Raw genomic sequence first — 45,541 nt, 5'->3', positions numbered from 1 at the left:
ATACCAGTCGGCGTTAAAGCAACGGAAGTCAAAAGCAGCGCTGATTCATCATTCTGACAGAGGCGTACAGTACTGCTCAGGTTACTACCAGTCATTGCATGAAAAGCATGGCGTCAGGTGTTCAATGACCGATGGGTATGACTGTTACCAGAACGCTAAAGCAGAAAGGGTAAATGGCATACTTAAAAATGAACTGTTACTCATCAAACCTGAGAATATAGACCAGGCTACAATTATGGTTGCTGAGTCTGTCGCGATTTATAATGAGAAAAGGCCGCATCTGGCCCTAAAATACAAAACGCCCGATGAAGTTCACCGGGCGCTTTAAACTGAAATAAGTGTCAACTTATATCAGGACTAGTCACCACATCAAATAAACCGCCCGCTTACACTGCACAACCTTGAAGCTTTTCTGTCGACACTGATATAGTGCCCAGTAATAATGTTGATACCTGCGTGCGCAGGTAAATGAATTTCCTATGTCACTGCAACACTGTTTTTCTCTCTATCAGCAACATGCCTGGACCGACGCATTACACGCATTGTCTGCGTTGCCTGAAAACGTTAAGTATTCGGAAGATGCCATTCGGATGGCGTTTCATTGTCAGGTTAACAGCGGAAAGTTAACCGACGCGTTCGCGCGCCTGTCGGACTGCTTTGAAAAGCGCCATGGAACCACTGGCATGTTAAATGATCTTGTCGCAGTAACGTCTAAGTCAGGGCAGGTCATGGCAGGGCTTAATAAGGCCGCTCAACTCTCAGCAAAATTAACCTCGCTCACAGGAGCAGATCATGGCGTGGTATCGGTGTTGTTACAACACGGTAAGCACAGTGCACATGCAACGTTGCTGCAACGAATCTGCACGGATAACACGTTATCCGATACTGTAATGAAACAGTGCGCTGACTGGCTAAGGGAGCGCCAGTTCTACCGTGAAGCATTGACGGTCACTGACGAAGCATTAAATAAAGCAACAAGCAACACGCTGTTAATGGACAAAGCCATCACGCTTCGTCTGATGGGGCGTCCGAAAGACGCGATTGCAATATTAGCCAGGCTGGACAACGCGATAACACATTTTGCGATTAAGCATAACCTGGGCAATGCATATTCCGATATGGGGGATTTGAGCACTGCGCGCGAATACTTCAAAGCGGCGATGTCACTTAATCCACAGTATTTTGACAGCCACATTAATTACCACAATATCAACTGGGAGCTTGGTGAAACTGACGGTTATGGCGACTCTGTTGTAGAAATGGTTGAACAGCGCCAGGCGTATCCTCGGTCGCTGTTTGTACTGCTGAATCTGCTAATGCAGGCAACATACTACGACAGCGCGCTTGAACTACTCGAAAAACATCAGGCGCACATTGATAAGGCTGCATACGCTTACTTCAGGTCAAAACTGCTTACCTTAAACGGAGACTATAACGCCGCGCTGGATGCGTATGCGATGCTGGAAACAGTAACGCAACCAGGCCCTGATGTGGTTATCGAGAAAGCCAATGCGCTCATCGGTGTCGGACGCTACGCTGATGCCGAGTTGCTGCTGACAGAGTTACTACACCAGCCGATGGCGCTGCGCGAACAAAATATCGCCAAAGCGACGTTAAACACCTGTCGTCGTCTTCAGCATGCGCCGACGCTGGAACGCCATCTTATCCGTGAATTCCAGCTTGAAACCGACAGATTAGCATACAGTCTGGATGACGTTGTCAGCGAAGCCAAAGTCCTTCACACCGCAAAGCACGCGCCGCTGAATCAGAGTGTTAATGGCGGAAGCCAGACCCGTGGGCATTTGTTTCCGGCGCAAACGCCTGCCCTTGAGTGGGTTGAAGCGTTTATTCGCGACAAGGTGCGAGAATACCTGAATGATGACTCAACCGGACTGAGAGAGCGAACGGGCCTGCCGGAAGAACATCCGGGCGACATTTATTTTACCGGCTCCTGGTCCGTCCTGTTAAACGGGCAGGGCTATCACAATAGTCACTACCACTCAAAAGCGCATTTGAGTGGTGTCATTTATCTGGTCGTACCTGACTGCGTTGAGGAACAAACACAAAAACCCGGCTGGCTGCATTTTGGCATGCCGTGGTTAAACCATGCTGCTGATATTTCGCCAGAAATGGAGGTAAAACCTGTGCCAGGGAAACTGGTTCTGTTTCCTTCCTACACATGGCATGGCACGAATCCCATAGAGAGCGGGGCGTCCAGAATGACGATCGCATTTGATGTACTTATCCGATAAAACCGGGTAATTATCCCACCGGCTGGCGCGATCGATAGCTTTCCTTGCTAAAATGGTCTAAAACCAGTCTGAATACGTATGCACCCGATGAATTGGTCGTATGGTGTACACTTGTCTATGTGAATCTTGACTCAGATAAGGTAAACGTGTGACTATTGTGGCTGAATAGCGGTTGCCGAAGGTGCTCCGTAAGTCCGCTATATCTGTCTAAAGAATACATTACGCCCCTTGCCCGTTGTTTCATGTCGGCGAGGATTCAAATAAGAAAATTGGTTGGGAACTATGTCCAATATGAGCAAGAGAACTCTTATTGCTTCTACTGTTATGGGTGCGTTCGCACTAACAGGTAGCGCAGTCTCTGCAGATACGCTTGACAAACTTCATCAAGAAGAAGCGAAGATTCATGCTGCTGCAGCGAAAACTCAGGAAAAGATCGACGCACTGTTCGAGCAGTCTCAGGAACTTCTGGTTGAGTACCGTCAGGTAGTCGATGAAACAGAAAACCTGAAGGTCTACAACGACTATATTGCTAGCCTGGTAGCAGACCAGCAGCGTAGCATTGATTCTCTTCAGCGCCAGATCGACAGCATTGAACAAACCAAGCAGGGCATTGTGCCACTGATGTTCCGCATGATTGATGCGCTGGAACAGTTCATCAAGCTGGATCGTCCAATTCACCTGGAAGAGCGTCTGGAGCGTGTAGAGCGTCTGCGCGACCTGATGTCTAACTCGAACGTTACTGTTTCTGAACAGTTCCGTCAGGTTATTGAAGCGTATCTGGTTGAAGTTGAGTATGGCACGAAGATCAACTCTTATCAGGGTACGATCAACGCTGGCGGTACTGAAGTTACTGTAGACTTCTTTAACCTCGGCCGTACTGCACTGCTGGCATTGTCTCTGGATCAGAGCGCAGCCTGGGTGTGGAACAATGATACCCGTGCATGGGAAGAGCTGGGTGATGAGTACCTGGCATCAGTTGTTGACGCAGTGAAAATGGCGAATAACGTTATTCCTGCCGACCTGATTAAACTACCAATTAATGCAGCGGAGTAAGTGTAGATGAAACCAGTATTCAAATCTCTTTTAGCCGCTGCAACACTGGCGGTAGTAGCAACCGGAGCGCAGGCTCAGGAAGCAAAGAGCCTGCAGGATCTGTTAGAGCAGGTTCAGAAGAATCGCGTATCTGAAGCTCGCATCAACGAACAGCGTGAAGCTGAATTCCGTTCTGCCCGTGCTGACAAACAGGCACTGCTGCGTAAAGCGCAGGCAGACCTGAAAGCAGAGCAGGACCGCGGTGACCGTCTTCAGAACCAGTTCTCTCAAAACGAAACAACGCTGAATGAGAAAGCAGCGGAGCTGGACCAGGCAACCGGTACACTGGGTGAAATGTTCGGTGTGGTTCGTCAGGCAGCATCTGAAGCATACGGTCGTGTTTCTACGTCTATTGTAAGTGCTCAGTATCCTGGCCGTGGTGACTTCCTGGCTGAAATGTCTGAAGAGTCTAAAGGGCTGCCAAACATTAAAGAACTGGAAGACCTGTGGTTCGCACTGCAGAAAGAAATGACTGAAGGTGGTGAAGTAGTACGCTTCTCTACTCAGGTAGTTAACCTTGATGGTGGTACGTCTGAACAGGAAGTTGTGCGTGTTGGTACGTTCAACCTGATCGGTAAAGACGGTTACCTGACCTATGACTCAGAAAACAAGGTTGTACAGCCTCTGGGTCGTCAGCCTGACGGTCACCTGGTTGCGACTGCTGAAGAGCTGTTCGAAGCGCAATCTGGCATGGTTGCTTTCTACACTGACCCTTCACAGGGCGCTATCCTGGGTCTGCTGAAGCAAAAAGCGACGTGGTCTGAGCGTTATCACGCGGGTGGTTATGTTGGTTACACCATCACGCTGATGCTTGGCGTAGGTCTGCTGATTGGTCTTTACAAGCTGATTACACTGACACTGGCTGGCAGCAAAATTCGTGCGCAGCTTAAGAATCCGGGCAACCCGTCTGAAGGCAATGCTCTGGGTCGTATCCTGAAAGTGTACCAGGAAAACAAAAGCGCTGATGCTGAAAACCTCGAGCTGAAACTGGACGAAGCAATTCTGCGCGAACTGCCGTCTATCGAGAGTGGTATCAACGTAATCAAAATCTTTGCCGCTATTGCCCCACTGCTTGGTCTGTTGGGTACAGTACTCGGTATGATCGCGACCTTCCAAACCATCACACTGTTCGGTACTGGTGACCCTCGTATGATGGCAGGAAGTATCTCTATGGCACTTGTGACAACAGCTCAGGGTATTATTGCAGCTCTGCCGCTAATCCTGACACACAGCATCGTGGCGTCACGTAGCAAGTCCATCATCCACATTCTCGATGAGCAAACTGCGGGTATCGTCGCAGCGCACTCAGAGTCGGAGAAAGCGTAATATGAATTACCTGATTGGATTATTCGAATCGGTCAGGGACTTTATCGCTACCGGCGGTGACGTACTTTACTTCGTTGCTGCCGCGCTCTTTCTCATGTGGATGTTAATGATTGAGCGTTATTGGTATTTAACGTCCGTCTTCCCAAAGGTGAAGCAAAACATTATTCAGAATTGGGACGCGCGGGCAGATACCACTTCATGGTATGCGCATAGAATCCGTGATGCGTGGATTTCTCAGGCGTCAGATGACCTTAACGCAAGAATGCTGATCATTCGCACGCTGATCGCAATGTGTCCGTTAATCGGACTGTTGGGAACAGTAACCGGTATGATTAGTGTTTTCGAGACAATGGCAACACAGGGAACCAGTAATGCCCGTCTGATGGCAGCTGGTATCTCTATGGCAACAATCCCGACAATGGCGGGAATGGTTGCGGCCCTGTCCGGACTGTTTATCAGTTCACGTCTCGAAGCGAAGGTGAAGCTGGCAAGAGAAGGGCTAGTTGATAGCCTGCCACATCATTAGAGAGAGAGATTATGGCTCGAAAAGTCAGAACCGAGGAAGAAGACGCGCAGATTGATATGACCCCGATGCTCGACATCGTGTTCATCATGCTTATCTTCTTTATCGTTACCACCGTTTTCGTTAAGGAAGCGGGGATTGAAGTTAATAAGCCAGATGCGAGCCAGGCGGTCCTTCACAAGAATGCCAACATTTTCATTGCCATCACCGAAGATGGCAATGTATGGCTGGATAAACGTGAAGTATCTCCGGACAGCGTTAGAGCTAATATAGAGCGACTGCTGACCGAGCAGCCTACCGATTACGTGATTATCCAGGCCGACGTGAAAGCGAAGCATGGTCTGGTTGTTGAAATCATGGATCAGGTTAAAGCAGCTGGCGTTAATCGCGTTTCGGTAGCAGCAAGGGGTTAAGATGGCACGTTTTATCGTATCTATATTGTTAGGTGCCGGCGTCGCGTTTGCCTTGTTCGTCTTGATGGCGAAGCTGATTGAGAACTCCTCAAGACCGGCAGACGAGGTGCCTGAAGCGCCTGTTATCGATATCGTAATGCAGGAGCCGGATACGGACACGCAAACACGTACCCGTACGCCGCCTCCACCTCCGCCTCCGCCTCAGCAGCCGCCGAAAATGCAGCCTGTTGAGCCGGAAGCCGCCGAACCTGATGCCAGTGGCTTCAGCATGGCCATTCCACAGGTTGATACCGGTGGTGTGGGCGTGAACATTGGTGCGGTTGGCGCGATGGAACGCGACGGTGAGGCAACGCCTATCGTACGTATCGATCCAAAATATCCGCCAGAAGCGGCCCGAGACGGTCTGGAAGGTTGGGTAAGACTGCAGTTTACTATCAACGAAGTAGGCGGTGTTGAGGATATTGAAATCATCGATGCTGAACCTAAGCGAGTATTTGACCGTGAAGCGCGTCGTGCGCTTCGTAAGTGGAAATACAAGCCTAAAATTGTTGACGGTAAAGCAGTCAGACAACCCAACATGTTTGTACAGCTAGACTTTAAACTGGAGCAGTGATGATGAAAACGTTCAAACTTTCAGCGATTGCTTTGGTGATGGGACTTGGTGCGGCGCTGTCAGCGCCAGCCATGGCCCAGGTCGCGGCGGTCCAGTGCCCTGGCTATGAGAAGGGCAAAACACAGCTTGTTGGCGAGCGTACAGGTAAGAAAGTTCAGCGCGCATTCGAAGCGTATAATGAAGACAAGGTCGATGAAGCGTTAGAGATCCTCTACGATATCGATCCTTCGGATGACTTCGATAAAGCCTATGTAGGCCGGTTTATTGGTAACCTGCTTGCTGCCCGTGAGGGTGATGGCATGAAAGCACTGGGTTATCTTAAAGAAGCCGTACAGCCTAAGGTACTTAACGATACTGAGCATGCCGGGACACTGAAGCTGATTGCTGATTTGAGTATGCAGGAAGAGAAGTACCTGGATGCTATTGAGTGGTATAAAAAATGGATGGAGTTTACCTGTAAGGAAGACGCCACTATTTATACCCGTCTGGCTCAGGCTTATTACGAGTCCAAGCAGTTGCCAAAAATTATTGAGCCGGCTGATAAAGCTATCGCGCTCAACATGGCAGCGAACAAGCCTGATAAAAACCCGTATGTACTTAAGCTGACGTCTTACTATGAGCGTAAGATGTATCCTGAGACGGTAAAGGTTGCTGAGGAACTGGTCACCCATTTCCCCGAAACGGGCCGTTGGTGGACCCAGCTTGGTCTGTTCTACATGCTGGTTGAAGATTACAAAAAAGCCTTATCAACGTTTGAACTGGCGTATAGCCAGGGCTTCCTTGAAAAGGCAAATGAAATTAAAAACTTCAGTCAGCTGTATGCAACCAATGGCATGCCATGGCGTGCAGCCAAGGTACTTGAGAAGCACGTAGAATCAGGTCTGCTTGAAGACAATGCAGAAATGATGGCGAGTATTGCGAATGCGTACCATCAGGCGAAGAACTACAAAACTGCAGCAAACTTTTACGGTAAAGCTGCGGCGAAGTCTTCAGATCCTGATCATTATCGCAAGCAAGGTACTCTGCTTCTGGTAGCCGAAGATTATAAAGGTGCTATTAAAGCGCTTCAGGCTGCGCTTGACCGCGGTGCCGAAGATGTTGGTACAATTCACTTCTCTCTGATGGAAGCGAATTTCTATGCCGGCAACTTCAAAGAAGCGTACCGTCATGTACAGGAAGCGAAGAAAGATCGCGCTGTGCGCCGTAATGCGGTGGCATGGGAACCGTACATCAAGGAAAAAGCGAAAAATCGCGGCATCCAAATCTAATCAAAAGCCTCCTTCGGGAGGCTTTTTTATTGCCCTCTTTCGTCTTATTGAGCGCTAATCAGAGACTTCTGAACCCAGTCTTTTAATTGCTGCAGTGTCTGTGCTTTGCCTGACAGTTTTAATTCATTGGTGAGTGCTGATAAGGTGCGATAAGTCGTCAACGGCAACGCTCGCATTTCTTCTGTAGTGGGGTAGGTGGAAAGAAAGTAACGCCAGGCAAACCTTAACTGGTCGTAACTTCGTGTTCCGGCGGCGAACTGTTCAAGCCTGCGCTGTGCAATGTCCTTCAGTCCGGCAGTGAGGTAACGGGTAAAGGCAGGTTCATCCCATGTTGCCCAGTACTCATCAAGTTCGCCCAGCATTGTCAGTTCCGTCCACATGTCCTGCGCACGATGACTCAGCGGGTAACCGACTAACGCACTGCGCTCACCACTTGCTTTGTCTGGTTTAAGCCCGGTATTGAGTCGTGAATAGCCGTTATTCAGCCAAAAATGCAGCAGTCGGTCGGTTGCGCCAAATGAACTGAGAATCGCATCAATACGGCTTTCCAATCCGAACTCGCAGAGCTTTTTCAGTGCCTGTGTACCAATGCCCTGCTGCTGACAGGCGGGAGAGACAGCAATACGGTTAACACGCCAGTAAGTCAGTGTTGCAGTATCAGCATGGGTACTGAACAAAGTGATGCGCTGTGCACCCAGGTGTCCTTTAACACGGCGTCGTCCGCAGGCAATATCTGATGCGACCTTGCCGAGTCGTTCGCCACCCTCTGTGTTAATGACGCAGGCAACGACAACCTGGTAGTCATGCATTCCAATTAACAATTGTGCGTCTGGTGCATCCGTTATTCTCAGAATATCGTCTGGTGTGGTTTGATAGTGCGCCAGCGATAACAGCTGTATGACCTGCCGGTAGACGGGCTCTGGTAGCGCTGAGAACGACAGCATATGCCAGGTAAGCTTTGCATTCTGAACGGTGTTTTCGGCAGTAAAGTCCGTTCCTGTGATCAACAGTGCCGTCTCCAGAAGCCGGTCGATTGGATCGTGTTGTGCATAGCGGATCGGCGACGTTAATGACAGCGACGTGACTGGCAGCCGTGCCGCGAGCCATGGCCTGAATCGATGCAGGAAACCCTGGCCGCTGCCCTCATAGCCCATTGTTGTGGTGCTGAGTATCACCCGCGTCCTACCGGCAATAAGGCGTTTTAGTAAGGGAAGAGGAAGGCTGGCAGCCTCATCAATCATCAGAATGGTGTCGGATGCGTTCTGCAGGGCAGGATTATCTGGCGCATACCAGGTAAGTTTGCCCTTATGAGACCCGATGTCACTGACGTCACATGCGAGAGTATAGTGAGAAGCGACGCGTTCACAGTTTTTCCTTAATGGGCTTGTCAGGCTAACGTTGTGGCCCTGTTTCGTCAGCAGCGCCGCTACCATTCCGAGTAACGCTGATTTTCCTCGTCCCCGTGGTGCGGTTAGCAGCACCGCAAAATGAGCGTCACCCAGTATCGGAACCAGGGTCTGGTAAGCCAGATACTGATCATCGGTTGCAAACGGCGGCACTGCCTCATGTGTCGCGGCAGTGGCAGTACAATAGGGAAGTGTCAGTGTGTCATGCGTCCATAGCGCGATGTCGTTACCGACTCGTGATCTCAGTATCGTTGTCAGACGGCGCAGAAAGGTGCTTTGTTTTAGTGAAAAACCGTAGGAAACGAAGTGTGTATCGAGTGTTGCCGGTTCGCCCGGCCAGGCAGCCAGCGGAGGGCACAGTACAACCATCCGGCCGCCGCGTCGAAGCGTGCCGGCCAGCGCCAGTAACGCACTCGGGCGTAATGGCAAAAAGCCGTTGTATACCACCACGTCAAATTCCCGTCCGAGCAACGCTTTATATTGGGAGATCGGCACTACCGTCCCCGGCAGGGCGTCGTCGAAACCCAGCCAGCCTGTATCACAGTCGTCAGGCAGTGCATTGACAACCTTTTCAATACGTGACACGCACGCTGTCATGTCGCCACTGATAAGCAACATTTGCCGGTGCAGTGCTTCTCGTGGCGGTGCCAGACCAGCCAGAACCCAGTCCACAACCTCGCTATACGCCATTTGTATCCAAATCCGTTATAATTGGCCAACAATAGTAACGACTAACCATAAGGAATACGAATGCGTTTTCTTTCCCGCCGTCTGGTCATGCCCAATGACCTGAATTATGCCAATTCTTTGTTTGGTGGAAGAGCACTGGAATGGATTGATGAAGAGTCTGCCATTTATGCAATTTGCCAGCTGGAAACCAATTGTCTGGTGACCAAGCATATTGGCGAAATCACCTTTGAATCTCCTGCAATGCAGGGAGACATTGTTGAATTCGGACTTGAGACGAAAGCGGTTGGCCGCACGTCGATCACTGTCACCTGTCTGGTTCGCAACAAAGCGACCAAGAAGACTATCTGTCTGGCCGATGATATTGTTTTTGTGAAAGTCGATCCGGTTACCCGTCAGCCGGTCGCACACGGAAAAACACTGGAGAGTCTGGTTCAGCAAACCGAAGACGAAATTCGCAAACTGAATCTTATTCTGGAAGATAAATAGCCGCTGCGCCGGTCATTGCGATTGCCACTTAGCCAGTAGTGCCATGATTTGCTGGCTAAGTGCGTCGTTTTCCACGTGCTGACACCATTGTTGTCGACCGGGCTCGTCAGCTTTCGGAAAGAGCAGCGTCATGGCAATATCATGACTCAGTTTGATCTGATAGAGCGCATGCTGTGTTTGCTGATCGTCATGTTCACAAAGCTGCCACAACTGTTTATTCACGTCGCCGGCAAACCCCCACTTTAACAGCATCAGCGATGTTGCGCCGTACAGGCAGATGCCGGTTTCTGCATGCAGTCGTCGTTGGAAACCCGCAAAGTCATGCTCGGTCTGCCAGTGATACAATGCACTGTCGGCATAGACGCTGTCTGTGTGAAAAATCAGTAACAGCGACAACAGGCCAAATAATACCAGCTGTTGTTCGCATTCAGGCCGGGTATCCGCAGGCACCTCTTTTACCAGCAACTGATAAACTTTTTCTGATAACAGCATGGCGTCCGTCAGTTCACTCACATCACCGAACCGGCTTTGTCGGGACAACTGCTGTTGCGCGGTGTACATCACCGCCAGATGTTTAATATTGGCCAGTCCAATATTGCGGCTGATGGCCTCGGACAGACTGGCGGGTTTCTTACCGAATGTGGCACGGCTGGCTTTGCCCATGAGATGCGCATAGAAAATAGGATCTTTTTGTACCAGCGCTACCACACCAGGTACCTGCATCTGTTTGTCATCCAGCGCCAGTATTGCCCTGACGGTTTCAGGAAGCGGCGGAAGTGAGCTGACAATGTTATCCAATGAGGTATTTGCGCGCTGGAAGCGCATGCGGTTGCCCATTTGCCGGAACTGTCCGGGGCTCACCCCTGTGAATTCCTTAAAACTGCGGTCAAAGGAACGACGATCGGCAAACCCGAGCTGTTCAGCGATATCATCTGTTTTCATTTGCGCGAGCAGTTGCTGCGATGCCAGTTCATGCACGTAGCGCTTGAGGCTGAGGCTGAAAGACAAACCGTCCTGTTTTAGCTGCTTTCTCAGCGCTGACTCTGTCAGACCGAGAGCTTCGGCGACATGCTGAATGCGCAGACGGGCGGGGTGGCGGGTTGACTCGAACAGCGTCATCATGCGGCGCAGTAAGGGTTGTTTACCGGTTGGCATCAGGGTTTGCCTGACTGCAGCCAGCAACGTTGGATTATGCTGAAACGAACGGGCATGATTCCATTTTGACAAAAAGGTCAGTGACGGCTGGGTCCCCGGGATTATCTGCGCATTCGATATCGGCGCGAGGATAGTGTACCCGGGGGATGGCAGGGTGACGCGGATATAATCAAACTGACGCCCGGCGAGGTGGCGGAAAATCGCCAGTAACACATACACGTAAAGTGACGCAGCAAGCGCTGGCAAGTGACTTTGCCAGGACAGGTTAAGCTCGCCATTCTGCTCTTCGGTAATAATATTGCACTGGTAATCAAAAAAATAATCGGCATGTTCCTGCAGCAGCGCGATGGCATCATCAATGGTTGCACTACTCAGCATGGCAACCACCAGTCCGCCCATCCGGCTCAGGTTGAGATAGCCAATAAGTGATGTCCCGATGACGTCGGTTGGCGCATGGGTGACAAGCGCATCAATATGACGAAGACATTCTCCGGGGTTTAAGTCAGCATCAGCGCGATGACCTAAAAAGGTTATTGCGTCCTGGTCGCAAGGCTGCACCAGGCCCACATCTCTGCGCAGGCTTAACAGCGCCCGCAAAACCGCAGGCCAGATATGATCATGTCGTTTTTCGATGTGTTGCAGCACTGATTCACACCTTCCCGTGCAACTGACTTACACTGCGTAGCTAACGTTAAGCATAACAGCAGTCTTGTTAATTTGATAAGCCAAGTCAAAAACTCACCCAAAACAATCAGAAACTGTCCTGTTTTGTGGCGGTAATGCAGCGTACACTTTACCCCACATTGACGCGAATTGGTCATTCGCATCTGAAAACGCCCGCCCTGTCAAACTGCGGGCGTTTTTCTTTTCAGTCTGGCAATGTTGCTTGACCTCACTCAGCTTACTGGTAGACTTCTGCTCACACAGTCAGACGTTACGTCACGTCGCTGTGTTACCAAGGGGTGCCTTTTCCGGCTGAGATCCACATTGTGGGAACCCTTTTACCTGATCCGGATAATACCGGCGTAGGGATGGTTTCTGACAAGACAGTATTATCACCTGCCGTAATCCCGGATCTTTTTTCTTTACAGAACAAGAGATCCTCATGAACAAAACACCTTTTACTCTGTCGCTGTGTGCCATTGCACTGGGAGCCGTTGCACAGGCCCGGGCAACACAGGCACAAACCGATACTTCCGACATCGAGAAAATTACCGTCACCGGTGATTTCCGTCAAAGTGCACTTGACCAGCTTAGCGCCAGTGCAACGGTCATTAACACAACGCGCCTGCTGACCAGACAAGGAACGCATATTGACAGTGCCCTTGGTATTGCGCCCAATGTGAACGTGTCAACAGGGGCATCACGCGGTCGCTTTATTCAGATCCGGGGCATTGGCGAGCGAAGTCAGTTTGCTGAGCCTGTGAATCCGTCCGTGAGCTTTCTAGTCGATGACTTTGACTTTTCCGGACTGGCCGCCGCTGCGCTCATGTTTGACACCCGTCAGCTTGAAGTCTTTCGCGGACCTCAGGCTACCCTGTTCGGTACTGGGGCGCTGGCTGGCGCAATCAAGTTAAGCAGTTACGCGCCCGGTGAAGGGGGGCCCAGCTACCTTGAGGGACGGGTAGCGACACAGAACAGCGTGAGGCTCGAGGGAGCACATGGCGACGCAGTCACTGAAAACTGGGATTACCGCGTCGCGTTTATGCACAATCAAAGTGACGGCTTCATGCACAATAGCTATCTGAATCGTGACGACACCAACGGGCAGGATGAATCTGCTGTCAGACTGGCAGTGAAGGGACAGGCTGACACTAACACAACGCTTTATCTTAACTATCGCTTTTACGACATCGATAATGGCTACGACGCCTTCTCACTCGACAACACCCGTGAGACCCTGTCCGATCAACCGGGCTTTGACCGTCACCGGATCCATGCCGTCAGCCTGAAAACGATTACCCATACGGACGGCGGTGATCTGACCGTCATTGCTTCCCATGCAGCGCACTCGATTGGGTATGGATACGATGAAGACTGGACCTATACCGGTTTCCATCCGCTTGGTTACACGTCATTTGATGCGTACTATCGTGATATATCAACCCAGATTGGTGAGATCCGCTTCAGCAGTAACGATGCGTCGGCCCTGTTTGGAGGGAAGATGGACTGGCTCATCGGTGCACTTTACAAAACCAGCGAAGAAGATCTGCTGCGCCAGTACACGTATTCACCGGCTGACTTTGCCAGTACCTATCGCCCTGATACCCGCGCTGCCTATGCAATTACCACAACCCGACTCACCGAGCGCCTGAGCATTGATGCCGGATTGCGCCTGGAGAGTTATGACTTTCGTTATGATGACAACAACGGTCTGGACCGCTCCCGCGACACCACGATGGTTGGGGGTAAGTTTGCTGTGAACTATCAGACTGCAGCCCGCCTGTGGTATGCCAGCGTATCGCGAGGTTATAAAGGTGCAGGTTTTAACCCCGATCAGCGGGTCTCCGAAGCGAGCCGATTCTTCGATGAAGAATACAACTGGAACTATGAACTGGGTGTCAAAGGCGCGCTGTTCAGCCCTGATCTCATGATGCGGGCAGCGCTGTTTTACATGGACAGGACGGATACGCAGGTCAGCGACTTTGATGTGCTTAGCCGCGACAATGGCAGTGTGGAGTTCATCGACATTATCGACAACGCGGACCGCGGCATTAACCAGGGGGCTGAGCTTGAGCTGAGCTGGCAGGCGACCGACAGCTTGCGACTGAATGCGGCCATTGGCTATCTGGATGCCACGTTTGAAGGGTATACCGCAGCGGATGGTACCGAGGTGCAGAAACGCGATGCCGCTCAGGCGCCCAATGTGACTGCCAATCTGTTCGGCGAGCTTGCGCTGAGTGACCACTGGTACTGGCGACTGGATGTCGATTATAAAGACCGCTACCTGTTCTCTGACGGCCATAATGTGATGGCGCCATCGGCGACCCTGGTGAATACACAGCTTGAGTGGGTTAACGAAAACTGGGTTGCGACGCTCTGGATCCGTAATGCCTTTGATCGGACCTACTATACCCGGGGGTTTGGCGGGTTCAGTAATGATCCACGTGATGCCTATGCGTTCGACGAACCGTACTATCAGACAGGCGACGGACGTCAGACCGGCATCACCGTGCGCTATGAATTTTAGGAGAGCATCATGAATGTGATGGCAGAATTATCGCTCTATCCGCTAACCGAACAGTACATCGGACCGATAAAAACCTTTATTGAGCGTCTGCATTGCTATGAAGGTATTACGGTGTCGACGTCATCAACCAGCACTCAGGTCAGTGGTGACTATGCCACCGTCGTGCGTATCCTGGGCGAGGAGATGCAGCGAACACATGAAGAAGTCGGTCAGGCGGTTTTTGTCGCGAAGTTTCTGAACTTTGACAAAATGCAACAGGGATAACCGACGATGGCAGAGCTGACGTCAGTATTCTGGTCTCAGATAATGGCAACCTCCTTGCCTGAGTGGGCTGCAGTCGTGCTGGCGTTAGCTTATGTCTGGCTGGCGGCCATTGAAAATCCGTGGTGCTGGCTGTGTGCCTTTGTCAGTACAGCATTGTATACCTGGTTGTTCTGGCAGGTGACCCTGCCTTTTCAGTCCGCGCTTAACCTGTTTTATATGGTCATGGCGGTATATGGCTACTTCCAGTGGCACGGGAACACAAACACGCCATCGCGACGCATTGTCAGCTGGTCGTGGCGACGGCACGGTGTGATTGTGCCGTTAGCGCTGTTGCTGGCGTGGGGCGTATCGGGTATTGCTGCCTCTCAGTTTAGCAGCGACCATTTACAGCTGGATGCGAGTATCCACTTGCTAAGTATGGTGACCACCTTTATGGTGGCGCATAAAGTATTGGAAAACTGGCTATACTGGTTTTTCATTAATCTCGCATCGGTCTATCTGTACTGGCAGACCGGACTGGTGCTGACAGCGTGCCTTTTTGCCTGCTATGTGGTGTTTTCGGTGTATGGCTTCGTAAGGTGGCGTCAACAATGGAAACAGGACCATGGATCCGAGATCAATCATCACGCTGCTCAAAGACAGGCTTAATCTGCAGGAGCCGGTCACGCTGGAGTCCCAGGCCTCAGGTACCGTCAACAGTGTGTTCAAACTTTATGATGCGCAGCAGGCATTCGCGGTAAAGTGGGTTGGAGAAGATACGTTCAGCGGAATCGATCGCTTCCACCAGTTCGTGTTGCAGGAACAGCTTGCCCGACGCGGCATGGCACCACGTCCGGTATGGCTGAGTGATGATGGCAGGCTGTGGGTTGAGGTGTGGGTGAACACCGCGTGCGTCCCTGTTGAAACCGATGTGGTTTATACACTGGCGAGTGTGTTGGCTCATATCCATAACCAGCCGGTCACGGCCCGCCCGTTAAACCTTGAGGCAAGGTGGGAGCATTATATCGAGGTTGCCGGACTTGACGCAGCGTCTGCTTTGGTAAAACAGGCTGACCAGCTCAGGCCGAGGTTACGCGCATCGCAGTCATCCACCAACGACCTGGTGTTGTGCCACAATGATTTGTCCTACGGACATATTATTGACCAGCAGCATCATATTGTCGTTGATTGGGAATATTCGGCTATGGGTAACCGCTTTTTCGATTTGGCAAGCTGTGTGATGATCAACGACTTGTCGGAGAGGCAATCGGAACGCCTGTGTTTTTACTACGCTGAACAGGCCGGACTGCCCCTGCACCAGGTCACCAGAGCGCTCGCGGTGCAGTCTGATATCGTCGCTCTGACCAACGAACTGTGGCAGTCCGCCCTTGACGCTTCTGCTTCACAGGCGTTGTCTCCGCCCGTGGTACTGTAGTGTAAAAAAGCAGCGTCACTGGCGAGAAACTCATCAGACGGTGCTGAAATGGATAAAAAACCTTTACCTTTGTAACGGCATACGTATAATGCCGAGCGCATTAGGGGTGTAGTTCGAATTGGTAGAACAGCGGTCTCCAAAACCGATGGTTGGGGGTTCGAGTCCCTCCACCCCTGCCATTCTCTCTGGTATTCATATACACTTCAGTCAAACACGCTTTTCAGGTCTCAGGTTTGCTGTCGAAATTCCAACATGCTGTACTTCAGGAAATGGGTATCCCGGTCTGGGTCAGACAGGATACACAGGGCCAAAGTACCTCACCACAACCCAATGAGCCAGCCACAACGGTCACTAAACCCGTCCAGGACAAGACCGCGCATCTTGCTGCGCTGCGCAAACAGCTTGGTGATAAAACCGCCACCGCAGACAAACCCGCTAAAGCAGACAACCCGCCAACACCTATCGTCATGCCACTTTCTGCTGACGCCAGGCAGGCTGAAATTTTCAAAGATATAGAGCGCGCTGTTGGCTACAGCACCGTCGGCAGCATCAACGATTATGCTGTAGGTAGTGGCTTACATATAGACGGTCAGCGACTGGTGTTGCCGTGCGAGCCGGCAAAAATGACGCCGTCGCAAAAACGTGCGCTATGGGTATTACTGACGACATCCGGCACATGATCCGCTGTACTGATCTGACCGGGGACGACGTTAAAGCCGCCTATGCCATTCATCAGCAGGTACATGTAAAGCCGTGGGCGTGGACAACCTTCACGGACTGTCTGCACGTGCCGTACTACGGGCTGGCTGCCTGTCAGGATAACACCCTGGCTGGCTATGCGCTGGTGCTGGAAGTCGCCGACGAAGCGACGCTGATGGATATCGCGGTATCACCGGATTACCGCCGTCAGGGCATCGGCAACCAGCTGTTAAACGCTGTTATTGCCCGAAGCCGTGAAAACCAGATGAGCAGCCTGTGGCTGGAAGTCAGGGCAGGCAATACAGCGGCTATTACCCTGTATGAGAACGCAGGGTTCGACACCATAGAAATCCGTAAAAATTATTACCCTCTTGCTGATGGCGGTAAAGAGGATGCCCGTATTATGCGACGGTGCTTTATTTAATTTCCCACCGAACAGAGGCCTTGCAGAGGGCTGTCAGCGTTTTTTATCAGGGCTTATTTTCCTTCTTTTACCAACGGCGCGCGAAGTGGCGCTGACGATCGTCTCAACAGGTTGTTACGAAGCCTGCACTTAATTCAGGTGTAAAGCGGTCGCAGGCATTCAAATTCGCGGCCTAAGCGGGTACAATTCGCGCCCTTGAAGTCACCAGGATAATTTCGCGGCATGTCATATTCAGAGGAAATCGCCAAACGGCGTACCTTCGCCATTATCAGCCACCCGGATGCGGGTAAAACGACCATCACTGAGAAAGTGCTGTTGTTCGGTCGTGCGTTGCAGACCGCCGGTACCGTAAAAGGTAAAAAATCGGGGCAGCATGCGAAGTCAGACTGGATGGAAATGGAAAAGGAACGTGGTATCTCGGTGACCACCTCGGTGATGCAGTTTCCCTACCGTGATAACCTGGTGAACCTGTTGGATACACCGGGACACGAAGACTTTTCAGAAGACACGTATCGTACGCTGACCGCGGTTGACTCGTGCCTGATGGTGATTGATGCCGCGAAAGGGGTAGAAGACCGTACCCGTAAGCTGATGGAAGTGACGCGTTTGCGTGACACGCCCATTATTACCTTCATGAACAAGCTCGACCGGGATATCCGCGATCCTATGGAACTGCTTGATGAAGTGGAAACCGAGCTGGATATTCTGTGTGCACCGATCACCTGGCCAATCGGCTGTGGTAAAAGCTTCAAAGGGGTGTATCACCTCCATCGTGATGAAACGATTCTGTATAAAACCGGCCTGGGTCATACGATTCAGGAAGTCCGCATCGTCAAAGGGCTGGATAATCCTGAGCTGGATGCTGCGGTCGGTGAGGACCTGGCCAGCCAGTTACGTGATGAACTGGAACTGGTGATGGGCGCATCGAACGAGTTTGACCATGAACTGTTCATCACCGGGCAACTGACGCCGGTGTATTTTGGTACAGCGTTAGGCAACTTTGGTGTCGACCATATGCTGGATGGTCTGGTGGAGTGGGCGCCTGCGCCGCAGGGCCGCGAAACCGAAGATGGCCGCATTGAGGCTGATCACAATGGCTTCAGCGGGTTTGTGTTTAAGATTCAGGCCAACATGGATCCCAAACACCGGGACCGTATTGCGTTTTGCCGCATTGTCTCCGGCAAATATGAGAAAGGCATGAAAATGCATCACTCGCGCATTGGCAAGGATATTCGGATATCTGACGCGCTGACCTTCCTGGCGGGTGATCGTTCTTTGCTTGAGGAAGCCTACGCCGGCGATATCATCGGGTTACATAACCACGGTACCATTCGGATTGGAGACACGTTTACCTCGGGTGAAGGCTACCGGTTCACCGGTATTCCTAACTTTGCGCCAGAGTTGTTTAAACGTATCCGCTTAAAAGATCCGCTGAAACAGAAGCAGTTGCTGAAAGGGCTTATTCAGTTATCGGAAGAAGGCGCGGTTCAGGTTTTCCGCCCGCTTGCAAACAACGACCTTATCGTCGGCGCGGTCGGTGTACTGCAGTTTGACGTTGTGGTGGCCCGGCTTAAAGCCGAATACAATGTCGATGCGTTGTATGAGCATGTCAATGTGAGTACCGCCCGCTGGGTATATGCTAAAGACGATAAAAAGCTGGATGAGTTTCGCCGCAAGGCTGAGCAGAATCTGGCGCTGGATGGTGGCGACAACCTGACCTACATCGCGCCAACGATGGTTAATCTGCAGCTCGCACAGGAACGTTATCCTGATATTGAGTTTTTGCAAACACGCGAACACTAAGACACGACGCTATGAACATACATGCATTACTAGTTAATCGCTTCAGTGAAGCGCTCGAGAAAATGGGCGTAGAAAATGCCCCTGTACCGGTCGCTCGCAGCGCCCGTCCTGAATTTGGTGAGTACCAGTTTAACGGTGCGATGGCACTGGCCAAGCAACTGAAACAAAAGCCGCGTGACATTGCTCAGACCATCCTGGATAACGTGAATTTGTCCGATGTCGCTGACAAGCTGGAGATTGCGGGTCCCGGTTTTATCAACATTCATCTGTCGGATGCCTGGCTGGCAAACCAGTGTGAACTGGCACTCCATGATCCTCGTCTTGGGGTGGCGAAGGCGCCGCAACAAACGGTGGTGGTCGATTATTCATCCCCCAATCTGGCGAAAGAAATGCACGTTGGCCACCTGCGCACCACGATCATTGGTGATGCCGTGGTTAAAGTGCTCGAATTCCTCGGTCACAAGGTGATAAGACAGAACCACATGGGTGACTGGGGAACCCAGTTCGGTATGCTGCTGGCGCACCTGTCTGACAAACTGGAGCAGGAAGTCGCCGAAACCGCGTTGTCCGATCTTGAAGTGTTTTACCGTGAAGCCAAGGTGCGCTTCGACGAAGAAGACGGGTTTGCCGATCGCGCGCGCGATTACGTAGTAAAACTGCAGGGTGGCGATCCCCAGTGTCTGGCGCTGTGGGAAAAGTTTATCGACATTTCTATTCAGCACTCAGAAGAAGTGTATGAAAAACTGAATGTCAGCCTGACCCGTGACGATATCATGGGTGAGTCAGCGTATAACGATGACCTGGCAAATGTGGTGTCTGAGCTGAAAGAGAAGGGCATTGCGGTTGAGGATCAGGGCGCACAGGTGGTGTTTATTCCTGAGCTGGCTGACAAAGAGGGCAACCCGGCGGTGTACATCGTACAAAAATCAGGTGGTGGCTATCTTTATTCGACCACCGACTTAGCCGCCATGCGCTATCGCTCCGGCACCCTGAACGCGGATCGTACCCTGATTCTGACTGACGCGCGCCAGGCCTACCATTTTAAACAAACTGAAATTGTGGGTCGTAAAGCGGGCTTCATGAAGCCGGAACAAACCTATGAGCACTGTCCGTTCGGCATGATGCTGGGCAGTGACGGAAAGCCGTTTAAAACCCGTACCGGTGGCACAGTGAAGCTGGTGGAGCTGCTTGACGAAGCGGTAGAGCGTGCGGCCGGTCTGATGGCCAAACGTGACACTGATCTCAGTCAGGAGGAACTGTCAGAGGTTGCCCGAAAAGTCGGTATTGGCGCGGTGAAATACGCCGATCTCAGTAAAAACCGGACAACCGACTACATGTTTAACTGGGACAGCATGCTGAGTTTCGAAGGCAATACGGCGCCGTATCTCCAGTATGCGTTTACCCGCGTGCAGAGTCTGTTCCGCAAAGCCGGTATCGGCCTGGATACATTGCCTCACGATATTACCCTGACAGAAAAGCAGGAACATCATCTGGCCGTGCTGCTGATGCAATTTGAAGAGGTGGTTGGCACCGTATCCCGCGACGCTACACCGCATGTTCTGTGTACCTACCTGTATGATGTGGCCAGCGCATTTATGAGCTTCTATGAAGCCTGTCCCATCCTCAAGCCCGGTACGGAAGATAAGGTTAAACACAGCCGGCTTGCGCTGTCTGCCCTGGTGTCCCGTACCCTTGAGCAGGGCCTGACTCTGCTGGGCATTGAAACGCTCGAAAAAATGTAATCATCTCTGTGATAATGAGAAAGGCAGTGAGCAATTCACTGCCTTTTTCGTATAAGCACCGTAACGACGAAAACAAAAGAAGGAAGTGACGATGACGAAACTGCTCGCGTTTGCCGGAAGTACCCGCAAAGGCTCATTTAACCAGGCTATTCTTGAGGTTGCTGCAGAAGGAGCCCGGGAAGCTGGCGCCGAAGTAACCGTAATCAACCTGGCGGATTATGAGATGCCCATCTTCAACGAAGATGAGGAGGCAGCGAAGGGTATCCACAAGAACGCGCAGGCGTTCAAAGAGCTGCTGATAGCCCATGACGGTTTTCTGATTGCGTCGCCCGAATACAACTCCAGCTATCCGGCGTTGTTAAAAAATGCCATTGACTGGGCGTCACGCAAAGCGGACGGTGAGACACCACTGCAGGCATACAAAGGAAAAGTGGCCGGCATTATGGCTGCTTCGGCTGGCGGGTTAGGCGGCCTGCGTGTGCTGGTGGTATTACGTATGTTGCTGGAAAATCTGGGTACCATGGTACTGCCGGCTCAGCGCGCCGTCGCGAAAGTCGACAGCCTGATGGACGATAATGGGGTTATTACCGATGAAAAAACCATTAAACAGCTCAAGGCGCTTGGTCGCGACACGGCGGTGATGGCGAGCAAAATTTCCGCAACCTGATAACGGTTAAGTAATAAAAGATAACCCGGCATTTGCCGGGTTATTCAATGATGTAAGAGTCTGATCGACTTTACTAATGTAATGCTCTCTTTGTTATTTTAAAAACTTTCTTCTCTGATAACCAAATGAAAAAAGTGCCAAAGCAAGCATGGCCCATGACGCAGGCTCCGGAACATCACGAGATTCGCCAATATATCGAAGTACTACCTTATCCCATTCAGTTGAACCGTTGAGGCTGGTGTAGCTACCTGCTCTCCATCCCCCCCACATTGCGTCTGGTGCAATACCACCATTACGTCCACTTGCTGACGTAGTGTGCCAGCTCAAACGGTCTCTTTCAGAGAGCCCATTTATATCGGCAGAGCTTTGTCTGATGAGATCTCCCGCACCCGCGAATCCCATTGATAAGCTGTTGTAATACCAATTAACCCCGTTTACCAGGTTTGTTGCATTCGTTGCAGTAACACTCGTAACAAGACCGAACAGTCCGGCACCAAGGACCTCAAATTTTGTGGAACCATCGCGAAGAGCGGCAAACATCACGTAATCATCTGAGTCTAATCCTGAGAATACCGCTGATAGTGATGTTCCAGCCCCAAATCCATCCGCACCGTAATCATTCCTGTAAACAATTTCCCAGCCCCACGTATTGAGCACCGTATCGACATCGACGTCGTTCTGTACGCCAAATGGGATAAATGCTGCGTTAGAGACGAAACTTGTCAAAACACCAATAACTAACAATAAATATTTTTTCATGTTACTACCCAACCTACTTAAGATAATTTTAGTTAGGCAATAGCTATGCCAAAATAAAGAGATTATTGATTTGTATGGTTAAAATTATTCTTCAAATAAGTGGGTGTAAATAAATCTGACAGTGCATTGCGCTTGATTCTCTACTTGCTGTAAACAATCGATGCGGTAAATGAAAAGTTCAAATTCAGGCTTTTTGTCTTTCTGTCAGGCTTGAGACAGTTAATAGCGAATAAGACCGGATGCCAATAAACCCAGTACTTTTCTCATCGAATACCTATCAAAAATGGGCTAAATTCGTTACCATCCGCGGTCTTATCCATTAATCATCAAAGCGGACTATGTTTGAAGTAAATCCTGTTAAACATGCAATACAAGACATCCGCGAGCGCACTGATGCGCTCAGGGGGTATCTTTGACTTCGATCAGAAGTCAGAACGTCTCGAAGAAGTAAACCGCGAACTTGAGTCTCCCGATGTCTGGAATGAACCGGAGCGGGCGCAGGCGCTGGGTAAAGAAAAGGTAGCGCTGGAACAGATCGTCGACACCATCCAGACCCTTGAACAGGGTGCTGAAGACGTTGAAGGGCTGCTGGAACTGGCGGTAGAAGCGGAAGACGAAGAAACCTTTGAGGAAGCAAAGTCTGAACTGGAAAGCCTGACTGCGCAGCTGGAAAAGCTGGAGTTCCGCCGCATGTTCTCGGGCCCTAATGATGCCAGTAACTGTTATATCGATATTCAGGCCGGGTCTGGCGGTACAGAAGCGCAGGACTGGGCTAATATGCTGCTGCGTATGTATCTGCGCTGGGGCGAGGCGCATGGCTTCAAAACCGAGCTGATTGAAGTGTCTGACGGTGATGTTGCCGGCATTAAAAGTGCCACGGTAAGGATTGAAGGCGAGTATGCATTCGGCTGGCTTCGCACAGAAACCGGCGTGCACCGCCTGGTCAGAAAGTCGCCGTTTGACTCGGGCAACCGCCGTCATACGTCGTTTTCGTCAGCGTTTGTTTATCCTGAAGTTGACGATGATATTGATATTGAAATTAATCCGGCAGATTTGCGTATTGATACCTACCGTGCTTCAGGGGCTGGCGGTCAGCACGTAAACCGGACGGACTCTGCGGTGCGTATTACCCACGAACCCACGGGTGTAGTTGTGCAGTGCCAGAACGATCGTTCCCAGCACAAGAACAAAGACCAGGCCATGAAGCAGCTTAAAGCGAAGCTGTACGAGCTGGAACTGCAAAAGCAGCATGCCGAAAAACAGGCCATGGAAGACAATAAATCAGATATCGGCTGGGGTAGCCAGATCCGATCTTACGTGCTGGATGATTCGCGTATCAAAGATCTGCGCACCGGCGTCGAAACCCGCAATACGCAGGCGGTACTGGATGGTGATCTGGACCGGTTTATCGAAGCCAGCCTGAAATCCGGACTTTAACTTTTTTATTTAAGTGAACAGGTTATGACTGACCAAGTAAACGAAGAGAATAAACTGATTGCCGAGCGTCGCGCTAAACTGAGTGCGATCCGTGAAAATTGTCGTGCCAATGGCTTCCCGAATTCATTTCGCCGCGAAAATTATGCGCAGGAACTGCAGGACGCGTATGGTGAGCACGATAAGGAAGCGCTCGAAGAGGCCGGACATCATGTCAGTATCGCCGGTCGCATTATGGCTAAGCGTGGTCCGTTTCTGCTGCTTCAGGATATGACCGGGCGCATTCAGGCCTACGCTGACAAAGACACGCAGAAAGCAATCAAAGCCAGCTATGGTGCACTGGACATTGGCGACATCATTGGCGTTTCAGGTACGCTGCATAAGTCAGGAAAAGGTGACCTGTATGTCAATATGGCCAGGTACGAACTGCTGACCAAAGCACTTCGTCCGCTGCCAGAAAAATTCCATGGCTTAAGTGATCAGGAAACCAAATATCGCCAGCGTTATGTCGACCTGATCACCAGCGAGCAGACCCGTAAGACGTTTCTGGTGCGCAGTCGCATCATCAACGGTATCCGTCAGTATCTGACTACCCGTGACTACCTGGAAGTGGAAACGCCGATGCTGCAGGTGATCCCGGGCGGGGCGACGGCCAAACCGTTTGTGACTCATCACAATGCAATGGACATCGATATGTTCCTGCGTATTGCGCCAGAGCTGTACCTGAAGCGCCTGGTTGTAGGCGGTTTCGAGCGGGTGTTTGAAATCAACCGTAACTTCAGAAATGAAGGCCTGTCGACGCGTCATAACCCGGAATTCACAATGCTTGAGTTCTATCAGGCGTATGCAGATTACAACGATCTGATGAACCTGACCGAAGATATGCTGCGCACACTGGCTGAGGACATTCTCGGGACTACTGTACTGGTGAATACCGTGCGTAATGCCGACGGCGAGGTTATCGAAGAAAAGCAGTATGACTTCGGAAAGCCATTCGATCGTCTGTCGATGGGTGATGCGATTCTGAAATACTGGCCACAGGCAAATGAAGCGGCGATCCGAGATCCGGAAGCGCATCTTGATGAGCTCAAGGCGATGGCAAAGCAACTGCACATCAAAGAGCCTGAAGTTGACGGGATCTGGGGAGCCGGTAAGTACCTCTGTGAAATCTTTGAGGCCTGTGCCGAAGAAAAGCTGGAGCAGCCAACGTTTATTACAGAATATCCGTGGGAAGTCTCACCACTGGCGCGTCGTAACGACGATAACCCGTTTATCACCGACCGCTTTGAGTTCTTTGTGGGTGGACGTGAAATTGCCAACGGCTTCAGCGAGCTGAATGATCCGGAAGATCAGGCTGAGCGCTTTGCCAAGCAGGTAGCGGAAAAAGATGCCGGTGACGACGAAGCCATGCACTTCGATGATGACTATATCCGCGCACTGGAATACGGCCTGCCGCCAACCGCGGGTGAAGGCATTGGTATCGATCGTCTCGCGATGCTGTTTACCGACAGCCCGACGATTAAGGACGTGATCCTGTTCCCTCATATGAAACCACTGGCAAAGGAGCAGCAGGACGCCGACTAGGTTGTCGCCAGTTGTCTGATTTGTTCGGTCAAAGAGGCATGATGCAGTGCATCAATGCCTCTTTTTTTTGCCAGCGTTGCGAGATAGCCGTTAATGCCGTCAATTTCTGTCCGGCGACGATGTAGCACATCCTGATGCATGCTCGAGTAGTTGTCGGCAGTGCGTGTGGCCACCTCGTTAACCAGAGCGACCAGCGCTGACACCGTTAACATGACGCCTTCAGCCTGCGCAATGTTCACCGTTTCCACACACAGCGCGCGCACCAGTGGCTGCCACTGTTCGTCCAGCACTTCACCATTTTTCATGTCATGCAGGGCAGTCAGCGGGTTGATGACCGCATTCACCGCCAGCTTTTTCCACATCGCGGTTTTCATGTCACTGTCAAACTCGGCGCTGCCCAATAGGCGCGCCAGCAATGCTGTGATACGTTGACCTGTGGCGTCTTCTGCTGGTGGGCTATCAAGTGTCCCGACCGTAGTCTGACCATGCCCGGTATGTCGCACGTGTGTGGCATCTGCGCGATAGGCACCATGTGTGGTGGTGGCGCTAAATAGCGGCTGACCGGCAGGTAACCAGAAGCGTGCGCTTTCTGTCCCCCCCATACCATTGTGCATCAGCAGCACAGGGGTTTGCGGATGCAGGTGAGGCGCCCAGTGCCGGACAACTTCACTGACCTGATACACTTTGACAGGTACGACAAGCAGATCATCCGGCCGCGTCCGGACGGGCAGTGCATCGAAATGATCAAGCGTTACCATGACGCTATCATCCGTCACCGAGATTGGCGCATGCGGCAGATGACGGGGGAACAGGGTATAGCTGAACTGCTCACGGACGGCGCCCGCGGCCAGCAGGCAGCCTATTGCACCGCTGCCAGCGATGAGCAGACGCTTAAATCCAGTTTCGTGTGGTGTCATGAATCTTTGTCATCGCCAAAGGACGGCTTTCTGACTGCAGGCCAGGGATAGCTGTCGGGTGAGCCGAGCGAGGTAAACCATGCCCGGGTATCCTGATGGATAAACTGCGCTCCGCTGTCAGGCAGACACCCTGCGTTAATCTGTTCGCCCGCATAGTTAAAGGATAATTGCCATGCATGCAGGTGAAGTCTGTCAGCCATCTCACCACCGTAGCGGTCATCGCCAAGAATGGGACTGCCAAGGCTTTTTAATGCCACCCGAATCTGGTGTGTTTTTCCTGTCAGCGGCCTGACTATAAAACCCCGCAAACCCGGACGCACGCTGTGGCTGAAAAATTGTGTGACGGCGGGATTGGATAAAGTCGGTGTCAGAATAAACTTTCCGTCCCGGCGGTTTTTCATGTCTCCGCGAACCGTTCCCTGTTTTTTCCTGGGTTTGGCAGTGGTTAGCGCAAGATAGTACTTACTTACCTTTCCCTCTTCGAATTGTCTGCCAATTTCTGCGGCTGCGCGGGCATTGCGAGCAAGGCAAAGACAACCTGACGTGCCGGTATCCAGACGGTGACAGAGGTGCCAGTTACCGTCACCGAAAGCCTGCCTGACCCGTGTGATGATGCCCTCATCACGGTCGTGCATGGGAACGCCGGCTGGCTTGTTAACAATAATAAAATCCTGATGCTCTGCCAGTAATGCTAACGACATACTCATCACTGCGCGTTCAGAATTCGCAGCGCCTCCTGGTAGTCCAGTTCAACAATGGCCTTCTCCAGCTCAAGGCGGGCAGCGGCAGGTATACTGATATCATCAAGCAGCGCTCGCAGGGTCTCGGGCGCAATGAACTCCATGGCTTCAAGCGTGCGTGTCAGCGTTGCTTCGGCCATATTGCTGTCAGCGCTCGACGATGCGCTGTCATTTGTTGTGTCTTCATGTCGTATGGTTTCAATCGCCTGTAATGTGGTTTGCAGTGCAGCAATAAATTCGGGGTAATTGCCGGGTAACTGCCTGGTTTCACGGACTGCTGCTTCGACATGTTTGCTTTGCGCGTTGAGGGCAGGAAGACCAAGGTTCGCGGTCACCCCTTTTAACGTATGAAGGAGGGTGAAAGCAGCCTGGATATCGTCATCGCGCATCATCTGCTGCACTTTATCGTCGATGTCGCGATATTCATCTGAAAACCGTTCCAGTAGCGTTAAATACAGGGCGCGGTTTCCGCTAAGCTGTGACAGGCCGAATGTAAGATCAACAAATTCTGATTGTGAAGTCATCGTGCTTCCTTGACTAAGCCTTTTGGTCTTATTCGTAATTTATGCCAGAGCGTAGCATAATTCGCACCAGTGAGCGGCGACAAAAAGGCATCAGGTTTGATACCGTTAACGTCTAATGCCTTCGATTGTGCAGTAATAAGGAAAATAATGACAGACTCGATTCATCGGATTAGCACGGTTTTTTGTGTAGTTTTTGCTATCTTACTCAGTGGCTGTCAGCAGGGAGTGCAAACGCAGTATGCAGAAGCGCCTGAGTCTGCCACTGAAACAACAGCCCCTGCCATTTCCTACGAAAAATATACCCTCGAAAATGGTCTTACTGTGATTCTCCATCAGGATAACTCCGACCCGTTGGTGCATGTCGATGTAACCTACCACGTAGGGTCTGCACGTGAAGAAACGGGGAAATCCGGCTTTGCCCATTTTTTTGAACATATGATGTTTCAGGGTTCGAAGCATGTTGCTGATGAACAGCACTTTAAAATTATTACTGAAGCCGGCGGCAGCCTCAACGGCACAACTAACACTGACCGAACCAACTACTATGAAACTGTGCCGGCCAATCAGCTTGAGAAGGTGTTGTGGCTGGAAGCCGACCGTATGGGCTTCCTGCTGGATGCGGTGACGCAGGAAAAGTTTGAGAACCAGCGGGAAACAGTGAAAAATGAGCGCGCCCAGCGAGTGGATAACCAGCCTTACGGCCTGGTTACCGAGCGCGTGGCGGAGGCACTGTATCCGCCTGGCCATCCCTATTCCTGGTCAACCATTGGCTATGTTGAAGACCTCGACCGGGTAAACGTAGACGATTTAAAAGCGTTCTTTTCACGCTGGTACGGTCCGAACAATGCGGTACTCACCATTGGCGGTGATATTGATATTGCCCTGACCAAACAGTGGGTCGAGAAGTACTTTGCCGGGATTCCGGCAGGACCTGGGGTCACGGATCCCACGCCAGCGACCGTGACGCTGAAAGAGAACCGCTACATTACACTGGAAGATAAGGTGCATCTGCCGTTACTGCAGTTCACTTTTCCCACGGTGTACGCACGTCATCCTGATGAAGCGCCGCTGGATGTGCTTGCCGATATTCTCGGCGGTGGTAAGAGTTCACTGCTGCACAAAAATCTGGTGCGCCAGGGGCTGGCCGTGCAGGCCGTGGCTTCTCACCCCTGCCGTGAACTGGCCTGTGAATTTCAGTTGGTGGCACTGGCCAATCCTGCCCGCGTGACGCGTCTGGATGCCCTCGAAAAGGCGGTACGTGCGACACTCGATGAATTTGAAACCCGCGGCGTGCTGGCTGATGATCTGGCGCGTACGAAAGCCAGTATTGAGGCCGGTACGGTTTTCGGTCTGCAGAGCGTGGCCGGAAAAGTCGCGACACTGGCGGCGAACGAGACGTTTAGTGGTACTCCGGACCTTATCGCAGAAGACCTTCGTCGCTATAACGCTGTAACGGCGGACGATGTCATGCGGGTATACCGAAAATACATCAGACAGGCTCACGCGGTAATTTTAAGTGTGGTGCCTGCCGGGCACCCGGAATACGCCGCGGCGCAACAAAATTTCATGCTGCCGGACCGCCTGAAGGACCGGATGGTGCCTGATACTGAACCGGCCTCATTCAGCGCGCGAGAGGTGACCAGCGAATTCGATCGTACGCAGGTTCCGCCCGCCGGACCGGCACCGATTGTCAGCGTACCGGATTACTGGCGGCGACAACTGGCAAATAACATCACCGTACTGGGGGTGACGAGCTCTGAGACACCGACCGTGACCTTGTCGCTGAGTATGGAAGGGGGCATGCTGCTTGACCCCAAAGGAAAGGAAGGACTGGCTTATCTGACCGCCGCCATGATGAATGAATCGACGGAAAACTATTCCGGGGAAGCGATGTCGGTTGCGCTGGCCAAACTCGGCAGCTCTGTTCAGGTAAGTGCGTCAGGCCGCTATACCCAGGTGTTTGTCTCAAGCCTGAGCAAGCATCTTGATGCTACCCTGGCTTTGCTCGAAGAGAAGCTTTTCAGGCCGGCTTTTTTAGCTGACGACTTTGCGACACTAAAAGGCCGTCTGATGCAAAGTATGCAGCAGCAACAGAAAAATCCGTCATCACTGGCGGTGCGTGCGCGGGATCTGGTGCTGTTCGGTGAGGACAACCGGGTCAGTTATCCACAGCAGGGCACGCTGGCATCGTTACAGGGGATTACCCTGGACGACGTAAAGGCGTTTTATCAGCGCTATTACAGCCCGGCCAAAGCGAATCTGGTGGCAGTCAGTGATCAGTCTCCGGAGCGGCTGGTGGCGGCGCTGGACTTCCTGTCTGAATGGCAGGGCCCCGACTATGCCTTTGCGGACTATGCGCCGTTTCCGTCGTATGACGGCCGGCGGATCATCCTGATTGACAGTCCCGGGGCCGTTCAGTCTGCGATTTATGTGGTCAGGCGGGCGTTGCCGTTTGACGCTACCGGCGACTATTTCAAAGCCAGACTGGCTAACTTCCCGTTTGGCGGCGCCTTTAACAGTCGGATAAACCTGGAACTGCGTGAAAAGCAGGGGATCACCTATGCCGCCAACAGTGCCTTTATAGGCGGTAAAACGCTGGGCTGGTTTGAGGTGGCGACGGACGTGGGTCGTGACCATACCGCTACCGCAATTCGCACGATTTTTTCTGAGCTTGAAAAGTATCAGCAGTCCGGGATGACCAGTGAAGAACTTGCGTTTATGAAAAATGCCTTCACATTAAGTGATGCGCTGGAATATGAAACACCCGGCAGTAAAGCAGGGTTCCTGCGCCAGTTACTGGCGTATGATTTGCCGGATGACTACCGGGCCAGGCAGTTGGCTCTGATCAATGAGGCCTCACTGGACAGCGTCAATGCGGTAATCAGGCAGCAGTTTGCCAGCGATAATATGCAGGTGATTGTTGTCGGGGATAAAGCGACGATCACCGGTCAGTTGAATTCGCTGGGAATTCCGGTAGAAGAACGAACGCTTCCCGATGAGCGTGTAAACACAGTAAACTGATCGACGGGTCTGATCAGTATAAACGTGTCACCCCGATGTTTGGGTGACATCATCATCTTTACAGCAACGGTGCTGATAGCCATGCCAGCTATCAGCGCGCATCATGGATTTCAACATTGACAGCACAGACAATCAGTTTTGAAGACAACATTCAGGCGCTCAGTTCTCCCGCTTTTCTTGCGACCCTGACCGGGATCCGCCGCGGGGTTGAGCGAGAGGCGCTGCGCATTAATCACAACGGAACCCTGGCGAAAACGCCACATCCGGTCGCCCTGGGATCGGCGCTTACACACGACTCTATCACTACCGACTTTTCAGAGTCTCTGCTGGAATTCATTACGCCGCCAGAACCCAACATCAACACCACGATTGAGCAACTGTTCGATATTCATAAGTTCGTCCATGACAACATTGGCGAAGAATGGCTCTGGCCAATGAGCATGCCCTGCTTCATTGAAAATGAAGACGAGATTCCGATTGCCTACTTTGGTGAGTCGAATGTCGGAAAAATGAAGCGGGTATACCGGATTGGTCTGAAAAACCGCTATGGCAGCATGATGCAGGCGATTGCCGGCGTTCATTTTAACTTCTCATTGCCGGACGCTTTCTGGTCATTGTGGGCGGCCCATCAGGGCAGCGTTCATTCGCAGGAGCAGGTATCCGCCGATTATCTGTCGCTTATCCGGAACTACCGGCGTTTTTGCTGGCTAATTCCGTATCTGTATGGTGCATCGCCTTCGTTGTGTGGTTCGTTTCTCAGGGGCAAGCCGCACTCGCTCAATTTTGAAAAAGTGGGTAAGGGCACGCTGTATCTGCCTTATGCTACTTCGCTGAGAATGAGTGATTTGGGCTATACCAGTGCCGAACAGGCGTCGCTGAAAATCTGTTATAACTCGCTGGATAATTACGTAACGCTGCTGCGCAAGGCGATGGAGACACCGTCAACCCGTTTTTCTGAATTCGCCGCCGGTGAGGAGGGAAACTATCAGCAGCTCAGTAAGAATATTCTGCAGATTGAAAACGAACTGTATTCACCTATTCGTCCAAAACAGCCGACATTATCCATGGAGAAACCCACCGACGCACTGGTCAGGCGCGGTATCAGCTACATCGAAGTCAGGGCGCTGGATGTTGATCCCTTCTCTGCCGTCGGCGTGAGTGCAGGGCAAAGCCGTTTTCTGGACGTGTTCCTGCTTGCCTGCCTGCTGATGCCCAGCGACCTGCTGGATGAAGCACAGATACGCGAAGCGGGTGAGAACCTCAGGCGTGTGGTGCTCGAAGGCCGCAAGCCAGGTCTCATCCTGGTTGATAACGGAAAAGACCGCCTGTTTTCTGACTGGGCTGAGCACCTGTTCAGCTATTTCCGTAAGGTAGCGACGTTGCTCGATAATGCACATGGCGGGCAGGCCTATTCTGATGCCGTTGAGGCAGAGTGGGCTAAAGTGGCCGACCCTGCCGTGACACCGTCAGGTAAAGTGCTTGGCCACCTGCTCGGCAATAACATGGACAACGGGGCACTTGGGTTGTCACTGGCACAACAGTATAAAAATGCGTTTGATGACTGGCATTACCAGCATCAGTCTGCAGACGACTTTGCCCTGGCGGCAGAAACATCGCTGGCGGCGCAGCGTGATGTGGAATCGCATGATGAGAAAGACTTTGATACCTTTATCAGAGCGTATTTCGCTGAGCCGCCAGCCAAAAAAAATGCCTGACCAGGCAGGTCAGGCATCAAGGGTTCCAGGGAAACACACATTACTAGAACAATTAGTTGGACACGTCATGTGGGAAAAGTTCAAAAAAAAGCGCAGATTTTTATTCGGTCTGGTTACCGCCCTGACTGTCACACTGTGTGGATGTGCCACCACGCCACCGTCTGACAGCAGTAATCTGTGCAAGATTTTTTACGAAAAGGAAGACTGGTACGATGCGGCGGCTGATGCCCGGGATAAATGGGGCGTGCCCATCCATGTGCCAATGGCCATGATGTACCAGGAAAGCTCGTTTCGTCATGATGCGCTGCCGCCTAAGGACTATGTGTTTTTTGGCCTGATCCCCTGGGGCCGGGTGAGTTCCGCTTACGGTTACTCGCAGGCAAAAACGCCGACCTGGTCTGACTATATTCGGGAAACCGGCAACAGTGGGGCTGACCGCGACGATTTTGATGATGCCATCGACTTTATGGGCTGGTTTATCTACAAAACCCATAAAATTAACGGGGTGTCGAAATGGGACGCTTACGCCCAGTATCTGAATTATCACGAAGGTTGGGGTGGCTATCGTCGCAAGACATACAACAAAAAGGCGTGGCTGAAGAAAGTCGCCGGTAAGGTCAAAGCTCGCTCGTTACGCTATGCGACACAACTAAAATCCTGCGAAGAAGACCTGTCAAAAAGCTGGTTCTGGAAGCTGTTCACCTGATAATCATCAGAAAAAAAGCACGGGGTGAATACACCCCGTGCACAGACGCAAAGCCAAGACCGTTATAAGCCTGCGTCCAACAGGCAGGTATTACAATAATCTAAATGAGAATTATTATCAAATAACTTTTTGCTAATCCCCCCGCTTTTTTGATCTGGATCAGTATTAACGACGGGCCCCGTTATAAACGTTGATTCAGATCAGTATTCCTCAGCACACAGCGCGCATACTTAGCCTGTAGACACAAAACACAGGAGACACGCTATGTTGATGAGCATGCTTTCAGATCCCGTCGTGTGGGGCTCACTGCTTGGAATTGCGATTATTGTTGGAATGATGGGGTATTACACCTATCTGTTTATGCACAACAGCGCAGACCACGACAAGTAACCGTTCCCAGCCTGGCGGCAGGAGCTTAGCGGTGCAGATCAGGCTCAGCAGTTTCAATCAGTACCAGTAACGCTCCTTGTCCGCCATACTCCAGAGGCGCCTGGTGGAAGGCCATTACGTGGGGATGCTGAACCAGATAGTGCGGTAGCGCCTGCTTGAGGATCCCTTTGCCCAGGCCATGCATCACCGACACGCAATCGATATTTTCTTTTCTTGCGGTAAACAGCAACGCGGCCAGTTCTGCTTTCGCTGCCTCCCTGGTCAGGCCGTGTAAATCAAGTACCAGCTCCGGATAATAATCACCGCGTCTGAGACGCTTCAGCGCATGGGTCGGCACGTCCTGCCGGCAGTACCTCACCGGCCCCTCTGCCGGTAACGTTGCTTCATACATGTCTGAAAAGCTGAATGTTGCGTTCAGTTGCCGATCCGACGCACGGTTAACGCTGGTACTGCGTGCCTGATGGCGCTTTTGTCTGAGCCGTTGTGATGGCGTCTGGCTGACAGTGTCCTGAGTCAGTGGTGTCACCCCAGATACAGCCTCCCGGAACAGGTCTTCAGGCCCTGTGTCGGGTAAATCCTGTGGCGGTGTCTGTGACAGCACTTTTTTCAGCTTTTTCAGATCAGACTTCATGGCAGCAAGCAGTAAATTAACCTTGGGTGCGAACGCGAACTTTGGGTATGATACCAGTTTTACCAATGCCAATGTACTGACGAGGCTATGACAGATAAATTCTACCTGCAGGAAGCGATTGATGACCTGCACACCATGCTGGATATGACACGCTGGGCAACCAGCCGGTTTAACGATGCCGCCCTGTATTTTGGCCACGGTACCGACAATGCCTGGGATGAAGCGGTCAGTCTGGTATTACAGGCGCTGCATCTGCCGCAGGACATGCCTGTACAAACCGGCGATCAGTTGTTTGCGTCGCGACTGACCCATTCTGAACGGGAGAAAATTGCGGAACTGGTGTTAAAACGGGTTCAGACCCGCATGCCGCTGCCGTACATTACCCACCAGGCGTGGTTCTGTGATTTACCCTTTTACGTTGATGAGCGGGTGTTAATACCACGCTCTCCGTTTGCCGAACTGATTAAAAAGCGCTTCACACCGCACCTGAGTAACGCACCTCAGCATGTTCTGGATATGTGTACCGGCGGAGGCTGTATTGCTATCGCGCTGGCCTATGCGTTTGATGAAGCGCAGGTAGATGCTGTGGACATCAGCCAGGACGCACTGGATGTTGCTGAAATGAATATCCAGGAACATCAGCTGAGTCACCGTGTGTACCCGATTGCTTCTGATTTATTCAGTGGTCTGGCAGGCCAGCAATATGACCTGATTGTCTCTAATCCGCCGTATGTGGATGCCCAAGACATGGCAGATTTACCGGACGAATATCACCATGAGCCTGAGCTCGCTCTTGCCGCAGGGGAGGATGGTCTGGATTTGGTTGAACAAATTCTGCGCGAGGCACCGGCGCACCTGACAGATCAGGGCTGGCTATTTGTCGAGGTTGGCAACAGTGAAGTTCACATGCAACACCGTTTCCCAGGGCTTGAGCTTGACTGGCTGGAATTCGAAAATGGTGGTCACGGTATTTTTGCTGTGTCTAAATCGGCACTTCAGTCTTATTTTTCAGCATAAAACGGTAAAACAACATTATGCCCGGTAACACATTTGGAAAAGCGTTTACGGTAACCACATTTGGTGAAAGTCATGGTATTGCCATTGGTGGCGTCGTCGATGGCTGTCCGCCAGGACTCGAACTCAGCGAGGCGGACCTGCAGGGCGATTTGGATCGCAGAAAACCCGGTACCTCACGCTACACTACCGCGCGCCGTGAAGATGATGAAGTTCAAATCCTGTCGGGCGTGTTTGAGGGAAAAACGACAGGAACGAGTATTGGCTTGCTGATAAAAAATAAGGATCAGCGCAGCCAGGATTACTCGACAATCGCAGACCGTTTCCGCCCGGGGCATGCGGACTACACGTATCAGCAAAAATACGGCGCGCGTGACTACCGTGGTGGTGGACGCTCATCTGCCCGGGAAACCGCGATCCGTGTCGCGGCCGGAGGGATTGCGAAAAAATACCTGAAGCAGACACTGGGCATTGAGATCCACGGTTACCTTTCGCAACTTGGCCCGGTCACGGTGAATACCGTGGATCATTCAGTGACCAACACCAATCCCTTCTTCTGTCCGGATCCGTCGAAACTGGACGCGCTCGATGCGTACATGCGAGAGCTGAAAAAATCCGGTGACAGTGTTGGCGCCAAAGTCTCTGTGGTGGCCACCAACATGCCGGTCGGGCTGGGTGAACCGGTTTTCGACCGCCTCGATGCGGATATCGCCTACGCCATGATGGGGATCAACGCGGTTAAAGGTGTCGAAATTGGCGACGGTTTTGATGTGGTTGAGCAAAAGGGCAGTGAGCACCGCGATGAACTGACGCCCGAAGGATTCGCCAGTAACCATGCCGGCGGGGTACTCGGCGGTATCTCCAGCGGCCAGGATCTGATTGTGCATATGGCATTAAAACCTACCTCGAGTATTTCGGTGTCAGGTAATACCATCACCACATCAGGAGAAGCGACGGATATCGTGACCAAAGGCAGGCACGACCCCTGTGTTGGGATCCGCGCCGTTCCTATCGCTGAAGCCATGCTGGCACTGGTACTGATGGATCATGTGCTGAGAAACCGGGCACAGAATGCTGGTGTGACATCTGACACGCCGGTGATTAAGGGACAGCGTTAAACCACACGCCGCACCGGCCGGTGTGGCGTTACTTTTTCTCTGGGCGACGGCACTCGGCAATCAGCTCCACCGTTTCCCCCTGCTGCTGTTCAAGCCGAACATCAAACTTCCATAAACGCTGCAGGTGCTTCATGACGTCGTCTTTGGATTCGGCCAGCGGAATGTCGTTATGGGGAATGTAACGCAGTGTCAATGCGCGGTCGCCGCGAACGTCAACGTTATAAACCTGAATGTTGGGCTCAAGATTACTCAGATTGTACTGGGCTGACAGCGTCTCCCGGATACGCCGATAGCCCTGCTCATCGTGGATAGCGCTCACGCTGACGTAGGGATTGTCACTGTCATCGTCTACCGCAAACAGCCTGAAATCACGGATGAGTTTGGGTGACAAAAACTGGCTGATGAAGCTCTCATCCTTAAAATTCTGCATTGCAAAGTGCACGGTCTCCAGCCAGTCTCGCCCGGCAATCTCTGGCATGTAGCGTTTATCTTCCTCGCTCGGATGTTCACACATACGGCGAATATCCATGAACATATTGAAGCCCAGTGCGTAAGGATTGATGCCCGAGTAATACGGGCTGTTATAGTCCGGCTGCATCACCACGCTGGAGTGGCTGTGCAGAAACTCCAGCATAAACCGGTCGGTCAGTTTGCCTTCATCGTAGAGCTGGTTGAGTATGTTGTAGTGCCAGAAGCAGGCCCAGCCCTCATTCATGACCTGTGTCTGTTTTTGCGGGTAGAAATACTGGGATACCTTGCGGACGATGCGAACAATTTCGCGTTGCCATGGTTCAAGCAGCGGTGCATTTTTTTCGATGAAGTAAAGCAGGTTTTCCTGTGGCTCAGACGGAAACCGCCGCTCTGCCGGGGAGTTTGATGCCGCAGAATGCGGCAGGGTACGCCAGAGATCATTGACCTGTGACTGCAGATATTGCTCGCGTTCTTTCTGGCGCGACTTTTCTTCTTCCAGCGACAGTTTTTGCGGCCGTTTATAGCGGTCCACGCCATAATTCATCAGGGCGTGACAGGAATCCAGTACGTCCTCCACGTCCTCCACACCGTATTTCTGCTCGCAGCGGGCAATATAGTTTTTCGCGAAGACCAGGTAATCGATGATGGAGTCGGCATCAGTCCAGGTTTTGAACAGATAGTTACCTTTGAAAAAGGAATTGTGTCCATAACAGGCATGGGCCATGACCAGTGCCTGCATGGTGACCGTGTTCTCTTCCATCAGGTAGGCAATACACGGGTTGGAGTTGATAACGATTTCATAGGCCAGGCCCATGTGGCCGCGCTTGTACTGTTGCTCTGTCTGAATAAACTTTTTGCCAAATGACCAGTGGGTATAGTGTATCGGCATGCCAATACTGGCGTAGGCATCCATCATCTGCTCCGCCGTAATGACCTCGATCTGGTTGGGATAAGTATCCAGTTGAAAATGCCGTGCCACCCGATCAATTTCTGCTTCGTAGTCGGCCAGCAGGTCAAACGTCCAGTCCGGCCCGTCGTTAAGGCAGCCGTTGTCGGCTTTTTTACGCGCTGGCATGGCGACCTCCCTGAGCGTCGGTGTGGCCGGACTTTTTAAACAGCTCGCGAAAAACCGGATAAATATCGCTGACCTGCTGTATATGACTGACCACAAAATTGGGGTGTGTTTCAGCCACTGAGGCGTATTCGCGCCACAGACTCTGGTGTTGCCGTTCAGTAATCTCAATATAGGCAAAATAACGTGTCACCGGCAGCAGTCGCTTCAACAGAATGTCACGGCACTGCGGCGAGTCGTCTGCCCAGTTGTCGCCATCTGACGCCTGCGCCGCATAGATATTCCAGTCACTGGCGCTATATCGGGCCTGTATGATCTCGTCCATTAGCTTAAGTGCACTGGAAACAATGGTACCGCCGGTTTCCTGAGAATAAAAAAACTCCTCTTCATCCACTTCTTTTGCCTGTGTGTGATGTCGGATGTAAACCACCTCAACATTCTTATAAGTGCGGGTAAGAAACAGATAAAGCAGAATATAAAAGCGCTTCGCCATCTCTTTGGTTGCCTGGTCCATTGAGCCGGAGACATCCATCAGACAAAACATCACCGCTTTGCTGGTAGGGACGGGCCGGCGTGCGTAGTTTTTGAAGCGCAGGTCAAAGCTGTCAATGAACGGCACGCGGGCAATTTTTTCTTTTAGCGTGGCAATGTCTTTTTTTAAAACAAGTAGCTCTGATTCGGCAGTGTCAGGAGTCTGCTCCCGCTCTGCCAGCGCCTCCTCCAGAGCACGGAGCTCTCGTCTGGCACTGCCGGTCAGCGCCAGACGGCGCGCCATCGCGCCTTTTAGTGAACGAACAACATCAAGGTTACTGGGCACGCCATCGGTCTGATAACCCGCCCGGTATGTTTCATGCTGAACGACGTGATCATACTGGGTGCGTTTGAGGTTGGGCAGCGCCAGGTCATCAAAAAGCAGATCGAGATACTCGTCACGTGAGAGCGAGAAAACAAAGTCGTCCTGTCCTTCGCCATTGTCACTGGCATCGCCCTGACCACTTCCCTGGCCTTGTCCTGCTGGTGGCCGGTCTATTCGGTCACCCGTAGTAAACTGATCGTTACCAGGATGGATAACACTGCGCTTTCCGCCTTTACCGGTATGAAAGATCGGCTCCCGAATGTCCCTTGAGGGGATGCTGACATCTTCGCCGGACTCGAGATCTGTCACCGAACGCTTGCTGATTGCATCGGAGACGGCACGCTTTATCTGCTCTTTGTAACGCCGGATAAAGCGCTGCCGGTTGACTGTACTCTTGCCCTTACTGTTTAAGCGTCGGTCGATGAAGTGCGCCATAAGCTACTGCCTTATCACTGCTTACGACGCTTTACGGACGCGTAAGTACCATTCACACAGCAATCTGACCTGTTTCTGCGTATAGCCTTTTTCCTTCATACGATTAACAAAGTCATCGTGCTTTTTCTTGTCTTCTGACGAGCCTTTGGTGTTGAACGAAATAACCGGCAGGAGATCTTCGGTATTGGAAAACATTTTTTTCTCAATCACGGTGCGCAGTTTTTCATAACTGGTCCAGGCCGGATTTTTGCCACCATTATTCGCGCGCGCCCGCAGTACAAAATTCACGATTTCATTGCGGAAATCTTTCGGATTGCTGATGCCTGCCGGTTTTTCAGTTTTTTCCAGCTCTGCATTCAGTGAGGCGCGGTCGAACAGCTGTCCGGTTTCCGGATCCCGGTATTCCTGATCCTGGATCCAGAAATCTGCATAGGTGACATAGCGGTCGAACAGGTTTTGTCCGTATTCTGAATAGGACTCCAGATAGGCTGTCTGGATTTCCTTGCCAATGAATTCGACATAACGCGGGATAAGGTAACCTTTCAGAAATTCTTTGTAGCGCTCTGCGGTCTCCGGTGGAAACTGTTCGCGCTCAATTTGGCGCTCCAACACATAAAAGAGATGCACCGGATTAGCGGCAACTTCCTGATGATCAAAGTTAAACACCCGCGACAAAATTTTAAACGCGAAGCGCGTTGACAGGCCTTCCATCCCTTCATCGACCCCGGCGTAGTCGCGGTATTCCTGATACGACTTGGCTTTGGGGTCGGTGTCTTTCAGGCTTTCGCCGTCATATACCCGCATCTTCGAATAGATACTTGAGTTTTCCGGTTCCTTAAGGCGTGACAGCACACTGAACTGCGCCAGACACTCGAGCGTATCCGGGGCGCAGGGCGCGCCGCTTAATTCACTGCCGTCCAGTAGTTTGCGGTAGATTCTGATTTCTTCCGAGACCCGCAGACAGTACGGCACTTTTACGATATAAACGCGGTCAAGAAAGGCCTCATTATTTTTATTGTTTCTGAATGTCTGCCATTCGGACTCATTGGAATGTGCGAGAATCAGACCGTCAAACGGCAACGCCGAAAAGCCCTCGGTCGGATTATAGTTTCCTTCCTGGGTAGCGGTCAGAAGTGGATGGAGCACCTTGATCGGCGCCTTGAACATCTCAACAAACTCCATCAGCCCCTGATTAGCCTTGCACAGCGAGCCGGAATAACTGTATGCATCCGGATCATTCTGGGCAAATTGCTCAAGACGGCGAATATCCACTTTGCCGACCAGCGATGAGATATCCTGATTGTTTTCGTCGCCCGGCTCGGTTTTTGCGATACCGACCTGGTCAAGTACTGACGGGTAAACGCGTACCACCTTAAACTGGCTGATGTCCCCATTAAATTCATGCAGTCTTTTGCGCACCCAGGGAGACATGATGGTTTTCAGGTAGCGACCGGGGATACCGTATTCCTGTTCAAGCAGATGACCGTCTTCATGAGCATCAAACAGGCAAAACGGGTGGTCATTGACCGGAGACCCTTTCAATATATAAATAGGGACCCGTTGCATTAGTTCTTTCAGGCGTTCAGCCAGTGAGGACTTACCGCCACCGACCGGGCCGAGCAGGTATAAAATTTGTTTTTTTTCCTCGAGTCCCTGCGCCGCATGACGAAGGTATGACACGATTTGTTCAATGGCCTCTTCCATGCCATAAAATTCATTAAATGCGGGGTAGCGGGCAATGACCCGGTTGGAAAATAATCGGCTTAGCGCAGGGTCGGTTGATGTATCTACCATTTCCGGCTCACCAATAGCCTGAAGCAGTCGTTCTGCAGCATTGGCATAGGCCATCGGATCGGTTTTGCAGATATCCAGAAATTCTGCAATGGTAAATTCTTCCTGTTTACGCTCCTCGTATCGGTGTTGGTAATGTTCGAAAATACCCATACTTACCTCTGAGAAAAAACGGTTGCCCGTACTTTCAGCTTAGTCGGTATTCAGAAAAATGAGAGTGATTCATCGCAAACACACCGCGGTCCGGCACGCGGTGAGGGAGGAAACAGGCTGCGGGGCCCTGTGTCGTCAGGCGGAGCCTGTCACGTCAGTGGGCATGACATTTTTGTCATCATCCGGCCCGTCAGGACAAAAAAAAGCCCGCAGCGTGGCGGGCTTTGTTACCGGGGTAACCGGCTTATTTTGCAAAGTTTTCGCTGGCGAATTCCCAGTTGACCAGTGCCCAGAAACCTTCCAGGTACTTAGGACGCGCATTGCGATAGTCGATGTAGTACGCGTGCTCCCACAGGTCAACGGTCAGCAGTGGCGTGTGCGCATCGCCAGAGATCGGCGTTTCAGCGTTGCTGGTGTTGACGATGTCCAGCGAACCGTCAGCAGTTTTTACCAGCCAGGTCCAGCTTGAGCCAAAGTTGTTAACGGCTTTGTCATTGAATGCCGCTTTGAAGTCTTCGAATGAGCCCCACTTGGCATTGATGGCATCAGCCAGTGCGCCAGTAGGCTCGCCACCGCCATTCGGGCTCAGGCAGTGCCAGTAGAAGGTGTGGTTCCAGATTTGTGCTGCGTTATTGAAAACACCGCCTTCAGAAGATTTGATAATCTCTTCCAGGCTTTTGTTTTCCAGATCGGTACCTTCTACCAGACCGTTCAGCTTGGTCACGTAGGTTGCGTGGTGCTTACCGTGGTGATAATCCATTGTTTCGGCAGAGATATGTGGTTCCAGAGCATTTTTGTCATAAGGTAATGCTGGTAATTCAAAAGCCATACGAGTCTCCATGTTGGGTTTGGTTATTTTGGTCAGCGCTCCGCGTAGCCGGCCACGCGCTGACACTCGGTCTTGGAATGTAAAATGTAAGGTCTAAATACGATAACTCAATGACATTGTGTTAAAAACTTTTCTTGTCAGAGGAGTTTGCCGGTATTTTAACCAGTGAAAAACAGTAACCTGACAGTTAATAGACATAAAACCGGATTCAAGATCAATCCGTATCTGTCATCGTCATGGAATATTCACCCCACGTATCAGTCTGTGCTAGGATCCGCGCTTGAAAAGTTGGGGGGCAACACCCATATCCTTACAAACTCTTTTGCAATGAGGTTCCAATGGAGAATACAGACGCAACGCCAACGGTAGAGAAAATTAAACAGCAAATCGCTGAGAATCCGATCCTGCTTTACATGAAGGGATCGCCGAAGCTGCCAAGCTGCGGGTTTTCTGCACAGGCCGTGCAGGCGCTGATGTCATGTGGCGAGCCTTTTGCGTACGTGGATATTTTGCAAAATCCGGATATCCGTGCAGAACTGCCAAAGTATGCAAACTGGCCGACCTTCCCCCAGCTATGGGTTGAAGGTGAACTGGTTGGCGGTTGTGACATTATCCTCGAAATGTTTCAGCAAAATGAACTGCAGCCGCTTATCAAAGAAACGGCGGCGAAACAGAACGCGGAATAACTCAATCGAAAAAGCCACCTCCCCGGTGGCTTTTTTTGTGTATGAACCTGCCAAAAAACGACGTGCAATAATCGTTTTTTTAACCTGCCAATAATCTATAGACAAGCCAGAAAATAAAATCCTCTACGGCACGAAAAAAAATAGTAAATTTCCCATAAAGTGTTTGTTTTTTAACTGCCTACGCTCTATAAAAAATGTTGCTGGTGTTAAAAAGTCATCAGTGTTGAAGGTAGTAAAACAACAATATCCCAGTGCATTCGCATCGTCATACTGACGGTGCCAAATGGGAATCAAATCCGGGAAACCATTATGAAAACATCATTGTCATTACTGACGAGACACGTGCGCGGGGTGCTGACTGCATCCGCAGCGGTTACCGTGTTTGCCAGCAACGTAGCGCTGGCACAGGAAACACAGGAGGCGCAAAGCGACGCAAATGCAGCGCCTGAGGTTGTTGAACAGATCGCGGTCGTCGGTACGCGTGCAGCGCCACGCTCGGTGGCAGACTCTGCGGTACCTATCGATATCATCTCTGACGAAGAAATTCGCAGTCAGGGTGCAACAGACATGGTTTCAATGATGCAAACCGTGGTGCCATCATTTAACGTGAATGACCAGCCGATCAACGACGCGTCGACGCTGGTACGTCCGGCTAACCTTCGCGGTATGGCATCAGACCACACGCTGGTGCTGGTAAACGGTAAACGTCGTCATCGTTCTGCGGTCATCACATTCCTGGGCGGTGGTCTGTCGGACGGTGCTCAGGGTCCAGACATTTCAGTGATCCCATCAATGGCGCTCAAGCAGGTGGAAGTGCTGCGTGACGGTGCTGCGGCGCAGTATGGTTCTGACGCCATTGCCGGTGTGGTTAACTTCGTACTGAGAGATGACGCCGAAGGCGGCATGGTAGAAGCGCGTTATGGCTCATATTACGAAGGCGACGGAGACATGATGATGATCTCCGGTAACGTAGGTATGCCGCTGACGGAAGACGGTTTCGTCAACGTTACTGCGGAATACCGTACCGTCGACCCTACCTCACGCAGTGTTCAGCGTGATGACGCTGCCGCGCTGATTGCCGGTGGTAACACGTCGGTGGCGGATCCTGCGCAAATCTGGGGTTCTCCTGAAATTAAGGATGACATCAAGCTGTTTGCTAATCTGGGTCTGCAACTGACAGACAACAGTGAAGCTTACATGTTTGGTAACTATGCCGAGCGTGAAGTAGAAGGCGGTTTTTACTTCCGTAACCCGCATAACCGTGGCGGTGTTAACGATGGTGGAACCGATGAAGACGGCAACCAGCTGTTGCTGGTGGGTGACCTGACCGGTGATATGTCGGGTAACTGTCCGACTGACATCCAGGTTGGTACAAACGTGCTGGAGAACCCGCGTTATATCAACGAAGTAGCCAATAACCCAAACTGCTTTGCATTCAATGAAATTCTGCCAGGCGGTTTCACACCGCGCTTCGGTGGTACAGTGACCGATATGTCACTGGTATTTGGTACCAAAGGGGAGCTGGATAACGAAGTCTCTTACGATGTCAGCGTCAACCTGGGTCGTAACGAAATTGATTTTGCTATCAAAAACACAATTAACCCGTCTTTGGGCCCGGACACGCCGTTTGAATTCAGCCCGGGCAAATATATTCAGCAGGAACAAACGCTGGATATTGACCTGGCCAAACCGTTTGAAGTGGGTCTGTTTGAGCCACTCTATGTTGCGGGTGGCTTCCAGTATCGTCATGAATCCTATGAGAGTGTAGCAGGGGACCCGGCTTCCTATGAGATTGGGCCGCTGGCAACCCAGGGCTTCGGTATTGGTTCTAACGGCTTCCCTGGTCTGGCACCTAACAGCCAGGGCAAGGTATCGCGTCACAACATCGCGCTTTACCTTGATGTTGAAGCGTATGTCACAGAATCACTGATGCTGGCCGGTGCACTGCGTTATGAAGACTTCTCTGACTTTGGTAATACCACCAAAGGTAAGGTTGCCTTCCGCTGGCAGGCATCGGACACCTTTGCGTTCCGTGGTGCGTTCTCAACAGGCTTTAAAGCCCCGACCCTGGGTCAGAGTAACGTACGTAACGTAACCACTGCGTTTGGTACCGACGGTAAATTGATTGACCGTGCGACCCTGCCGCCAACTGATCCTGTTTCACAGCTGAAAGGTGGTGAACAGCTGACACCGGAAGAGTCAGAAAGTATCACGTTTGGTATGGTTGCAGAGTTTGAAAACGGTCTGTTCCTGACAGTTGATTACTACAACATTGAAGTGACTGATCGTATCAGTACCGCGTCAGGTATTGCGCTGACGTCAGACGACATTGCAACCCTGCTTGATCTGGGGATTCGTGATGCATCAAGCTTCTCTGAAATCAGCTTCTTTACCAATGACTTCGACACCACAACAGAAGGTGTGGACATTGTTGCGAACTATTCGATGGATATGATGGGCGGCAGCACCAAGTTCTCGCTGGCGTACAACTGGACATCAACTGAAGTGGACCAGGCCTCAGATAACATTTCTGCTGACCGTATCCACATGCTGGAAGATAACCTGCCAGCGGTTCGTTACAGCCTGACAGCCAACCACACCAATGGTGACTGGCGCGTACTTGGCCGTCTGAACTACTTCGGCAGCATCTTCGAGGACCACCTGGACTCAGGTCTGCCTATCGATAATGTTGGTTCAGAAATCACACTGGATGTTGAAGTGGGTTATAACGTCAGTGATTCGTTCACCATCATTGCGGGTGCGAAAAACGCGCTGGATGAATATCCTGACGTAAACGAGCAGTGGAAAGGCATTGCAGGTTCGTTGTACCCGACCACGTCTCCCATCGGGATCAATGGTGGTTTCTACTACTTAAGAGGTCTTTACACCTTCTAAGCGGAAACCGGAACACAAGGGGGCTTTTGCCCCCTTCTATGGTATAACAGCAACAAGCGTGTCCCCTGTGGCATAGCCTGTAACGAATACGCAACAAAGGCAAACAACGAAAATGTCGAACAAGTCGACACTGACCGAAACCTATCTAAAATACCGAACCCGTCTGATGCGTGCGATAAGCCCGCTGGTCAGCAGGGATGATATTGAAGATATCGTTCAGGAAGCGTACATCAAAAGTTATGAGGCTGAGCTGAAGCAGGAAATTCAGTACGAACGCACGTACATGCTGAAAACGGTGCGAAATCTGGCGTTGAATCACATTTCCAGTGCCGCACAACAACAGAATCAAAACATGGATGACATGGACTCCCTG

40 protein-coding genes, 1 tRNA gene and 1 riboswitch (1 of these 42 running past the window's edge) are annotated in these 45,541 nt (G+C 51.5%); of the genes, 30 read left to right on the top strand and 11 right to left on the bottom strand.

Features of this window, described 5'->3' with window-relative positions:
* The 8 genes from AB1N33_RS08685 to AB1N33_RS08650 form a co-directional block, all read left to right on the top strand.
* The coding region (locus tag AB1N33_RS08685; protein ID WP_411271149.1) for an integrase core domain-containing protein at window positions 1-328 on the top strand (328 nt) is incomplete at its 5' end.
* Between the two features lie 151 nt (window positions 329-479).
* Window positions 480-2,252 carry a putative 2OG-Fe(II) oxygenase gene (locus AB1N33_RS08680; RefSeq protein WP_411271148.1) on the top strand — a complete coding sequence of 591 codons (1,773 nt, stop codon included), beginning with the start codon at window positions 480-482 and terminating at the stop codon, window positions 2,250-2,252.
* 291 nt (window positions 2,253-2,543) lie between these two features.
* Window positions 2,544-3,305: a DUF3450 domain-containing protein gene (locus AB1N33_RS08675; protein WP_411271147.1), complete on the top strand. Its 762-nt coding sequence runs from the start codon at window positions 2,544-2,546 to the stop codon at window positions 3,303-3,305.
* Window positions 3,306-3,311: 6 nt separating this feature from the next.
* Entirely contained in the window at window positions 3,312-4,670 is a 1,359-nt protein-coding gene (locus AB1N33_RS08670; protein ID WP_411271146.1) for a MotA/TolQ/ExbB proton channel family protein, read from the top strand.
* A gap of 1 nt (window position 4,671) precedes the next feature.
* On the top strand, window positions 4,672-5,196 hold the full coding sequence (locus tag AB1N33_RS08665; RefSeq protein ID WP_411271145.1) for a MotA/TolQ/ExbB proton channel family protein: 525 nt from the start codon (window positions 4,672-4,674) through the stop codon (window positions 5,194-5,196).
* Between the two features lie 11 nt (window positions 5,197-5,207).
* A complete protein-coding gene (locus AB1N33_RS08660; RefSeq protein ID WP_411271144.1) occupies window positions 5,208-5,606 on the top strand; it encodes an ExbD/TolR family protein in 399 nt (132 codons plus the stop codon).
* Window position 5,607: 1 nt separating this feature from the next.
* Window positions 5,608-6,219 carry an energy transducer TonB gene (locus AB1N33_RS08655; protein WP_411271143.1) on the top strand — a complete coding sequence of 204 codons (612 nt, stop codon included), beginning with the start codon at window positions 5,608-5,610 and terminating at the stop codon, window positions 6,217-6,219.
* Entirely contained in the window at window positions 6,219-7,487 is a 1,269-nt protein-coding gene (locus AB1N33_RS08650; protein ID WP_411271142.1) for a tetratricopeptide repeat protein, read from the top strand. The genes AB1N33_RS08655 and AB1N33_RS08650 overlap by 1 nt, the downstream gene beginning before the upstream one ends.
* Before the next feature lie 44 nt (window positions 7,488-7,531).
* Here the strand turns inward: AB1N33_RS08650 and AB1N33_RS08645 are convergent, their stop codons facing one another.
* Window positions 7,532-9,583, bottom strand: coding sequence for a GNAT family N-acetyltransferase (locus tag AB1N33_RS08645; RefSeq protein ID WP_411271141.1), 2,052 nt, complete (start codon window positions 9,581-9,583; stop codon window positions 7,532-7,534).
* 60 nt (window positions 9,584-9,643) lie between these two features.
* Between AB1N33_RS08645 and AB1N33_RS08640 the strand changes: the two genes are divergently transcribed.
* A complete protein-coding gene (locus tag AB1N33_RS08640; RefSeq protein ID WP_411271140.1) occupies window positions 9,644-10,069 on the top strand; it encodes an acyl-CoA thioesterase in 426 nt (141 codons plus the stop codon).
* 12 nt (window positions 10,070-10,081) lie between these two features.
* Here AB1N33_RS08640 and AB1N33_RS08635 read toward each other — a convergent pair whose 3' ends face one another.
* Window positions 10,082-11,869 carry a helix-turn-helix domain-containing protein gene (locus AB1N33_RS08635; protein ID WP_411271139.1) on the bottom strand — a complete coding sequence of 596 codons (1,788 nt, stop codon included), beginning with the start codon at window positions 11,867-11,869 and terminating at the stop codon, window positions 10,082-10,084.
* 303 nt (window positions 11,870-12,172) lie between these two features.
* Window positions 12,173-12,273: riboswitch (TPP riboswitch) on the top strand.
* A 56-nt stretch (window positions 12,274-12,329) separates the two neighbouring features.
* On the opposite strand from AB1N33_RS08635, the gene AB1N33_RS08630 reads away from it, so the two are divergent.
* From AB1N33_RS08630 to AB1N33_RS08585, 10 genes are all read left to right on the top strand, one after another.
* Window positions 12,330-14,414 (top strand): TonB-dependent receptor, encoded by a 2,085-nt coding sequence (locus tag AB1N33_RS08630; RefSeq protein ID WP_411271138.1) that lies wholly within the window; start codon window positions 12,330-12,332, stop codon window positions 14,412-14,414.
* Between the two features lie 9 nt (window positions 14,415-14,423).
* Window positions 14,424-14,678 (top strand): YkoF family thiamine/hydroxymethylpyrimidine-binding protein, encoded by a 255-nt coding sequence (locus AB1N33_RS08625; RefSeq protein ID WP_411271137.1) that lies wholly within the window; start codon window positions 14,424-14,426, stop codon window positions 14,676-14,678.
* A gap of 6 nt (window positions 14,679-14,684) precedes the next feature.
* Window positions 14,685-15,326, top strand: a complete 642-nt coding sequence (gene pnuC, locus AB1N33_RS08620) for a nicotinamide riboside transporter PnuC (protein WP_411271136.1) — start codon at window positions 14,685-14,687, stop codon at window positions 15,324-15,326.
* Window positions 15,283-16,092, top strand: coding sequence for a phosphotransferase (locus AB1N33_RS08615; protein WP_411271135.1), 810 nt, complete (start codon window positions 15,283-15,285; stop codon window positions 16,090-16,092). Before pnuC ends, AB1N33_RS08615 begins: the two co-directional genes overlap by 44 nt.
* 102 nt (window positions 16,093-16,194) lie before the next feature.
* A tRNA-Trp gene (locus tag AB1N33_RS08610) sits at window positions 16,195-16,271 on the top strand.
* Window positions 16,272-16,325: 54 nt separating this feature from the next.
* Window positions 16,326-16,772, top strand: coding sequence for a hypothetical protein (locus AB1N33_RS08605; protein WP_411271134.1), 447 nt, complete (start codon window positions 16,326-16,328; stop codon window positions 16,770-16,772).
* Window positions 16,769-17,215, top strand: coding sequence for a ribosomal protein S18-alanine N-acetyltransferase (gene rimI, locus AB1N33_RS08600; RefSeq protein ID WP_411271133.1), 447 nt, complete (start codon window positions 16,769-16,771; stop codon window positions 17,213-17,215). Before AB1N33_RS08605 ends, rimI begins: the two co-directional genes overlap by 4 nt.
* 222 nt (window positions 17,216-17,437) lie before the next feature.
* Entirely contained in the window at window positions 17,438-19,018 is a 1,581-nt protein-coding gene (gene prfC / locus AB1N33_RS08595; RefSeq protein WP_411271132.1) for a peptide chain release factor 3, read from the top strand.
* Between the two features lie 11 nt (window positions 19,019-19,029).
* Window positions 19,030-20,760: an arginine--tRNA ligase gene (gene argS, locus AB1N33_RS08590; protein ID WP_411271131.1), complete on the top strand. Its 1,731-nt coding sequence runs from the start codon at window positions 19,030-19,032 to the stop codon at window positions 20,758-20,760.
* Window positions 20,761-20,851: 91 nt separating this feature from the next.
* On the top strand, window positions 20,852-21,427 hold the full coding sequence (locus AB1N33_RS08585; protein WP_411271130.1) for an NADPH-dependent FMN reductase: 576 nt from the start codon (window positions 20,852-20,854) through the stop codon (window positions 21,425-21,427).
* Window positions 21,428-21,520: 93 nt separating this feature from the next.
* On the opposite strand, the gene AB1N33_RS08580 is transcribed toward AB1N33_RS08585, so the two are convergent.
* Complete coding sequence (locus AB1N33_RS08580) at window positions 21,521-22,186, bottom strand: PEP-CTERM sorting domain-containing protein (RefSeq protein WP_411271129.1); 666 nt, start codon at window positions 22,184-22,186, stop codon at window positions 21,521-21,523.
* Window positions 22,187-22,524: 338 nt separating this feature from the next.
* Here AB1N33_RS08580 and prfB point away from each other — a divergent pair.
* Both prfB and lysS read left to right on the top strand, forming a co-directional pair.
* A protein-coding gene (gene prfB / locus AB1N33_RS08575; protein WP_411271128.1) for a peptide chain release factor 2 occupies window positions 22,525-23,623 on the top strand; the annotation gives its coding sequence in 2 pieces (ribosomal slippage) (window positions 22,525-22,599 and window positions 22,601-23,623; 1,098 coding nt in all).
* A gap of 24 nt (window positions 23,624-23,647) precedes the next feature.
* A complete protein-coding gene (gene lysS / locus AB1N33_RS08570; protein ID WP_411271127.1) occupies window positions 23,648-25,204 on the top strand; it encodes a lysine--tRNA ligase in 1,557 nt (518 codons plus the stop codon).
* Here the strand turns inward: lysS and AB1N33_RS08565 are convergent.
* From AB1N33_RS08565 to AB1N33_RS08555, 3 genes are read right to left on the bottom strand one after another with little or no spacing between them, the layout of a single operon-like run.
* Entirely contained in the window at window positions 25,201-26,121 is a 921-nt protein-coding gene (locus AB1N33_RS08565; protein WP_411271126.1) for a ketopantoate reductase family protein, read from the bottom strand. The genes lysS and AB1N33_RS08565 overlap by 4 nt on opposite strands.
* Window positions 26,118-26,822, bottom strand: a complete 705-nt coding sequence (locus AB1N33_RS08560) for a TIGR01621 family pseudouridine synthase (RefSeq protein ID WP_411271125.1) — start codon at window positions 26,820-26,822, stop codon at window positions 26,118-26,120. The genes AB1N33_RS08565 and AB1N33_RS08560 overlap by 4 nt, the downstream gene beginning before the upstream one ends.
* A 5-nt stretch (window positions 26,823-26,827) precedes the next feature.
* On the bottom strand, window positions 26,828-27,385 hold the full coding sequence (locus AB1N33_RS08555) for an Hpt domain-containing protein (RefSeq protein WP_411271124.1): 558 nt from the start codon (window positions 27,383-27,385) through the stop codon (window positions 26,828-26,830).
* Window positions 27,386-27,532: 147 nt separating this feature from the next.
* On the opposite strand from AB1N33_RS08555, the gene AB1N33_RS08550 reads away from it, so the two are divergent.
* The 4 genes from AB1N33_RS08550 (at window position 27,533) to AB1N33_RS08535 (ending at window position 33,217) form a co-directional block, all read left to right on the top strand.
* Window positions 27,533-30,406, top strand: coding sequence for a M16 family metallopeptidase (locus AB1N33_RS08550; RefSeq protein ID WP_411271123.1), 2,874 nt, complete (start codon window positions 27,533-27,535; stop codon window positions 30,404-30,406).
* 116 nt (window positions 30,407-30,522) lie between these two features.
* Window positions 30,523-32,121, top strand: coding sequence for a glutamate--cysteine ligase (gene gshA, locus AB1N33_RS08545; protein WP_411271122.1), 1,599 nt, complete (start codon window positions 30,523-30,525; stop codon window positions 32,119-32,121).
* Window positions 32,122-32,188: 67 nt separating this feature from the next.
* On the top strand, window positions 32,189-32,827 hold the full coding sequence (locus AB1N33_RS08540; RefSeq protein ID WP_411271121.1) for a transglycosylase SLT domain-containing protein: 639 nt from the start codon (window positions 32,189-32,191) through the stop codon (window positions 32,825-32,827).
* 270 nt (window positions 32,828-33,097) lie between these two features.
* Window positions 33,098-33,217 (top strand): DUF3149 domain-containing protein, encoded by a 120-nt coding sequence (locus tag AB1N33_RS08535; RefSeq protein ID WP_443983620.1) that lies wholly within the window; start codon window positions 33,098-33,100, stop codon window positions 33,215-33,217.
* Window positions 33,218-33,242: 25 nt separating this feature from the next.
* On the opposite strand, the gene smrB is transcribed toward AB1N33_RS08535, so the two are convergent.
* Window positions 33,243-33,848: an endonuclease SmrB gene (gene smrB, locus AB1N33_RS08530; RefSeq protein WP_411271119.1), complete on the bottom strand. Its 606-nt coding sequence runs from the start codon at window positions 33,846-33,848 to the stop codon at window positions 33,243-33,245.
* 87 nt (window positions 33,849-33,935) lie between these two features.
* On the opposite strand from smrB, the gene prmB reads away from it, so the two are divergent.
* Complete coding sequence (prmB, locus tag AB1N33_RS08525) at window positions 33,936-34,865, top strand: 50S ribosomal protein L3 N(5)-glutamine methyltransferase (RefSeq protein ID WP_411271118.1); 930 nt, start codon at window positions 33,936-33,938, stop codon at window positions 34,863-34,865.
* Between the two features lie 17 nt (window positions 34,866-34,882).
* Window positions 34,883-35,980, top strand: a complete 1,098-nt coding sequence (gene aroC / locus AB1N33_RS08520; protein ID WP_411271117.1) for a chorismate synthase — start codon at window positions 34,883-34,885, stop codon at window positions 35,978-35,980.
* Between the two features lie 28 nt (window positions 35,981-36,008).
* On the opposite strand, the gene AB1N33_RS08515 is transcribed toward aroC, so the two are convergent.
* The 4 genes from AB1N33_RS08515 to sodB form a co-directional block, all read right to left on the bottom strand.
* Window positions 36,009-37,526: a SpoVR family protein gene (locus AB1N33_RS08515; protein ID WP_411271116.1), complete on the bottom strand. Its 1,518-nt coding sequence runs from the start codon at window positions 37,524-37,526 to the stop codon at window positions 36,009-36,011.
* Window positions 37,513-38,814 carry a YeaH/YhbH family protein gene (locus tag AB1N33_RS08510; RefSeq protein ID WP_411271115.1) on the bottom strand — a complete coding sequence of 434 codons (1,302 nt, stop codon included), beginning with the start codon at window positions 38,812-38,814 and terminating at the stop codon, window positions 37,513-37,515. The genes AB1N33_RS08515 and AB1N33_RS08510 overlap by 14 nt, the downstream gene beginning before the upstream one ends.
* Window positions 38,815-38,835: 21 nt before the next feature.
* Window positions 38,836-40,758 carry a PrkA family serine protein kinase gene (locus AB1N33_RS08505; protein WP_411271114.1) on the bottom strand — a complete coding sequence of 641 codons (1,923 nt, stop codon included), beginning with the start codon at window positions 40,756-40,758 and terminating at the stop codon, window positions 38,836-38,838.
* Between the two features lie 244 nt (window positions 40,759-41,002).
* A complete protein-coding gene (sodB, locus tag AB1N33_RS08500; RefSeq protein ID WP_411271113.1) occupies window positions 41,003-41,587 on the bottom strand; it encodes a superoxide dismutase [Fe] in 585 nt (194 codons plus the stop codon).
* A 338-nt stretch (window positions 41,588-41,925) separates the two neighbouring features.
* Between sodB and AB1N33_RS08495 the strand changes: the two genes are divergently transcribed.
* From AB1N33_RS08495 to AB1N33_RS08485, 3 genes are all read left to right on the top strand, one after another.
* Complete coding sequence (locus AB1N33_RS08495; RefSeq protein ID WP_411271112.1) at window positions 41,926-42,273, top strand: Grx4 family monothiol glutaredoxin; 348 nt, start codon at window positions 41,926-41,928, stop codon at window positions 42,271-42,273.
* Between the two features lie 309 nt (window positions 42,274-42,582).
* Window positions 42,583-45,168: a TonB-dependent receptor plug domain-containing protein gene (locus AB1N33_RS08490; protein WP_411271111.1), complete on the top strand. Its 2,586-nt coding sequence runs from the start codon at window positions 42,583-42,585 to the stop codon at window positions 45,166-45,168.
* Window positions 45,169-45,280: 112 nt separating this feature from the next.
* A protein-coding gene (locus AB1N33_RS08485; protein ID WP_411271110.1) for an RNA polymerase sigma factor crosses the window boundary here: on the top strand, window positions 45,281-45,541 show its beginning. 297 nt of this gene lie beyond the right edge of the window; the window shows 261 of its 558 coding nt (coding positions 1-261); the start codon lies at window positions 45,281-45,283; its stop codon lies off the right edge, out of view.

Origin of the sequence: Alteromonas nitratireducens, from assembly GCF_040812025.1 — a bacterium.
GTDB lineage: Bacteria > Pseudomonadota > Gammaproteobacteria > Enterobacterales > Alteromonadaceae > Alteromonas > Alteromonas nitratireducens.
Note: the sequence above shows the minus strand (reverse complement) of the source record. Positions and strands in the feature narration are given on the sequence as shown.

What these genes read in the sequence shown, in the direction of transcription:
- AB1N33_RS08510 (WP_411271115.1), bottom strand. Translation starts at nt 38,814, where the DNA reads ATGGCGCACTTCATCGACCGACGCTTAAACAGTAAGGGCAAGAGTACA.
- AB1N33_RS08535 (WP_443983620.1), top strand. Translation starts at nt 33,098, where the DNA reads ATGAGCATGCTTTCAGATCCCGTCGTGTGGGGCTCACTGCTTGGAATT.
- AB1N33_RS08515 (WP_411271116.1), bottom strand. Translation starts at nt 37,526, where the DNA reads ATGCCAGCGCGTAAAAAAGCCGACAACGGCTGCCTTAACGACGGGCCG.
- AB1N33_RS08630 (WP_411271138.1), top strand. Translation starts at nt 12,330, where the DNA reads ATGAACAAAACACCTTTTACTCTGTCGCTGTGTGCCATTGCACTGGGA.
- AB1N33_RS08565 (WP_411271126.1), bottom strand. Translation starts at nt 26,121, where the DNA reads ATGACACCACACGAAACTGGATTTAAGCGTCTGCTCATCGCTGGCAGC.
- AB1N33_RS08580 (WP_411271129.1), bottom strand. Translation starts at nt 22,186, where the DNA reads ATGAAAAAATATTTATTGTTAGTTATTGGTGTTTTGACAAGTTTCGTC.
- AB1N33_RS08625 (WP_411271137.1), top strand. Translation starts at nt 14,424, where the DNA reads ATGAATGTGATGGCAGAATTATCGCTCTATCCGCTAACCGAACAGTAC.
- pnuC (WP_411271136.1), top strand. Translation starts at nt 14,685, where the DNA reads ATGGCAGAGCTGACGTCAGTATTCTGGTCTCAGATAATGGCAACCTCC.
- AB1N33_RS08640 (WP_411271140.1), top strand. Translation starts at nt 9,644, where the DNA reads ATGCGTTTTCTTTCCCGCCGTCTGGTCATGCCCAATGACCTGAATTAT.
- AB1N33_RS08680 (WP_411271148.1), top strand. Translation starts at nt 480, where the DNA reads ATGTCACTGCAACACTGTTTTTCTCTCTATCAGCAACATGCCTGGACC.
- AB1N33_RS08585 (WP_411271130.1), top strand. Translation starts at nt 20,852, where the DNA reads ATGACGAAACTGCTCGCGTTTGCCGGAAGTACCCGCAAAGGCTCATTT.
- prmB (WP_411271118.1), top strand. Translation starts at nt 33,936, where the DNA reads ATGACAGATAAATTCTACCTGCAGGAAGCGATTGATGACCTGCACACC.
- prfC (WP_411271132.1), top strand. Translation starts at nt 17,438, where the DNA reads ATGTCATATTCAGAGGAAATCGCCAAACGGCGTACCTTCGCCATTATC.
- sodB (WP_411271113.1), bottom strand. Translation starts at nt 41,587, where the DNA reads ATGGCTTTTGAATTACCAGCATTACCTTATGACAAAAATGCTCTGGAA.
- AB1N33_RS08560 (WP_411271125.1), bottom strand. Translation starts at nt 26,822, where the DNA reads ATGTCGTTAGCATTACTGGCAGAGCATCAGGATTTTATTATTGTTAAC.
- rimI (WP_411271133.1), top strand. Translation starts at nt 16,769, where the DNA reads ATGATCCGCTGTACTGATCTGACCGGGGACGACGTTAAAGCCGCCTAT.
- AB1N33_RS08495 (WP_411271112.1), top strand. Translation starts at nt 41,926, where the DNA reads ATGGAGAATACAGACGCAACGCCAACGGTAGAGAAAATTAAACAGCAA.
- argS (WP_411271131.1), top strand. Translation starts at nt 19,030, where the DNA reads ATGAACATACATGCATTACTAGTTAATCGCTTCAGTGAAGCGCTCGAG.
- AB1N33_RS08505 (WP_411271114.1), bottom strand. Translation starts at nt 40,758, where the DNA reads ATGGGTATTTTCGAACATTACCAACACCGATACGAGGAGCGTAAACAG.
- AB1N33_RS08670 (WP_411271146.1), top strand. Translation starts at nt 3,312, where the DNA reads ATGAAACCAGTATTCAAATCTCTTTTAGCCGCTGCAACACTGGCGGTA.
- AB1N33_RS08615 (WP_411271135.1), top strand. Translation starts at nt 15,283, where the DNA reads ATGGATCCGAGATCAATCATCACGCTGCTCAAAGACAGGCTTAATCTG.
- AB1N33_RS08665 (WP_411271145.1), top strand. Translation starts at nt 4,672, where the DNA reads ATGAATTACCTGATTGGATTATTCGAATCGGTCAGGGACTTTATCGCT.
- AB1N33_RS08550 (WP_411271123.1), top strand. Translation starts at nt 27,533, where the DNA reads ATGACAGACTCGATTCATCGGATTAGCACGGTTTTTTGTGTAGTTTTT.
- AB1N33_RS08650 (WP_411271142.1), top strand. Translation starts at nt 6,219, where the DNA reads ATGATGAAAACGTTCAAACTTTCAGCGATTGCTTTGGTGATGGGACTT.
- AB1N33_RS08645 (WP_411271141.1), bottom strand. Translation starts at nt 9,583, where the DNA reads ATGGCGTATAGCGAGGTTGTGGACTGGGTTCTGGCTGGTCTGGCACCG.
- AB1N33_RS08555 (WP_411271124.1), bottom strand. Translation starts at nt 27,385, where the DNA reads ATGACTTCACAATCAGAATTTGTTGATCTTACATTCGGCCTGTCACAG.
- AB1N33_RS08675 (WP_411271147.1), top strand. Translation starts at nt 2,544, where the DNA reads ATGAGCAAGAGAACTCTTATTGCTTCTACTGTTATGGGTGCGTTCGCA.
- AB1N33_RS08660 (WP_411271144.1), top strand. Translation starts at nt 5,208, where the DNA reads ATGGCTCGAAAAGTCAGAACCGAGGAAGAAGACGCGCAGATTGATATG.
- AB1N33_RS08655 (WP_411271143.1), top strand. Translation starts at nt 5,608, where the DNA reads ATGGCACGTTTTATCGTATCTATATTGTTAGGTGCCGGCGTCGCGTTT.
- smrB (WP_411271119.1), bottom strand. Translation starts at nt 33,848, where the DNA reads ATGAAGTCTGATCTGAAAAAGCTGAAAAAAGTGCTGTCACAGACACCG.
- lysS (WP_411271127.1), top strand. Translation starts at nt 23,648, where the DNA reads ATGACTGACCAAGTAAACGAAGAGAATAAACTGATTGCCGAGCGTCGC.
- AB1N33_RS08490 (WP_411271111.1), top strand. Translation starts at nt 42,583, where the DNA reads ATGAAAACATCATTGTCATTACTGACGAGACACGTGCGCGGGGTGCTG.
- AB1N33_RS08540 (WP_411271121.1), top strand. Translation starts at nt 32,189, where the DNA reads ATGTGGGAAAAGTTCAAAAAAAAGCGCAGATTTTTATTCGGTCTGGTT.
- aroC (WP_411271117.1), top strand. Translation starts at nt 34,883, where the DNA reads ATGCCCGGTAACACATTTGGAAAAGCGTTTACGGTAACCACATTTGGT.